The 54,997-nt window shown below is 54.5% G+C and carries 62 protein-coding genes and 3 pseudogenes (1 of these 65 only partly in view); 21 read left to right on the top strand and 44 right to left on the bottom strand.

Translation table 11 applies throughout. From position 1 onward, the window contains the following. The 5 genes and pseudogenes from Q7W83_RS11890 to Q7W83_RS11870 form a co-directional block, all read left to right on the top strand. Positions 1–172: pseudogene (locus Q7W83_RS11890) on the top strand (SDR family NAD(P)-dependent oxidoreductase); its annotated part reaches 255 nt to the left of the window's first position; the annotation flags it as partial. 166 nt (positions 173–338) lie between these two features. Further along, positions 339–707, top strand: coding sequence for a DUF427 domain-containing protein (locus Q7W83_RS11885; RefSeq protein WP_150632819.1), 369 nt, complete (start codon positions 339–341; stop codon positions 705–707). 150 nt (positions 708–857) lie between these two features. Next, entirely contained in the window at positions 858–1,379 is a 522-nt protein-coding gene (locus Q7W83_RS11880) for a sigma-70 family RNA polymerase sigma factor (protein ID WP_473656122.1), read from the top strand. Further along, the gene (locus Q7W83_RS11875; protein ID WP_150632817.1) at positions 1,376–2,320 is read left to right on the top strand and encodes a FecR domain-containing protein; all 945 of its coding nucleotides are present in this window, start codon (positions 1,376–1,378) and stop codon (positions 2,318–2,320) included. The genes Q7W83_RS11880 and Q7W83_RS11875 overlap by 4 nt, the downstream gene beginning before the upstream one ends. A gap of 99 nt (positions 2,321–2,419) precedes the next feature. Continuing rightward, a complete protein-coding gene (locus Q7W83_RS11870) occupies positions 2,420–4,888 on the top strand; it encodes a TonB-dependent siderophore receptor (protein WP_473656121.1) in 2,469 nt (822 codons plus the stop codon). 59 nt (positions 4,889–4,947) lie between these two features. On the opposite strand, the gene lldD is transcribed toward Q7W83_RS11870, so the two are convergent. The 3 genes from lldD to Q7W83_RS11855 all read right to left on the bottom strand — a co-directional run bounded on the left by lldD (position 4,948) and on the right by Q7W83_RS11855 (position 10,271). Beyond that, on the bottom strand, positions 4,948–6,090 hold the full coding sequence (gene lldD, locus Q7W83_RS11865) for an FMN-dependent L-lactate dehydrogenase LldD (protein ID WP_150632815.1): 1,143 nt from the start codon (positions 6,088–6,090) through the stop codon (positions 4,948–4,950). A gap of 827 nt (positions 6,091–6,917) precedes the next feature. Then, positions 6,918–8,543, bottom strand: coding sequence for an MFS transporter (locus Q7W83_RS11860; protein ID WP_150630448.1), 1,626 nt, complete (start codon positions 8,541–8,543; stop codon positions 6,918–6,920). Between the two features lie 78 nt (positions 8,544–8,621). Then, complete coding sequence (locus tag Q7W83_RS11855) at positions 8,622–10,271, bottom strand: GMC family oxidoreductase (protein WP_150630449.1); 1,650 nt, start codon at positions 10,269–10,271, stop codon at positions 8,622–8,624. A 121-nt stretch (positions 10,272–10,392) separates the two neighbouring features. Between Q7W83_RS11855 and Q7W83_RS11850 the strand changes: the two genes are divergently transcribed. After that, the gene (locus Q7W83_RS11850) at positions 10,393–11,289 is read left to right on the top strand and encodes a LysR family transcriptional regulator (protein ID WP_150630450.1); all 897 of its coding nucleotides are present in this window, start codon (positions 10,393–10,395) and stop codon (positions 11,287–11,289) included. 59 nt (positions 11,290–11,348) lie between these two features. Here Q7W83_RS11850 and Q7W83_RS11845 read toward each other — a convergent pair whose 3' ends face one another. Genes Q7W83_RS11845 through Q7W83_RS11815 form a run of 7 tightly spaced genes read right to left on the bottom strand, consistent with a single transcriptional unit; the run spans position 11,349 to position 17,694 of the window. Then, on the bottom strand, positions 11,349–12,767 hold the full coding sequence (locus Q7W83_RS11845; protein ID WP_150630451.1) for an ATP-binding protein: 1,419 nt from the start codon (positions 12,765–12,767) through the stop codon (positions 11,349–11,351). Continuing rightward, the gene (locus Q7W83_RS11840) at positions 12,764–13,426 is read right to left on the bottom strand and encodes a response regulator (RefSeq protein ID WP_150630452.1); all 663 of its coding nucleotides are present in this window, start codon (positions 13,424–13,426) and stop codon (positions 12,764–12,766) included. The genes Q7W83_RS11845 and Q7W83_RS11840 overlap by 4 nt, the downstream gene beginning before the upstream one ends. Positions 13,427–13,437: 11 nt before the next feature. Continuing rightward, entirely contained in the window at positions 13,438–14,082 is a 645-nt protein-coding gene (locus Q7W83_RS11835; RefSeq protein WP_473656120.1) for a tetratricopeptide repeat protein, read from the bottom strand. Then, entirely contained in the window at positions 14,079–14,888 is an 810-nt protein-coding gene (locus Q7W83_RS11830; RefSeq protein ID WP_150630454.1) for an SDR family oxidoreductase, read from the bottom strand. The genes Q7W83_RS11835 and Q7W83_RS11830 overlap by 4 nt, the downstream gene beginning before the upstream one ends. After that, a complete protein-coding gene (locus tag Q7W83_RS11825; protein ID WP_458377524.1) occupies positions 14,875–15,549 on the bottom strand; it encodes a TenA family transcriptional regulator in 675 nt (224 codons plus the stop codon). Before Q7W83_RS11825 ends, Q7W83_RS11830 begins: the two co-directional genes overlap by 14 nt. After that, complete coding sequence (locus tag Q7W83_RS11820; protein WP_473656119.1) at positions 15,546–17,027, bottom strand: AMP-binding protein; 1,482 nt, start codon at positions 17,025–17,027, stop codon at positions 15,546–15,548. Before Q7W83_RS11820 ends, Q7W83_RS11825 begins: the two co-directional genes overlap by 4 nt. Then, positions 17,017–17,694 carry a thermostable hemolysin gene (locus Q7W83_RS11815; RefSeq protein ID WP_150630457.1) on the bottom strand — a complete coding sequence of 226 codons (678 nt, stop codon included), beginning with the start codon at positions 17,692–17,694 and terminating at the stop codon, positions 17,017–17,019. The genes Q7W83_RS11820 and Q7W83_RS11815 overlap by 11 nt, the downstream gene beginning before the upstream one ends. Positions 17,695–17,898: 204 nt before the next feature. Here Q7W83_RS11815 and Q7W83_RS11810 point away from each other — a divergent pair, with 204 nt between their 5' ends. Next, entirely contained in the window at positions 17,899–18,471 is a 573-nt protein-coding gene (locus Q7W83_RS11810) for a cytochrome b (RefSeq protein WP_150636237.1), read from the top strand. On the opposite strand, the gene Q7W83_RS11805 is transcribed toward Q7W83_RS11810, so the two are convergent. Continuing rightward, positions 18,452–19,561, bottom strand: a complete 1,110-nt coding sequence (locus tag Q7W83_RS11805; protein WP_473656118.1) for a DNA alkylation repair protein — start codon at positions 19,559–19,561, stop codon at positions 18,452–18,454. The genes Q7W83_RS11810 and Q7W83_RS11805 overlap by 20 nt on opposite strands. Positions 19,562–19,734: 173 nt before the next feature. Beyond that, positions 19,735–21,543 carry a monovalent cation:proton antiporter-2 (CPA2) family protein gene (locus tag Q7W83_RS11800; protein WP_473656117.1) on the bottom strand — a complete coding sequence of 603 codons (1,809 nt, stop codon included), beginning with the start codon at positions 21,541–21,543 and terminating at the stop codon, positions 19,735–19,737. 186 nt (positions 21,544–21,729) lie between these two features. Between Q7W83_RS11800 and Q7W83_RS11795 the strand changes: the two genes are divergently transcribed. Together Q7W83_RS11795 and Q7W83_RS11790 are read left to right on the top strand one after the other, a co-directional pair. Further along, complete coding sequence (locus Q7W83_RS11795; RefSeq protein WP_473656116.1) at positions 21,730–22,035, top strand: RcnB family protein; 306 nt, start codon at positions 21,730–21,732, stop codon at positions 22,033–22,035. A gap of 100 nt (positions 22,036–22,135) precedes the next feature. After that, positions 22,136–22,600: a hypothetical protein gene (locus Q7W83_RS11790; protein ID WP_473656115.1), complete on the top strand. Its 465-nt coding sequence runs from the start codon at positions 22,136–22,138 to the stop codon at positions 22,598–22,600. A gap of 6 nt (positions 22,601–22,606) precedes the next feature. Here Q7W83_RS11790 and Q7W83_RS11785 read toward each other — a convergent pair whose 3' ends face one another. The 3 genes from Q7W83_RS11785 to Q7W83_RS11775 form a co-directional block, all read right to left on the bottom strand. Beyond that, positions 22,607–23,680, bottom strand: coding sequence for a sensor domain-containing diguanylate cyclase (locus Q7W83_RS11785; RefSeq protein WP_150630463.1), 1,074 nt, complete (start codon positions 23,678–23,680; stop codon positions 22,607–22,609). An 84-nt stretch (positions 23,681–23,764) separates the two neighbouring features. Continuing rightward, a complete protein-coding gene (locus tag Q7W83_RS11780) occupies positions 23,765–24,088 on the bottom strand; it encodes a protealysin inhibitor emfourin (protein WP_150630464.1) in 324 nt (107 codons plus the stop codon). After that, positions 24,085–25,146 carry a M4 family metallopeptidase gene (locus Q7W83_RS11775; RefSeq protein ID WP_150630465.1) on the bottom strand — a complete coding sequence of 354 codons (1,062 nt, stop codon included), beginning with the start codon at positions 25,144–25,146 and terminating at the stop codon, positions 24,085–24,087. Before Q7W83_RS11775 ends, Q7W83_RS11780 begins: the two co-directional genes overlap by 4 nt. A 142-nt stretch (positions 25,147–25,288) precedes the next feature. Here Q7W83_RS11775 and Q7W83_RS11770 point away from each other — a divergent pair. After that, a pseudogene (locus tag Q7W83_RS11770) lies at positions 25,289–25,477 on the top strand (FKBP-type peptidyl-prolyl cis-trans isomerase); the annotation flags it as partial. A 54-nt stretch (positions 25,478–25,531) separates the two neighbouring features. Beyond that, the gene (locus Q7W83_RS11765; RefSeq protein ID WP_473656114.1) at positions 25,532–27,100 is read left to right on the top strand and encodes a recombinase family protein; all 1,569 of its coding nucleotides are present in this window, start codon (positions 25,532–25,534) and stop codon (positions 27,098–27,100) included. A gap of 142 nt (positions 27,101–27,242) precedes the next feature. On the opposite strand, the gene Q7W83_RS11760 is transcribed toward Q7W83_RS11765, so the two are convergent. Then, positions 27,243–27,911, bottom strand: a complete 669-nt coding sequence (locus tag Q7W83_RS11760) for a hypothetical protein (protein ID WP_473656113.1) — start codon at positions 27,909–27,911, stop codon at positions 27,243–27,245. Between the two features lie 545 nt (positions 27,912–28,456). Between Q7W83_RS11760 and Q7W83_RS11755 the strand changes: the two genes are divergently transcribed. Genes Q7W83_RS11755 through Q7W83_RS11735 form a run of 5 tightly spaced genes read left to right on the top strand, consistent with a single transcriptional unit; the run spans position 28,457 to position 30,782 of the window. After that, a complete protein-coding gene (locus Q7W83_RS11755; RefSeq protein WP_473656112.1) occupies positions 28,457–28,801 on the top strand; it encodes a hypothetical protein in 345 nt (114 codons plus the stop codon). Position 28,802: 1 nt separating this feature from the next. After that, positions 28,803–29,180: a hypothetical protein gene (locus Q7W83_RS11750; protein ID WP_473656111.1), complete on the top strand. Its 378-nt coding sequence runs from the start codon at positions 28,803–28,805 to the stop codon at positions 29,178–29,180. A gap of 56 nt (positions 29,181–29,236) precedes the next feature. Beyond that, entirely contained in the window at positions 29,237–29,512 is a 276-nt protein-coding gene (locus tag Q7W83_RS11745) for a hypothetical protein (protein ID WP_473656110.1), read from the top strand. Between the two features lie 56 nt (positions 29,513–29,568). After that, complete coding sequence (locus Q7W83_RS11740) at positions 29,569–30,057, top strand: hypothetical protein (RefSeq protein WP_473656109.1); 489 nt, start codon at positions 29,569–29,571, stop codon at positions 30,055–30,057. A 38-nt stretch (positions 30,058–30,095) separates the two neighbouring features. Then, the gene (locus Q7W83_RS11735) at positions 30,096–30,782 is read left to right on the top strand and encodes a hypothetical protein (RefSeq protein ID WP_473656108.1); all 687 of its coding nucleotides are present in this window, start codon (positions 30,096–30,098) and stop codon (positions 30,780–30,782) included. A 303-nt stretch (positions 30,783–31,085) separates the two neighbouring features. Here the strand turns inward: Q7W83_RS11735 and Q7W83_RS11730 are convergent, their stop codons facing one another. After that, positions 31,086–31,784, bottom strand: a complete 699-nt coding sequence (locus Q7W83_RS11730; RefSeq protein WP_473656107.1) for a recombinase family protein — start codon at positions 31,782–31,784, stop codon at positions 31,086–31,088. Between the two features lie 1,223 nt (positions 31,785–33,007). On the opposite strand from Q7W83_RS11730, the gene Q7W83_RS11725 reads away from it, so the two are divergent. Further along, positions 33,008–33,577, top strand: a complete 570-nt coding sequence (locus Q7W83_RS11725) for a hypothetical protein (RefSeq protein ID WP_473656106.1) — start codon at positions 33,008–33,010, stop codon at positions 33,575–33,577. A gap of 338 nt (positions 33,578–33,915) precedes the next feature. Here the strand turns inward: Q7W83_RS11725 and Q7W83_RS11720 are convergent, their stop codons facing one another. The 24 genes from Q7W83_RS11720 to Q7W83_RS11605 form a co-directional block, all read right to left on the bottom strand. Continuing rightward, positions 33,916–34,200 (bottom strand): hypothetical protein, encoded by a 285-nt coding sequence (locus Q7W83_RS11720; protein ID WP_473656105.1) that lies wholly within the window; start codon positions 34,198–34,200, stop codon positions 33,916–33,918. A gap of 41 nt (positions 34,201–34,241) precedes the next feature. Next, the gene (locus tag Q7W83_RS11715) at positions 34,242–34,703 is read right to left on the bottom strand and encodes a hypothetical protein (RefSeq protein WP_473656104.1); all 462 of its coding nucleotides are present in this window, start codon (positions 34,701–34,703) and stop codon (positions 34,242–34,244) included. Then, the gene (locus tag Q7W83_RS11710) at positions 34,693–35,019 is read right to left on the bottom strand and encodes a hypothetical protein (protein WP_473656103.1); all 327 of its coding nucleotides are present in this window, start codon (positions 35,017–35,019) and stop codon (positions 34,693–34,695) included. Before Q7W83_RS11710 ends, Q7W83_RS11715 begins: the two co-directional genes overlap by 11 nt. A gap of 319 nt (positions 35,020–35,338) precedes the next feature. Then, on the bottom strand, positions 35,339–37,576 hold the full coding sequence (locus Q7W83_RS11705) for a PspA/IM30 family protein (RefSeq protein WP_473656102.1): 2,238 nt from the start codon (positions 37,574–37,576) through the stop codon (positions 35,339–35,341). Positions 37,577–37,582: 6 nt separating this feature from the next. After that, positions 37,583–37,981, bottom strand: a complete 399-nt coding sequence (locus Q7W83_RS11700; protein WP_473656101.1) for a hypothetical protein — start codon at positions 37,979–37,981, stop codon at positions 37,583–37,585. A 47-nt stretch (positions 37,982–38,028) separates the two neighbouring features. Beyond that, complete coding sequence (locus Q7W83_RS11695; protein WP_473656100.1) at positions 38,029–38,274, bottom strand: hypothetical protein; 246 nt, start codon at positions 38,272–38,274, stop codon at positions 38,029–38,031. Next, positions 38,265–38,468: a hypothetical protein gene (locus Q7W83_RS11690; RefSeq protein ID WP_473656099.1), complete on the bottom strand. Its 204-nt coding sequence runs from the start codon at positions 38,466–38,468 to the stop codon at positions 38,265–38,267. Before Q7W83_RS11690 ends, Q7W83_RS11695 begins: the two co-directional genes overlap by 10 nt. Continuing rightward, complete coding sequence (locus Q7W83_RS11685; RefSeq protein WP_473656098.1) at positions 38,461–38,709, bottom strand: hypothetical protein; 249 nt, start codon at positions 38,707–38,709, stop codon at positions 38,461–38,463. The genes Q7W83_RS11690 and Q7W83_RS11685 overlap by 8 nt, the downstream gene beginning before the upstream one ends. Positions 38,710–38,767: 58 nt before the next feature. Next, a complete protein-coding gene (locus tag Q7W83_RS11680) occupies positions 38,768–39,517 on the bottom strand; it encodes a Gp138 family membrane-puncturing spike protein (protein WP_473656097.1) in 750 nt (249 codons plus the stop codon). Next, complete coding sequence (locus tag Q7W83_RS11675; protein WP_473656096.1) at positions 39,517–40,440, bottom strand: hypothetical protein; 924 nt, start codon at positions 40,438–40,440, stop codon at positions 39,517–39,519. The genes Q7W83_RS11680 and Q7W83_RS11675 overlap by 1 nt, the downstream gene beginning before the upstream one ends. Then, entirely contained in the window at positions 40,437–41,213 is a 777-nt protein-coding gene (locus Q7W83_RS11670; protein WP_473656095.1) for a phage baseplate protein, read from the bottom strand. The genes Q7W83_RS11675 and Q7W83_RS11670 overlap by 4 nt, the downstream gene beginning before the upstream one ends. Continuing rightward, the gene (locus Q7W83_RS11665; protein WP_473656094.1) at positions 41,210–41,530 is read right to left on the bottom strand and encodes a hypothetical protein; all 321 of its coding nucleotides are present in this window, start codon (positions 41,528–41,530) and stop codon (positions 41,210–41,212) included. Before Q7W83_RS11665 ends, Q7W83_RS11670 begins: the two co-directional genes overlap by 4 nt. Positions 41,531–42,501: 971 nt before the next feature. Further along, positions 42,502–43,671 carry a hypothetical protein gene (locus Q7W83_RS11660; protein WP_473656093.1) on the bottom strand — a complete coding sequence of 390 codons (1,170 nt, stop codon included), beginning with the start codon at positions 43,669–43,671 and terminating at the stop codon, positions 42,502–42,504. Between the two features lie 434 nt (positions 43,672–44,105). Beyond that, positions 44,106–44,399, bottom strand: coding sequence for a hypothetical protein (locus tag Q7W83_RS11655; protein WP_473656092.1), 294 nt, complete (start codon positions 44,397–44,399; stop codon positions 44,106–44,108). Positions 44,400–44,590: 191 nt separating this feature from the next. Then, complete coding sequence (locus Q7W83_RS11650; protein ID WP_473656091.1) at positions 44,591–45,004, bottom strand: hypothetical protein; 414 nt, start codon at positions 45,002–45,004, stop codon at positions 44,591–44,593. Between the two features lie 105 nt (positions 45,005–45,109). Further along, positions 45,110–45,559 (bottom strand): hypothetical protein, encoded by a 450-nt coding sequence (locus Q7W83_RS11645; RefSeq protein ID WP_473656090.1) that lies wholly within the window; start codon positions 45,557–45,559, stop codon positions 45,110–45,112. Between the two features lie 112 nt (positions 45,560–45,671). After that, a complete protein-coding gene (locus Q7W83_RS11640) occupies positions 45,672–45,884 on the bottom strand; it encodes a hypothetical protein (protein WP_473656089.1) in 213 nt (70 codons plus the stop codon). Positions 45,885–45,900: 16 nt separating this feature from the next. Next, positions 45,901–46,071: a hypothetical protein gene (locus Q7W83_RS11635; RefSeq protein WP_473656088.1), complete on the bottom strand. Its 171-nt coding sequence runs from the start codon at positions 46,069–46,071 to the stop codon at positions 45,901–45,903. After that, complete coding sequence (locus Q7W83_RS11630) at positions 46,071–46,418, bottom strand: phage baseplate plug family protein (protein WP_473656087.1); 348 nt, start codon at positions 46,416–46,418, stop codon at positions 46,071–46,073. Before Q7W83_RS11630 ends, Q7W83_RS11635 begins: the two co-directional genes overlap by 1 nt. After that, positions 46,415–46,636, bottom strand: a complete 222-nt coding sequence (locus Q7W83_RS11625) for a hypothetical protein (protein ID WP_473656086.1) — start codon at positions 46,634–46,636, stop codon at positions 46,415–46,417. Before Q7W83_RS11625 ends, Q7W83_RS11630 begins: the two co-directional genes overlap by 4 nt. A 50-nt stretch (positions 46,637–46,686) precedes the next feature. Further along, positions 46,687–47,196: a hypothetical protein gene (locus Q7W83_RS11620; RefSeq protein WP_473656085.1), complete on the bottom strand. Its 510-nt coding sequence runs from the start codon at positions 47,194–47,196 to the stop codon at positions 46,687–46,689. An 83-nt stretch (positions 47,197–47,279) separates the two neighbouring features. Then, positions 47,280–47,429, bottom strand: a complete 150-nt coding sequence (locus Q7W83_RS11615) for a hypothetical protein (RefSeq protein ID WP_473656084.1) — start codon at positions 47,427–47,429, stop codon at positions 47,280–47,282. A gap of 823 nt (positions 47,430–48,252) precedes the next feature. After that, positions 48,253–48,633 carry a Rap1a/Tai family immunity protein gene (locus tag Q7W83_RS11610; protein ID WP_473656083.1) on the bottom strand — a complete coding sequence of 127 codons (381 nt, stop codon included), beginning with the start codon at positions 48,631–48,633 and terminating at the stop codon, positions 48,253–48,255. Further along, positions 48,633–48,968: a hypothetical protein gene (locus tag Q7W83_RS11605; protein ID WP_473656082.1), complete on the bottom strand. Its 336-nt coding sequence runs from the start codon at positions 48,966–48,968 to the stop codon at positions 48,633–48,635. The genes Q7W83_RS11610 and Q7W83_RS11605 overlap by 1 nt, the downstream gene beginning before the upstream one ends. A 137-nt stretch (positions 48,969–49,105) precedes the next feature. Here Q7W83_RS11605 and Q7W83_RS11600 point away from each other — a divergent pair, with 137 nt between their 5' ends. Next, a complete protein-coding gene (locus tag Q7W83_RS11600; RefSeq protein WP_473656081.1) occupies positions 49,106–49,906 on the top strand; it encodes a hypothetical protein in 801 nt (266 codons plus the stop codon). Positions 49,907–49,928: 22 nt separating this feature from the next. Beyond that, positions 49,929–50,084 (top strand): annotated as a pseudogene (locus Q7W83_RS11595) (FKBP-type peptidyl-prolyl cis-trans isomerase); the annotation flags it as partial. A gap of 90 nt (positions 50,085–50,174) precedes the next feature. Here Q7W83_RS11595 and Q7W83_RS11590 read toward each other — a convergent pair. Beyond that, a complete protein-coding gene (locus Q7W83_RS11590) occupies positions 50,175–51,206 on the bottom strand; it encodes a D-cysteine desulfhydrase family protein (RefSeq protein ID WP_473656080.1) in 1,032 nt (343 codons plus the stop codon). Positions 51,207–51,317: 111 nt separating this feature from the next. Further along, entirely contained in the window at positions 51,318–52,427 is a 1,110-nt protein-coding gene (locus Q7W83_RS11585; RefSeq protein WP_150630468.1) for a cytochrome P450, read from the bottom strand. 82 nt (positions 52,428–52,509) lie between these two features. Between Q7W83_RS11585 and Q7W83_RS11580 the strand changes: the two genes are divergently transcribed. Next, on the top strand, positions 52,510–53,274 hold the full coding sequence (locus Q7W83_RS11580; RefSeq protein WP_473656079.1) for an ArsR/SmtB family transcription factor: 765 nt from the start codon (positions 52,510–52,512) through the stop codon (positions 53,272–53,274). Here the strand turns inward: Q7W83_RS11580 and Q7W83_RS11575 are convergent. Further along, positions 53,271–53,879, bottom strand: coding sequence for a LysE family translocator (locus Q7W83_RS11575; RefSeq protein WP_150630470.1), 609 nt, complete (start codon positions 53,877–53,879; stop codon positions 53,271–53,273). The genes Q7W83_RS11580 and Q7W83_RS11575 overlap by 4 nt on opposite strands. Positions 53,880–53,984: 105 nt before the next feature. Here Q7W83_RS11575 and Q7W83_RS11570 point away from each other — a divergent pair, with 105 nt between their 5' ends. Then, the gene (locus tag Q7W83_RS11570) at positions 53,985–54,923 is read left to right on the top strand and encodes a LysR substrate-binding domain-containing protein (protein WP_150630471.1); all 939 of its coding nucleotides are present in this window, start codon (positions 53,985–53,987) and stop codon (positions 54,921–54,923) included. The last annotated feature ends 74 nt before the right edge of the window (positions 54,924–54,997 follow it).

Genomic DNA, 54,997 nt, shown 5'->3' with positions numbered 1-54,997 from the left:
GGAGATCCGGTGAAAGCCGCGCGAGCCATGCTGATGTTGATTGACAGTGAGGCGCCACCTGCGCACCTGTTGCTCGGTAGCGATGCGCTGCAGCTGGTGCGCGAGCGGCTGGAGGCGATGACGCGTGATATCGAGGCATGGGGAAGCGGTGAGCCGGTCCTCGGACGGATAAAGCACTTGATCCCGTTCGGCTGCGAAGCCGTCGTGATGGCAAAATCTGGGTTATACCTGACGTTGTGTTCTCACGTTTTGGGGCCGCTGCGCGACCCATCGCGGGCAAGTCGGACCGCCGCTCGCACGCTCCCACAGGTTTATCATCGTCCCGAGGAACGCATTTCATGAAAAGCTCCGGTCCCAGTCCTGTCATCACCATTGCCGAGCAGCCAGGCTGCCTGCTGGTGAAGTTTCACGGTATTCAGGTGGCCGCGTCCACCCGCGCGCTGGTGCTGCTGGAGGCCAATTACCCTCCGGTGTATTACGTCCCGCGGGAGGACATCGCCGAGCAGTATTTTGCCCGCACCGATCACACCAGCTATTGCCCTTACAAGGGCGACGCGAGCTATTTCAGCCTGCAGATCCCGGGGCATGAGGGGGCCAATGCGGTCTGGAGTTATGAAAACCCCAAGGTGTCGGTAGAACAGATTAAAGATTACGTGGCGTTCTATCCCGATCAAGTGACGTTCGAGATTCTCAAAAACGTTGAATGAGGGTCGCTTCAGCGAAGAAAGCATCTCTGACGCTAACGACTCCGTCACCCCTTCGGGGGGAGGAGGGGGTTGGGCAATACAGCTATTGCCAATCACCTCCCGTACCGATGACAATGCGATTCATTATCAGTAGAGAATTATTCCATTGTCATGTCCGCCCACGATTTGTCCCTGCGCAGCGCCGTCAATGATCTGTATTGCGACCACCACAGTTGGCTCAATGGCTGGCTGCGCAAGCGCTTGGGCAACGCCTTCGATGCGGCGGATCTGGCACAGGACACCTTCGTCCGGGTGATCAAGGCGCGCAACGCGCTGGAGATACGCGAGCCGCGGCCGTACCTGTCGATGATCGCCAAGGGCTTGTTGATTGACCTGTTCCGCCGGCGTTCGCTGGAACAGTCGTATCTGGAAGCCTTGGCGGCCATGCCCGAATGGCAACAACCTTCGCTGGAAGAACAGGCGATCCTGCTGCAAGCCCTCATGGAAATCGATCGTTTGCTGCAAGGGTTGGGGCCGAAGGTCAAACAGACGTTCATCCTGTCTCAGTTCGAAGGCCTGACCTACCCGCAGATTGCTGAGCGCCTGAGCGTCAGCGTGCGCACAGTCAACAATCACATGGCCAAGGCCATGGAGCATTGCTGCCTGATGCAAATCCAGTTGCAACTGGCATGAGTCTTTCACCCGCCGAATTGAAAGCGATCAGCGTCGCGGCCCAGTGGTATGCCCGGTTACAGTCAGGTGTCGCGACCGATTCCGATCGCGCGGCATGGAACGAATGGCTGCTCGCCGACCCTGCGCACCCTCAAGCCTGGCAGCGCATGGCCGCCGTCGGCGAGCAAATGAGTCGCGTGCCTGGCGCCCTGGCCTCGCCGGCCCTGCGCGGCGCTGACAGCTCGCGTCGACAGGTGTTACGGAGCGTCGTGGTACTGGCCTCGTCCGGTTCACTGGGCTGGCTGGGATGGCGCAGCGAAACAACCCGGAACCTGTTTGCCGATTTCCGCACCGCCGTGGGGGAGCGCCGGCAGTTCCGCTTGGCGGATGGCAGTTCATTGCTGCTGAATACCGATACTTCGGTCAACCTGCGTTTCGATGGGCGCCAACGGGTGCTGGAACTGTTGTGGGGCGAAATGATTGTCACGACCGCCGTCGATCCTTTGCAGCGACCACTCAAGGTGGTCACCCGCTATGGCGAGGTGCTGGCGCTGGGCACACGGTTTATCGTCCGGTCCGGGAATCAGGAGGGCGAGGTGGCCGTGCTTGAGAAAGCGGTGGAGGTGACTTCATATGGCGGTGGCTCGAAGGTGCGCCTCGAGGCTGGCCAGTCCCTCAGTTTCAATCCCGCTTCTCTGGGGACGGTACGACGCAATGATGCTTCGACGGGCGCCTGGCAGCGAGGCAGTATCATCGCCATCAATCGTCCGTTGGCCGAGTTGCTGACCGACCTGTCGCGCTACCGCACTGGCGTGCTGCGCTGTGATCCGCGCATCGCCGATCTGAAGGTGTCCGGCGCGTTCCCCATCGATAACACGGACCTGGCGCTGGCTGCGCTGGAAAGTGGTTTTTCCCTGCGCATCAGCCGATTCAGCCGCTATTGGGTCAATGTTTCCGGCTGAGGCGACAAAAAATATTTTCAATCTTTTGCACTTTTCAACCACATCGTTCGGCTCATCCCTCAGTGAGTTTTTATTGATGGTCTTTGGGGGAGGGTAAGCATGTCTCGGGTCTACACGTCAGGTCGCCTGGCGATTGCGGTGAACGTCGGATTGATCGCGGCAACGTCGATGTGCGTATGGCCGGTCGCGGCGATGGCGGCGCAACAGCAAACTTCGGTTCAATCCTTCGACATTGCCGGCGGCAGTCTGACCGAGGTCCTCAGCCATTTCGCCAGTGCGGCAGGCGCCGCCATTTCCTTTGATGCGCGACAAACCGAAGGGTTGAAGTCCCCCGGACTCAAAGGTACGTTCGGTGTCAGTGAAGGGTTCGCGCGAATTCTGGGCGGCAGCGGTCTGCAAGCTGAACCCCAAGCCAACGGCACGTACGTGCTGCGGCCAGTACCGGCCGCCGGTTCGGCGCTGGAACTGGGTGCGACCAACATCAACGGGCAGATGCTGGGCGCGACCACCGAGAACAGCGGCTCGTATACCACGGGCGCGGTGACCATCGGCAAGAGCGAGCACTCGCTCAAGGAAACGCCGCAATCGGTCACGGTGATGACCCGCAAGATGCTCGATGACCAGAACCTCAATACCATCGAACAGGTCATGGAAAAGACGCCAGGCATTACTGTTTACGACTCGACCATGGGTGGCAAATATTTCTATTCGCGCGGCTTCCGCATGTCGGGCCAGTATCAGTACGACGGCGTGCCGCTGGATATGGGCAACCTGTATGTTCAGGCCGACAGTTTCAGCGGTGACATGGCGTATTACGACCGGGTCGAAATCCTCCGTGGTGCCGCGGGAATGATGAAGGGTTCGGGGGGCACGGCCGGGGGAGTGAATTTCGTACGCAAGCGTGGCCAGACCGCGCCGCATACCGACATCACGCTGTCCGGTGGCAGTTGGGACAATTATCGCGGACAGGTCGACACCGGCGGACCGCTGAACGACTCCGGCACGGTGCGCGGTCGGGCCGTGGTCGCCGAGCAGAGCCGGCATTACTTTGTGGACGACGCCAATCGCAAGGATCAGGTGTATTACGGCGCCCTCGATTTTGATGTGAGCGCCGACACGGCACTCGGGCTGGGCGTGGCTTATGAAGATGTCGACGCCAATCCTTGCTGGGGCGGTCTGCCGCGGTATCGGGATCGCAGTGACCTGAAACTCAGCCGCTCCACCTGCCTCGACCCCTCCTGGAATACCTGGCGCAGCCAGCGCACCACCGTCTTCAGTGATCTGAAACATCAGATCAACGAAGACTGGTCCCTGAAGGTCGCAAGCGTTTACACAAAAAATACCCAGGACATCAAGTATGCGTTTGCCTCCGGCGCGGTGACCCCAGGCATCAACACCACGGGCATGCTGGGCAGTATGTATGACTACGATCAGGTCGATTACGGCCTGGATGCCTACGTGGACGGCAAGTTCGACGCGTTCGGCCAACAACATGAATTGGTGGTGGGTTTCAACGCCAGCCGTGCGAAAAAAGACGATTTCTACTCGGTGGCGTTTCTGCCGCAGCGACAGAATGTGTTCAACCCTGACAAGCACATTCCAGAACCGGACGACAGCTACTTCATCGACAACTCGTCTCGCGGCGGGCCGGTCAATTCCGTGACCAGACAGAAAGGTGTTTACTCGACGTTGCGCCTGAAACTGGCGGATCCGTTGACCCTCGTCGTCGGCGGTCGTGTGAGCTGGTACAACTCGGAAACCGACTACGACTTCATCAATACAGGCACCTCGGAACACGCCAGCACCACGGAAACAGGCCAGGTGACGCCGTTTGCCGGCGTGCTGCTGGACTTGAACGAGAACCTGACGGCTCACGCCAGCTACTCGGATATCTTTACCCCGCAAGGCAACTTCCGTTCGGAAGATGGTTCGGCCCTCAAACCGTTGGTGGGACAGAGTTATGAATTGGGGATCAAGGGCGCCTGGTTCGACGGTCGCCTGAACAGCTCGTTCAACCTGTTCCGTACCGTCCAGAAGGACCAGGCGCAGACGGATTTCAACTCCTCTTGCCCGTCATCGGATGGCTACTGCTATGTCAACGCAGGAAAAGTGCGCGCTCAGGGCTTCGAGGCCGAAATCAGCGGTGAAGTGATCGAACGATTGCAATTGCTCGCGGGTTACACCTACACCCAGACCAAAACCCTGGACGATATCGACACCAGCCTGAACGGCGCCGCGTTCAACAGTTACGTGCCGAGACACGTGTTGCGCATGTGGGGTGATTACGCGCTGGGCGGTGCTCTCGAGCAGTTCACCATTGGTGCCGGCGTCAACGCGCAAAGTGATAATTTCCGCGTCTCTCCGGCCACCGGTGACAAGATCACTCAGTCGGGTTATGCAATCTGGAACGGTCGGATCGGCTACCGCATCGACGACACATGGTCGGTGGCGTTGAACGGCAACAACCTGTTCGACAAACGCTACTACACCACCATCGGTACCGAGAGTTTCGGCAACTATTACGGCGACCCGCGTAACTTCATGGTGTCGGTCAAAGCGAGTTTCTGACGCTGGCCTCATTAAAAAAGCCGCGCCTTTGCGCGGTTTTATTAATGATCACGATCAGCTCACCGAACCGCCTGCACCAGCGTCGATTCATCGATCTGAGCAATCGACGTCACCCCGGTCAACGTCATCGCCACGCGCATTTCCCTGGCGAAAATATCCAGCATGTTTTCCACCCCGCGCTGACCGTCGGCGGCCAGCGCGTACGCCATGGAGCGCCCCAGCAACACGCCTTTTGCGCCCAGCGCCAGCATCCGCACGACATCAAGCCCCGAGCGGATCCCTGAGTCGACCAGCACCGTCAGATCATTCCCCACCGCTTGTACGATGGGCGGTAAGGCCTTGGCCGTGGAAAGCACGCCGTCCAGCTGTCGCCCGCCGTGGTTCGACACCACAATGCCGTCCGCGCCAAAGCTGACGGCATCCCGCGCGTCTTGAGGATCGAGAATGCCTTTGATGATCATCGGGCCTTTCCAGAAGTCACGAATCCACTCCAGATCGCTCCAGCTGATCGACGGGTCGAAGTTGTTCGCCAGCCAGCCCATGTAATCTTCGAGCGTGACGGCTTTGCCAAGGTACTTCGAGATATTGCCCAGGTCATGCGGGCGCCCCATGACGCCGACGTTGAAGGCCCAGTCGGGTCGGGTCATCGCCTGAAGCATTCGCCGCGATGATGCAAACGGCCCGGACATCCCCGAGTGCGCATCCCGGTAGCGCGCGCCGGGCGTGGGCATGTCGACGGTAAACACCAGGTTCTTCACCCCGGCGGCCTTCGCTCGTTCCAGGGCATTTTTCATGAAGCCCCGGTCTTTCAGCACATACAGCTGGAACCAGATGGATTGTTGGCTTTGCGCCACCACTTCCTCGATCGAACACACCGACACGGTTGACAGGCACAGGGGAATGCCTTTGTTTTCCGCCGCTTTGACCGCCTGCACTTCACCCCGTCGGGCGAACATGCCCGTCAGGCCGACGGGCGCGAGGATGATCGGCATTGCGAAGGGCTGGTCGAAGAGGGTGGTTTGAAGGCTCAGGGTTTCGACGTTTTTCAGAATGCGCTGACGCAGGCTGATGCCCGTCAGGTCGGCGCTGTTGGCCCTCAGTGTGTGTTCGGCATAAGCGCCGCCGTCGATGTAGTCGAACAGGAAACGGGGAAGTTTGCGGCGGGCTGCCTCGCGGTAGTCGGATGCGGATGAAATGATCATGGTGCCTCGGTCGGGTGAGTGGCGGGGCGATGGGTGCATCGGGTCAGATTAGCGAAAACGGATCGCGTTTGCGGTAATTCTGTTCACTTGAGGAAATGGATTGCGGTTTGATCTCGCGGAAGGGTCCACGGACCCCTGTTGAAGCGAACCTGCTCGCTAAGACGGCCGGACAGCCGACCTGTTCTCGCGGATGTACCCGAAACCCTGTGGGAGCGGGCTTGCCCGCGATGGCTATGTGTCGGGCGACATAGGCTTTGATGGTGTACATATCCGCTGCTGCGGTAACGGCCACTTAAGGCTCCGCCCCTACGGCGGGTTACTTGGAAAAACGGAACGCCGCCCGGCCCCAAGTAACCAAGCGCCTGCGCCCCTGACGTACGGTGGCTCGCCATACCCTCGCTCCGGTCCTGCTCCGTGGGCCCACCGCTATCGGCCATCCATGCCGGGTTGCCCACTGCGCAGAATCTGCGCTCGGCCTTCCGACGGGGCAGATCAAGATCAAAAGCCTGATCAACAACTAGAGCCAACTCATACCTGTGGGAGCTAGCCTGCTAGCGATGGTCGTTAACGATAACGCGTGCTGTCTGAATGAACGCGGTGTCTGGACGTCCATCGCTAGCAGGCTAGCTCCCACAGGGGGAATGCGTATGCTTGAAGAGCCAGGCCGGCCGATCGGCCGCCTCGCGGTGCTGTGGCGGTAGCCGCCCCCGGCCAAGGATGGCGGCGCTCTTCCAAGTGACCCGTCGTAGGGGCGGAACCTTAAGTGGCCGTTACCGAAGAAACGGATAAACCCCCACTCACTTGCCCACACCCCGTTCAAACCTCACTCAGTTGGTATCAAGATCCACGTTCTTGGTCTCACGCAAACAGATCATCCCCACCACCAGACTCACCGCAGTAATTACCACCGGGTACCAAAGCCCATAGAAGATATCCCCGGTATACACCACCAACGCAAACGACACCGTCGGCAGGAACCCGCCGAACCAGCCGTTGCCGATGTGATACGGCAAGGACATCGACGTGTAGCGGATGCGGGTCGGGAACAGTTCGACCATGAGCGCCGCCAGCGGGCCGTAGCACATCGCGGAGATGATGATCAGCACAACCATCAGCGCCACGATCATCGGCTTGTTGACCTGTTGCGTATCGGCCTTTGACGGATACCCCGCCAATGTTACCGCGCCGCGCAGGGCCGCTTCGTCGTAGCCATCGATTTTCACCTCGCCGACGCTGACCTGCACACCGCTGCCGGCCGGGGCCGCTTCGCTGATGTAGGGCAAGCCCTGTTTCACCAGGAAGGTTTTGACCTTGTCGCACGGGCTGTCAAATTTCGCCTTGCCCACCGGATCGAACTGGAAGGTGCAAGTGGCCGGGTCGGCCAGTACGGTGATCGGCGCCTGGCGGCTGGCCTGGTCGATGGCCGGGTTGGCGTAGTGGGCGATGGATTTGAAGATCGGGAAGTACAACGCGGTAGCCAGCAACAGGCCGATCATCAACACCGGTTTACGCCCGACCTTGTCCGACAGCCAACCAAAGAAGATGAAGAACGGCGCGCCGATGATCACGCTGACGATCAGCAGGCTGTTGGCCAGGGCCGGGTCCATTTTCAGGAACTGGGTGAGGAAGAACAGCACGTAGAACTGCGCCGCGTAGAATGTCACCGCTTGCCCGGCGTTGATGCTGAACAGCGCGATCAGCACGACTTTGAGGTTTTCCCATTTACCGAAGGAGTCGCGCAAAGGCGACTTGCAGAGTTTGCCTTCCTCTTTCATTTTCACGAACGCGGGCGATTCGTGCAGGCTCAGGCGAATCCAGGTCGAGATGCCCAGCAGCACGATGGAAAACAGGAACGGAATCCGCCAGCCCCAGACTTCGAACTGGTCGCCGGTGAAGTAGCGGCAACCCAGCACCACGAGCAACGACAGCAGCAAGCCAAGGGTTGCAGTGGACTGAATCCAGCTGGTGTGGAAACCGCGTTTGCCAATGGGCGCGTGTTCCGCGACATAGGTCGCAGCGCCACCGTACTCACCGCCCAAGGCCAGGCCCTGAAGCATGCGCAGCACCACGAGGATGATCGGCGCTGCAATGCCGATGCTCGCGTAAGTCGGCAGCAGCCCGACGCAAAACGTCGCGACACCCATGAGAACAATGGTAGCGAGGAAGGTGTATTTGCGCCCGATCATGTCCCCCAGCCGCCCGAACACCAGCGCACCAAAGGGCCGTACGATGAAGCCGGCGGCGAATGCCATCAGTGCAAAGATGAATGCCGTGGTGTCGTTGACCCCGGCGAAAAACTGTTTGCTGATCACCGCCGCGAGGGCGCCGTAGAGGAAAAAGTCGTACCACTCGAACACCGTTCCCAGTGACGAAGCGAAGATGACTTTGCGGGTGTCACGGCCGGCGTCGGTGCTGCTGCGCGTGATTTCCAGAGGCTGAACATGTTCTGACATATCGGTATCCCTCACAGTGATTGTTTTTGTTGTTCCACTGTCGGCACGTCTTGTGGACGGTGCCGCTATTCCTTTTGCTCAAGAGACTGCGGTCAGTGCGTTTTTGTCAGGTGCAAGACTCCTTGTGGGTGCTTCCAGAATGAGTTGCGCGGCCTTCTCGGCAATCATCAGCGTCGGCGAACAGGTGTTGCCCGAGGTGATGCGCGGCATGATCGAGGCATCGGCGATGCGCAGGCCGGGAATGCCGTGGACTTTCAGTTCGGCATCGACCACCGCATCCACGTCGTTGCCCATTCGGCAGGTGCCGACCGGATGGAAAATCGTCGTGCCGATTCGCGCAGCGGCTTCGTGCAGTTGTTCTTCGCTTTGCAAACTGTCTCCAGGCAGGTACTCCACCGGTTTGAACGCTTGCAGGGCGGGGGCGGAAACGATGCGTCGGGTCAGGCGGATCGCATCGGCGGCGATACGTAAATCTTCCGGATGGCTCAAATAATTAGGTTGAATCAGCGGCGCGTCCTGCGGATCGGCCGAACGAATGTCGATACGCCCACGGCTTTGCGGTCGCAAGTCGCAGACCGAAGCCGTGAAGGCCGGGAAGGCATGCAACGGCTCACCGAAGCGTTCCAGCGACAGCGGCTGCACGTGGTATTCGAGATTCGCCGAAGTCTGCTCCGGCCCCGATCGGGCAAACGCACCGAGCTGACTCGGGGCCATGGACAGCGGGCCACTGCGGTCGTACAGGTAACGCAAACCCATGCCCATCTTGCCCCACACACTGCCAGCGATCTGGTTCAGGGTGCGTGCGTTTTGCAGTTTGTAGATCAGCCGCAGTTGCAGGTGATCCTGCAGGTTGCCGCCTACACCGGGCAGCTCATGGGCCACACCGATGCCCAGTTTTTCCAGGAGGGGGCGAGGGCCGATGCCGGAGCGTTGCAGGATGGTCGGCGAACCGACGGCACCCGCGCAAAGGACGATTTCCTTGCGCGCCTTGAAGGTTTTCGCCTGACCCTGCCAGCGTGCGCTGACCGCCGCTGCACGGCCGTTTTCCAGGAGCACGCGGTCGACTTCTACGTCGGTCAGCACGGTGAGATTGGGACGATGGCGGACAGGCTTGAGAAATGCCTTGGCCGCGTTCCAGCGAATCCCGGCCTTTTGATTGACCTGAAAATAGCCGCAGCCTTCGTTGTCGCCCTGATTGAAGTCGTCGATGCTGGCGATGCCGCTTTGTTCGGCCGCGCTGCGGAAGGCATCGAGAATCGGCCAGGACAGTCGTTGACGTTCGATCCGCCATTCCCCGGCGGCGCCGTGAAATTGCGAGTCGCCGGCAAAATGGTTTTCGCTTTTCTTGAACAACGGCAATACATCGTCCCAACGCCAGCCGGGATTGCCATCGGCCGCCCAGCCGTCGTAGTCACTGGCCTGGCCGCGCATGTAGATCATGCCGTTGATTGAGGAACAGCCACCGAGCACCTTGCCGCGCGGGTAACTCAGGGCGCGACCTTGCAGGCCTGCCTGCGCTTCGGTCTTGAAGCACCAGTCGGTGCGCGGGTTGCCGATGCAGAACAGGTAACCCACGGGGATGTGAATCCACGCGTAGTTATCGCGGCCGCCGGCTTCGAGCAGCAGGACCCGGTGTTGCGGGTTGGCCGACAATCGATTGGCCAGCAAACAACCCGCCGGCCCGGCCCCGACCACGATGTAGTCGTATTCATCAAGGGAAGTCTGCATCCCTGACCTCGTATTGTTGTTCTTGTTGTCGGTCATCCTAGTTGTTAGCTTTCGTCAAAAGAATGTTAGTTTTTGCGCAGCTGCTGTGCGTTTTTAAACAGCGCAGCCCTAAGGAAGGTTCATGTTCGATTGGAATGACCTACGGTTTTTTCTCGAGTTGCAGCGCAGCGGGCGTTTGCTCACCGCTGCCCGCCGTTTGAATACCACTCACGCCACCGTGGCCCGGCACATCGAGGCCATCGAAAAAAGCCTCGGCACGGCGCTGTTCGTCCAGCACGCTCAGGGATATGAATTGACGCCAGCGGGTGAAGCGCTGCTCAAACACGCTGAAGCGATGGAAAACGTCGCGTTGCTGGCTCAGGAAGAAATCACTCAATCGACGGCGCCGCTGGGCAAGATTCGCGTCGGGGTGACCGAAGGCCTGGGCATCATGTTCCTCGCCAGTCGCATGAACGGCTTGTTCGAACGCTATCCGGGGCTGGAGGTGGAACTGGTGGCGGTGCCGCGATTTGTCAGCATCCTCAACCGCGAAGCGGAGATCAGTATCCACCTCGAACGCCCGGCTGCCGACATGCTGGTCACGCGCAAACTCACCGACTATCGCCTGGCGCTGTACGCCAGCCAGGCCTACCTCGACAACGCTCCACCGTTACGCAGCCGCGAAGACCTCGGGCGCCACGCGTGGATCGGCTATGTCGATGACTTGCTGTTCAGTCAGGAGCTGATGTTTCTCAACAGCTTTTGTCGCAACCCGCAGGTGGTGTTTCACAGCACCAGTGTGATCGCCCAGCAACAGGCGGCGCGCTCGGGGCTGGGGATTGCGGTGCTGCCGTGCTATATGGCCAGCGCCGATCCGGACTTGGTGCCGCTGTTGCCGGATGAAAGCATCCAGCGCAGTTACTGGATCAGCACCCGCCGCGAGCTGCACAAATCCGTGCGGCTGCGGGTATTGTGGGATTACGTGGTGGAGTTGTGTGAGCGGGAACAGGATTTACTGCGAGGCCCCGATCCCTTGTAGATACCGTCTTGAGCCGCACCGGCAAGGCAGTTCTCGCAGGGGCGGCGTTTCAAGCGGTTTCAGGTGTTCGGCGGCAGATCTCGGGTGGTGCGCTGCAATGGGTTGCGAGGATGGCCGTCCGGAATCGACAAGGTTGCGCACAACCCGCCTTCGGGGCGGTTGGCCAGGGTGATATGGCCCCCCAGTCGAGTCGCGATGGTGTTGACGATGGTCAGGCCCAATCCCGCTCCTTGCGCATTCCCGCGACTGTAAAAACGCTCGAACAATCGCCCGCGATCCGATTCGTTGATGCCGGGCCCTTGGTCCTCGACACTCAGCGAATAAAACCCGTCCGCCTGACTGAGCTTCACCGTGATAACGCCCTGTTCAGGGGAAAAATTTACGGCGTTGCTGATCAGGTTGTTCAGGGCAATATCGATCACAGCTGCGTCGGCAACCATTTCGAAGGGCTGCTCACTGACGTCGAATGCCAATTCAAGGTTTTTGCTCAGGATCCAGGGCGTGAGTTGAACCAGGCTGGCGCGCACGGTGGCGCTCAGGTCAATGACATGCAAAACCGGGGCGGTGGCTTTGGGTTCCAGGCGGGCCATAGTCAATAGTTGATTGACCAGGCGGCTGGTGCGATCGACCCCGGCGATCAGAAACGCCAGAGACTCCCGACGTTCCTGCTCGGTGCCGGCCTCCAGCAGGTTTTGCGCATGCACCCGCAGCACCGCCAGGGGCGTGCGCATTTCATGGGCCGCGTCGGCGATGAAGCGACGTTCGCGACCGAGCACTTCCTGTATCTGCGCGAGCATGCGGTTGAGTGCGGCTTGCATCGGTTCCAGCTCACTGGGCAACGGATTCAATTGCAGAGGTTCCAATGAGCCGCTGTGCCGTGCCCGCAACGTGGCCGCCATGTCGGCCAGAGGCTTGAGGCCCCAACCGATCGCCATCCAGATCATCGCCGCGAGAATCAGGCTGCCCAGCACATTGGGCCACAGGGTATGACGAACAATCCGGTCCACCAGGTCCGAACGCACATCGTCCCGTTCGCCGACCCAGATGCGCAGGTTGTTTTGTTTGTCTTCGAGCATGAACGCACGCCAGTGGCGGTTGTTCAGGTCCACGACATCGCTGTAACCCGGTTTCGCCGGGGGCGCGATGAAGGAGGGGGCACTGGCGGTATGCACCAGCACTTCGCCCTTGGCATTCCAGACTTGAAAGGCAATCTTGGTTTCGTACGGATGGCCGTCGACCCTTGGCTCTGCTTCACCCAGCGCCTTGTTGAACGCCTGATAAAGCTCGGCGTGTTCCTTGGTCGCCAAGGGCATGCGCATCACCCCTTGTAGCAACCGGGCGTTCTGGGCGAGTTGGGCGTCGTAGACCTCGGCGATTTCGTGGTTGCTGTCGTGCAGGTTCAACGCACTGATCACTCCCAGGCCGGCAAGCATCAAGCCAATGATCAGCGTCAGGGTGCGGCGCCGGATAGACGTCATCGGCGCTCCTCCACCAAATAACCGACACCGCGGATCGTGCGGATCAGGTCGGTGGAGAATTTCTTGCGCAGGTGATGGATATGGACTTCCAGGGTGTTGCTCTCAGCTTCTTCGTTCCAGCCGTACAGCAACTGCATCAAATGATCGCGCGTCATGACCCGGCCCGGTGGCGACAGCAGTTCGTGGAGCAACTGATATTCCTTGGGCGTCAGTGCCACCGGCTCACCCTGATAGCTGACCTGCTGCGTGCCGGGGTTCAGGCTGATGCCAGCGTGCTCGATCAGCACTTGGGCGCGGCCGGCGCTGCGCCGCAACAAGGCCCGTAGACGGGCCTTGAGTTCAGCCAGATCGAAGGGTTTGATCAGGTAGTCGTCAGCACCGGCATCAAGCCCGGCGATGCGGTCTTCGGTGGCGTCTCGGGCAGTCAGGATCAGCACCGGCAGATTGGAACCACTGTCACGCAAGCGGCGCAGCACTTCGATCCCGTCCATGCGCGGCAGGCCGAGGTCGAGCACGGCCAGGTCAAAGGTTTCGCTGAGCAGCGCATGCAACGCGCTGCTGCCATCCTGCAACCAGTCGACGGTGTAGCCTTCGCGGCACAGGGCCTGATGAATGCCCTCGCCGAGGGCCACGTCATCCTCGATCAGTAATAAACGCACACAGACTCCTGTCACTCGAGTTTCTTGTTGACGTCCACCAGCAACGCTTCGATTTCTTTGCGACGTCCGGCGTCGGCGGTTTCCCGGCCTGGCCTTGGTTCGGCTTGCAGTGCTTTTTGCAGCGCACCTTTGGCCTCGCTGTAGCGTTTTTGACGGTAGAGGTGATCGCCCCAGAAGTACAGACTATCGATGCCATTCGGGTTGAGTTGCAAGGCCTGTTTAAGCAACTGCTCGGCCTTGTCAGCGTCGCCGAAACCGATGGGCCAGCCCGGCACACGGTCATACAGCGCGGCCAGGCTGGTATAGGCCGAGCCTTGCAGGGCTTTGGGGTCCAGGGCCAGGGCTTTTTCCAGATCGGCCTTGGCGTCCTTGACCTTGCTCAACGCACCGAGCCCGCCCTGGGCGCCGGCCCAACTGCTGGTGACGATGCCGGACCAGATCCAGGCTTCGGCCACCGACTGGCGCTCCCGTGTAAAGGCTGTCGCCTGGGCGGCGAGCTTTTCAAACGCAGTGGTGCGTTGATCGGCGGGCAGCTCGTATTGAATGTGCGCCCAGCTTTGCTGGATGCCGGAAAGGCGCTGTTGATCTGTGTTGTCCAGGGCCCAGACGCTCTGGCTCAGGGCGCCCAACAGCAGGCAAGCGGCGAATTTTTTCATGGTTTGAGGTTCTCGTTGTCGGGCTTCTGACTCAGGCGACGGATCAGTGGCAATTGCTTGCGCAAGCCACGGTCCACCAGATTGGGCAGCAGGCTGTTCAGGCGCACGAAAAAGCGCTCCGGCCAGCCCAGGTACAAGTCGCGGCGGTCGCCGGCAATCGCGTGGATCACGGCCGAGGCGACGGTTTGCGGATCATCGACATTGGATTTGAGCGCGTCATTCAAGGCCTGCGCCGCCGGGCTGTTCATGGTCGTGCGGGTGGCGCGGGGAGCGACGTACAGAACGCCGACCCGGGTGTCCGCCAGCTCTCGACGCAGGGCTTCGGAAAATCCGCGCAGGGCAAATTTGGTGGCGCAATAGCTGGCGTAACCGGGGTACCCGATCGAGCCGTAGGTCGAGCCGACGTTCACCACCATCGCGCTGTCGGCTTGCTTGAGCAGCGGCAGCAAGAGTTTGGTCAGGCAGATGGGCGCGCTGATGTTGACTGCCAGCATCGCGTTGATGTCGCTGTCATCCAGCTGTTCAAGCATGGCGAAGTGATTGACCCCGGCGGCATTGATCAGCAGGTTGATGCCGCCAATGGCTTCGGCGGCGGCCAGTACTTTGCGTCTGTCGGCGAGGAACGTCAGGTCGGCGCCGACCCAGCACAGGTGCTGCGGATAGCGCGCAAGTAATGGCTCCAGGGATTCCCGATGCCGGGCCACCGCCAACACCCGTGCGCCACTGGCGCACAAGGCCGACGCGATGGCGAGGCCGATGCCGCCGCTGGCACCGGTCAGCACCACGCGAGCCTCAGACAGGCGCATGCGAGTTCTCCCCGTCACGCGGCAGGCCACGGAACATATCCGCGTAGAGTTTGTAGACCACCTTCGAGGCGTGAATCACCGCGGCCTGATCGGCTGGATCGTCAAGGGTGTTCATCAACCGGCGGTAGGTCTGCATGTGCTCGATGTCCAGGGAACCGTGGGAGCTGAGGTAGCTGAAGGCGGTTTCGGGCAAGTCCAGACGCTGGCGAATGCTGCCGGCGGCGTGGGTGGCGAGGGCGATGCTGGTGCCTTCCAGCACATTGACCATGCCGAACAGACCGACCGGGTTGTCCCGGGCAATCAGGTCGTAGAGGAAGCTGACCATCAACTCGATCGGCAGGGACGGACGACTTTCAAGTACCGCCGCCTTGTCACCGCCGCAGGCTTCGATGTCGTCGAGCACCCATTTTTCGTGACCGTATTCTTCCTCGATGTACTCGCACACGGCCTCGCGCAGCCACTCCAGGCGCAGGGGCAGCCGCGCGCCACAGGCCATCATCAATGGCACGGTGTGGCGCACGTGGTAGTAGGCCTGGGTCAGAAAGGCCCGGTAGCCTTCCAGGCTGACCTTGCCCTCCAGCGCATCGCGGATGATGGGCAGGTTGAACAGTTCGTGTCGTTCCTGTTGCGTGGCTTCTTGCAGGGTGTCGAAAAAACTCATGATGCCGATTCCTCGGAAAGTGTCGATTCAGTCAGTTGCGCGCGGTAAAGCGCGACGATGGCGTCGCGGCGCGGTCGACCATTGGCGGTCAGCAGCCCGTTGGCCGGTGTAAAGGGTTGATCCAGGCGCGTCCAGTGATGGACCTGGGCGTAATCGGGCAGCGCCTCGTTGGCCTCGGCCACGGCGGCGGCCAGTTCTTCGTCGCTGCAGTCCGGGCGATGCGGCCAAAGCAGTGCATGGTTACGTGGCATGGCTTCGCCGTAGACGAAGGCCTGAGCGATGTGTCGGCGTTGAGTCAACTCGGCCTCGACCCACTCAGGGTTGACGTTGCGCCCGAAACTGCTGACGAATTGATGCTTCTTGCGCCCTTTGAGGTAGAGGAAGCCATCGGCGTCGAACTCGCCGAGATCACCGCTGGGCCACCATTCGTCGGTGTGTGGCGCTTCGCCCAGATAGCCCAGCAAGGTTGATCCCTTGATCAGCACCTCACCGTCGTCCGCCAGGCGAATCTCCACATGCGGCAGGGGTTTGCCGACACTGCCGGGGCGTTGGGCTTGCGGCCGATTCAGGCACACCACCGACGCGCACTCCGACAGCCCATAACCTTCGTAGACCGGCAGACCGAGACGTTGTGCGCGCTGCAGCAACTCCTCGGACACTCGTGCCCCACCCACGGCGGCAAAGCGTAACGAGGAGGGCGAGAAGGCTTTTTGTTCGGCGGCGCTGACCAGCAGCAACAGCAACTGCGGCACCAGGATCAGGCTTTCCGGGGCACGGGCGGCGAGGTAGCCCAGCAGTCGCGGCACATCAACACCGCTGGCACCCTGAATGCCCAGGGTTTTCTGACTCGGCAGGCTCAAGGTCGCCCCGGCGTACAGCGCGGCATAACAGCCCAGGTTTTCCAGGAGGATCGCCAAGGGCAGCAACGCGAGATGATGCAGGGGGTTGGTCGGTTTGCTGGCCTGATCCAGCTCATGGACGACGCGCAACATGCTGTCGGCGCTCAGGCACACACCTTTCGGTGTGCCGGTGGTGCCGGAGGTGAAGGTCAGTTTCGCAGTACCTGCGGGCATCCGGTTCGGCCCATCGAAAGTACGACGCCAGAACTCACCGGTTTGCTCATACCCGGCCGATTGCATTTCAGCGGCCAGCTCAGGTTCGGCAATCACCCGCTCTGCCTGGCTTTGTTCCAGGCAATGCTTGCGTTGCGCCGGGCTGAAGAAGGGCGGCAGCGTCAGGCAGGTCAGGCCTTCGAACAGCGCGGCGAGGTCCCAGAGCATCGCTTCGACGCCGTTGTCCAGGGCCAGTGCAACCACCTTGACCTGTTCATCGCGCAGACGCTGCTGGCGATACACCACTTCGGCGTAAAGCGTGGCGTAGTCCAGCTTCAACTGATCACCCCACACGGCGAGGGCATTGGGCTTGCGTTCGGCATGGCTACGCAGGGTCTGCTTGAAACGTACCAGTTCAGGCGACATGACTGGACTCCTCGAGGGACGACGGCAACCCCAGGCGATTGAACAGGCCGGCATTGCGCAAGTGGATGAAACCGGCGCGGATGTTGCCGACGTGTACCCACGGCTTGCTCTCGTAGTAACTGCCCCAGCTGTGACGGTCATCGCCCAGCCGAGCGGGGTCTGCTGCACAGAGGGTGACGGGTTTCAAACCGAGGCGATGGAAGCTGTTCACCAAGCCGATATTGCCGGTGAACGCCACCCATTCCAGGCCGCCCATGGCCAGCAGATAGGTGATGGCGATGATGCTCAGGCGCGCACTGCCGGTGTCGCTGGCCGCCAGGTTGCCCACCTCGATGATGCTCGCACGGTCTACCGGTTGGTCGGCCGCGGCGCTGATGAGCGGGTCGATCGGTTCGTCCAGATAGCGCTCCAGAAACAATGGTTCGGCGCTGGCCAGGCGTACGCCGGCCACCGCACAAAGTTCACCGGCGGCGTTGTGCATGCCGAACAGTTCCGGCATGAAATGACGGATGTCGGCGCCGTGTGCCTTGCGGAAACGTTGCTGGATAAAAGCTTCGAAGACTGGACGCTGAGGCTCGTCCGGCAAGGCTCGGGCCAGACTGAACTGCGGGGTTTCCGCGTGGCCGAAGTGCAGCGGCAGAGGGATGTTCCAGTCGTAATCAGGCATTAGGAGATGCCTCCCGGAGTGAATGTGGGAGAAGTATCGGAGGCATTTCTTAACGAAGTCTGAAGGTGGCGAAAAGTTTGCTCGGGCTGTCTTCAGATTGTCTTAAGACTGGGCGGGCAAGGTGGCGCCCGTCGGTTCGGTCACGCACCGGATCCGGGCTGCGCGAATGAGTCGGCAGCCGGTTACGACTTCATGAGGCCCTTTATGACCCGCGATTCAACCGCCCCGCGCTATGGACAACTCTCGATCATCTTGCACTGGCTGATGCTGGCGCTGTTTGTAGGCGTGTATGCCTGCATCGAAATCAAAGGTTTGTTGCCCAAGGGCCACGAACTGAAGGGATTGTTTCTCGGCCTGCACGGCGTGTTCGGCCTGAGCATATTTGTGTTGGTGTGGCTGCGGTTGCTCGGGCGTTTGACGCCGCGACCGCCGATTAGCCCGGCGCTGCCCCATTGGCAGACCGGCCTGTCGCACCTGATGCACCTGGCGTTGTATGGGCTGATGATCGCCACGCCGCTCCTGGCGTGGTTGATGCTGTCGGCAGGCGGCAAGCCGATGCCCTGGTTCGGCTTCTACCTGCCGTCACTGGTAGCGGTCGATCCGGACCTGGCCAAGCAATTCAAGTACTGGCACGAGCTGCTCGGCAGCAGCGGCTACTGGCTGATCGGGTTGCACGCGGCGGCGGGGTTGTTCCATCACTACTGGGTCCGCGACAACACCCTGACACGCATGTTGCCCGGCAGGACCGGCAATGGGCTCAATCAGCGTCAGCGGTAATCTCGAAGGCGGTACTGGCCAGGCGTTCACCGTTCACCAGCACGTGCACTGCATGCGTGCCTGCGTAGTGCTTGCGGGTGGTGAGCGCCTTGATGTGCTGACCACGGGCGATGCGCTCGCAGGCCTTGCCGGGCAACGTCAGCGCCTTAAGTTTGAATACTTTCGCCGACGTGCTGCCGTTGGCCTTGACGTAATCGATGGCGTAGTCGATCACCAGTCGCTGACTGTCCTCGACCGTGGATTTAACACTGAAGGACAAGGTGATTTTCTCCCCAAGGGTAATCACCGCCGGTTCGACCTTCACCTCAATGATCTCGACCTCAGGCTTGCCGCCCGCGCCGATGATCGCCAGCGCCCGCTGGTTGCCCTGTTTGATCAGGCTGCGCAGTGCATGTCGGGCGATCCACGCGGTATGCCAGTTCTCCAGCGACCAGCTTTCGATCAGGTCCAGTACCCACTCGGGGTGGTCCTTGGTGATGTCGTTGAGGTGGTTGGCCACCGACTTGCGCACGTAAAGACTGTCGTCCGCCTTGAGATTGTCGAGGATCGTGGCGGCGAGGCTCGGGTCAGCCTGGATCTGCTCCAGGCGAAATGACCACGGCAGGCGCGGGCGACAGCCTTCGCTGGCAAGGCGCCGGACATGTTCATTTTTATCCAGCGACCAATCGTGCATCACGGCCAGCGTGCGTTTGAGCTCAGTGCGCAGGAAATAGCGGATCGCGAATTCAGCGGAGCCGAAGGTGGTGAAGTATTTGAGCGCCGCCATGGACGGCTCGAAAGCATGGGCGCCATAGGTCGCGACGTAATGAGGCAGCGAGATGCTGACGAAACCGCTGTTCAGGCGCGGGGCGAGGGCGCGCAGTACCTCCAGCGACTCTTCAAAACTCAACGGCAGCACCGCGTGCAGAGATTCGCTGACCCGGGCCATGCGCTGCATGATCGACAACTCGGCCAGACCGTAGTTGGCCCGTTTCAAGAACGCCCTGGCGTTGAAGTCGGGGTAGACCGCGGTCATCTCCGTGGCGATGTGCTTGAGGCGCTCGGCGTTGAAGATTTCCTTGAGGGCGGGAGAAGGTTGATCGGTAGCCATTGTGGATTCCTTTGAAATCGTTATTTATCCAGATACACCTCGTCATCGTTCATCGCGGGCAAGCCCGCTCCCACAATAATTCGGGGGGACTCCGATTTTGTGTATACCCACGAACCCTATGGGAGCGGGCTTGGTCGGGGCGGCGTTCCGACGATGAGGCCCTCAAGTTCACCTCAACGCTTACTGGATTCTTCTTCAAGCTGATCCGACTCAAACAGCTTCGCCAGTTCCGCCCTGGCTTCCTGCGCGGTCTGCAACACCTTCGCCGCATCGTCATACACCGCATGCTGCGCTTCCAGCACTTGTTCGTCGTGATGCTTGAAACGCTTGATCCGTGCATCGGCCTGCGCCTGGGTCAGCCCCAGCCCGACCAGCGTGCGCCGGCTCATTTCCAGGCTCGAATAATAGGTTTCCCGAATCGCCTCGGCCCCCAGGTCCACCAACCGGTGCACATGCTGACGGTTTCGGGCGCGGGCGATGATCTTGATGTGCGGGTACAGCCTGTGCACCACCTCGGCGGTCTTGATGTTGGTGTCCGGGTCATCGGTGGCGATGATGAAGTATTCCGCCTGCTCGACCTTGGCTGCGCTGAGGATTTCCGGGCGCATCGGGTCGCCGTAGAACACCGGTACGCCGCCAAAGCTGCGCGACAGCTCGATGGTTTCCACCGAGGTGTCGAGGGCGACGAACTTGATGTTCTGCGCACGCAGAATACGGGCGACGATCTGCCCCATCCGGCCCATGCCGGCGATCACTACGCGGGGTTCGTCGGTGTCGATCTCGCGGAATTTCTCCGGCACCACCACCGGCTGCACCTTCGGGCTGACCAATCGTGCGCAGATCAGCAACAACAGCGGCGTCACCGCCATGGACAGGGTGATCGTCAGCACCAGCAAATCGTACAGGCGCGGCTCGAACAAACCCTGATCGCGGCCAATCTTGAACACCACAAACGCAAACTCACCGCCCGCCGCCAGTACGATGCCGAGGCGAATCGCACTGACTTTGCCCAAGCCACCGGCCAGTCGCCCCACGACAAACAGCAGCGGCAACTTGATGGCGATCAGCAGCAGCGTCAGGCCCAGTACCGTGATCGGTGCGCTGAGCAGCAGACTGAGATTCGCGCCCATGCCGACGCTGATAAAAAACAACCCGAGCAGCAAGCCTTTGAACGGTTCGATCTGCGCTTCCAGTTCGTGGCGATACTCGGAATCCGCCAGCAGCAAACCGGCGAGGAACGCGCCAAGCGCCATGGACACGCCGACCAGATCCATCAACCACGCGGTGCCGATCACCACCAGCAACGCGGTGGCGGTGGAAACCTCCGGCAGACCGGTCCGGGCTACCACGCGGAACACCGGGCGCAGCAGATAACGTCCGCCGATCACCACCACGGCGATGCTGCCCAACACCCGCAAACCGTGGTTCACGTCCTCGGCAGCACTGCTGGTGTGATCGCCGCCCGCCAGCAGCGGCACCATGGCGATCAGCGGGATCGCCGCGATGTCCTGGAACAGCAGAATCGCGAACGCGAGCCGTCCATGAGGACTGGTCAGCTCCTTGCGCTCGGCCAGGCTTTGCAGGCCGAAAGCCGTGGAGGACAGCGCCAGGCCGAGCCCCAGCACAATCGCGCTGTTCAGCGGCTGGCCAAACACGGACAGCGCCACCACGCCAATCACCGATCCGGTCAGCAGCACCTGCGCCAGACCGACACCGAACACCGCTTTGCGCATCACCCACAAGCGTCGTGGTGACAGTTCAAGGCCGATGATGAAGAGCAGCAACACCACGCCAAGTTCGGAAATATGACTGACGCTTTGTGGGTTACCGATCAGGCCCAGTACCGACGGCCCGATAATCACGCCGGCAAACAGATAGCCCAGCACCGCCCCCAGTTGCAGGCGCTTGGCCAGAGGAACGGTGAGCACCGCCGCGAACAGAAACACGACAGCGGCTTGCAACAGGTTGCCTTCATGGGGCATGGCGAAACTCCAGAACTCGGTACGGCGGGGGGCACAAGGATAAAGGCTGTGACGGCAGGCGTCAGCCTGACCCGCAATGATTGTATGAAGGGCGCGTCGTTGCGTATGCCACGCGCAATCATAAGGAATGTTTCCGTGCCGTCGCAGTCGGAGTTCAGGTACCACGACATCACTGGAGGTTCACCCATGAACAGCAAGACCCTTATCGCCAGCCTTGCCCTCGTCGCAGGCATCGCCGGTATCAGCCCGATCATTCAAGCCGATGAACCGCAAAAAACCGTGCAGCCCGGCGTCAACAACACCCGCGAACTGGTGGTCGGCGACCGCGCCCCGGATGTTTACCAGCGCAGCGAGAAGGCCATCGGCAACTGGAAGGCGAAGGGCCTGAAAGCCCCGAAAGAACAGGCGCAGTGGGTGCAAATCAATGGCAAGTACATGATGGTGATGATCACCAACGGGACGATCATGGATATCACGCCGGTGGAGCGATAGGCCGCCAGCAACAATTGGCCATGGACGGTTGATTGAAATTGTCCTGGCTTGCGGTAAAGCTCCACGGCGATTCTGTTGACTGGACGTCAGGAGCGACTCGTTGGAAAAGAAACCCCTTTATCGCAAGGTCAATACCCGTACATGGGGTGTGCGGAGCAACGACTACTCAGGCGAGTATCGTCACCAGCGGCATACAAAAGCCGAAATCACTAGCGATGCGTTACGAAGTTCAATGCATGGAACCCGTCAGCACGGCCGCGATTACACGCCGCTGTTCAGGTTTCTGCTGTCCAGAGTGGGTGAACGTTGGGATGACGTTTTCAGCGAAGCGGTTGCTCGACTTGATCGACCAGAGCCGATTTTCTGGATGGTTGCTTTGCGCGAAAGTGAGCAGAAGGAATTCGTGAGGACAGATGAAGCCAGCTACTTCAGTGGTTTGTTCGTTGATGATCAGGGTTTGCTTGCGTCAGTAGCACCTGAGTTGACCGCCGAGAACATGCCGACGTTTTGCCGATGCTGCACCCACAGTTTCAACGGCGTTGCCTATGGCCAACGTAAAGACTGAACTGTTTCATTCAACCCGACTATGGCTCAACCCTTGCTCACCCAACCGGTACTGATTGTTCCCGCTGCGTTTAGCCGCATACATCGCCAGGTCGGCAATATGAATCAATCGGTCCATGCTCGGCGCATGGTCCGGGAACACCGCGACGCCCAGGCTGGTGCCGATGTGGCGCTGGTCGTTGCCGATGGTCACCGGCGGCGAGAGTTCGACGAAAATTTTCTGGCAGATACGCCGGGCTTCGTCTTGCAGGCTGCCACCTTGAGGCAGGCCCTGGAGGATGACCACGAATTCGTCGCCGCCGATGCGGGCGACGGTGTCGGTTGCGCGCAGGATCTTCTTCAGGCGCGTGGCGGTGGTGACGAGGACGCGGTCACCGGCGGCATGGCCGTAATGGTCGTTGATGGCCTTGAAACCATTGAGGTCGACGAACACCAGGGCTACTCGCGTGGCAGTGATTCGCGCCTGCTCAAGTGCTTGGGACAGGCGTTCTTCGAGCACCAATCGATTGGGCAGGCCGGTCAACGGGTCGAAGTGGGCCAGGTGCTGCAAGTAACTGGCGGACGCTTTTTCCTCGGTGATGTCACGGACCACGCCCATCATTTTGATCGTTTCATCGTGATCGTTCTTCACCACGTTGCCGGTCTCGCGTAGCCAGCGAATGGTGCCGTCGGGCCAGATCACCCGGTATTCCTCGTCATGATTCTCGCCGGTTTCCAGGCAACGCAGCTCACCGGCCCGCACCCTGACCCGGTCGTCGGGGTGCACGCAGGCGCAAAACAAGGCGTAGGAGGGCGTTACTTCGCCGATCTTGAAGCCGAACATGCCGTAAATCGCCTCGGACCAGTAGAGGCGATCGGTGTCGACATCCCAGTCCCAGGTGCCGATCCTGGCGAAATACTGGCTGCGTTTGAAGCGTTCGGCGTCGCCATCCTGGTGGATGGTTTGCCGTTCGGACAGGTTGGTAATCAGCGCACGATACTCGGCCAACTGCTTTCGGTGCGAGCGTTCGCGGCAGATCAGCAGGATGATCAGGGCAACTACCAATGAGCCGAGGGCTGCGCTGGTCCAGACAACATTCATTCAGGGTTTGCCATCATGGCGTGCCATCATCAAGAAAAGGTGTGCTTATGTTAGTTCACACGCTTGCTCAATTGCACGGTCCCCCTAAAGAAGTACACCTTTGTCCCACAACTGCACCAGTTCCCCCGGGGCCTGATCCTCGGGGACATTCAGCACCCATCCACCGTCCTGATCATTGAGGCTCAGGCGCACTTCGATTTGATAGAAGCGTTGATCGCCCTGACCGCAAGACTCCCGGGCCAGTGGCAGGCAACCCTCCAGCAACGTGCCGATACGCGCGCGCTGATCGATATCGCATTGCGCGAATTCGATTTCGCGAGGACGGGTGAGGGCGTGAACAGCCGCGAAACCGCCCTGGCGAGAGAGTCGCACCACGGTATCATCGCCCAGTGTCGGCAGCGTTTTCATGAACCCTCCTGCGTCAGTTTGACCCCCACCTCGGCCCACCCGTGTGCTACCGCCCGCGCCTCATCGGCACCGAAGCGGTGGGCGTGGGCGAGGGTCAGTTGCGCGAACTGCTCGAACGACGCTTCGCCGCCCAAACGTTTGTCGCACAGCGTGTCGTACCAGATGCGCCCGGCCTTCTCCCACGCAAACCCGCCCAAGGTTTCGGCCACCAGATAAAACGCTCGATTGGGGATGCCGGAATTGATGTGCACGCCGCCATTGTCTTCCCTGGTGATGACGAATTTGCGCATGTGCTCCGGTTGTGGGTCCTTGCCCAGCAGCGGGTCGTCGTAAGCCGTGCCCGGATGAGCCATCGACCGCAAGCCGATGCCCTTGATGCGAGGCGTCAGCAAGTCAGCACCAATCAACCAGTCCGCCTCTGCTGCCGTCTGGCCGAGCACATATTGCTTGATCAGCACGCCGAAAACGTCCGAAATCGATTCATTCAATGCCCCCGACTGGTTGGCGTAGACCAGGCCGGCTTCGCTTTCGATCACGCCGTGTGTCAACTCGTGCCCGATGACATCCAGCGAGCGGGTGAAGCGCTCGAAGATCTCGCCGTCGCCGTCCCCGAAGACCATTTGCGCGCCATTCCAAAAGGCATTTTCGTAATCCTGGCCGTAATGCACGCTGCCGATCAGCGCAAAACCCTGATTGTCGATGGAGTCGCGGCCCAGCACTTTCCAGAAAAAATCATGACTGGCGCCCATTGCATCGTAAGCCTCATCCACCGCAGGATCGCCCGTCGCTGGCTGGCCCTCAAGGCGTGCAGGCATTCCCGGCAGCAGCATTTTGCCTTGCGCATCATGAATGCTGCGCTGGAGCTGGCCGGGTTGAACCGAGGGGGGCAGGATCGCCGCCGCAGCAGAAGGCACCGGTGAGCCCGGCGTGTGCCGAAGTGTGCGCACGTGTGTCAGCGTGAGCATCGCGCTGGAGCGTTGATGCTCGGACCCGTGGGCGATGATTCGATTGAGAATGTAGGGCGGAATGAAACTGCGCAGTGATCCTGGGTCGGTCATCAGAGCATCCTTTCCTGAGCACGAAGTCGATACTCATGTGAGTGGGTGCAGAGGGTTCAGTTCCATGGATTGCCTTCGGCGCCGAATTCTGCGAAAACCTCCGTCCGCGCCCCGGACCGGGCGACCGTAAACGAGTAGAAGCATGAACGACGAACTGCAAATCATCGATATCGAGCCGGGCAACGGCAAAGCCGCCGTCAAAGGTGCACTGATCACCACCCAGTATCGTGGCTGGCTGGAAGACGGTACCGAATTCGATTCTTCCTACAGCCGAGGCAAGCCTTTCCAGTGTGTGATTGGCACGGGTAGGGTTATCAAGGGTTGGGAGCAGCATTTTCATATGTGACACTGAAGGCTGTTATGCTGTGCAGCCTCAGGAGAGCACATGAAACAGGCAATCTCGTATGTACGCTTTTCCAGCTTCCGGCAACACGGCGGCAGCTCCCTAGAACGCCAGCAGGCCATGATTGCGGAGTGGTTGGGTAGGAATCTCGACTACCAGATCAGCTTGCTTAAATTCGAAGACTTGGCGAAGTCTGGCTATCACGGCGACCATGCTAAAGAAGGTGGCGGCTTCGGTAAGCTACTAGATGCTGTCAAGGCTGGGGTCATCAAAGACGGCGACGTTGTATTGGTGGAAGCCATCGACCGAACAGGCCGGATGGACACCGTAGACATGCTTCGTTTGCTCACGCCGATTCTATCCGCTGGCGTATCGATCATCACCCTTGATGACGGCAATGAGTACAACAGAGCTAGCGTGAACGGCTCGCACATCTATATGTTGATGGCGAAAATACAGGCGGCGAATCAGTATTCTGAAACCCTGTCACGTCGAGTCACGGCTTCGTACCGGATACGAGAAGAGAAGGCGAGAGCTGGCGAGCAGGTGAAGCGAATGACGCCTACTTGGCTCACCACTGAAGGCATGGTCATTGAGCGAATAGCCAAGCACGTTAAGACAGTATTCGAGCTGTACACCGCTGGCGTTGGTAAGGCCACCATTGCCGTTCGCATGCGTGCGACAGGAGAGCCAGAGCTAGCCAAATGCTCAGGACCAACCATTGAAAGCTGGTTGCGAAATCCGACTGTTCTTGGCTACTGGAATGACATTCCTAACGCTTACCCGGCAATCATCGAGCCTGACCTTTTTCTTCGTGCCCAACAGCGTGGAAAGGATGCAAAAACAACACGGCCTGTGAAGACCGCGAAGCACCTGCTCGTGGGGTTAGTGAAGTGTGGTCACTGTGGTGGCAACTACATCATGCAAAGCAAGGATGGACGTCCGCATAGCATGCGTTGCTTGAACAGGCAGAGGCTAAAGGAGGCTGGCTGTGTGAATGCTCGCACCATGCCTAAACCAGTGCTTGACCATATCCGCGTTGCTACTTCATTGAGAGCGATTGAGGCAGCGTTTCAGCGGCAACAGTTGACGGTAAACCAGAAACGAGTACTGGTGATCCAGAGTGAGCTGGAGGCCGTCGCACAGAAGATCAGTGACCTTGCCACGGCCATTCAAACTGTTGGCTTGATACCTGAAGTTATGAGTCAGCTTGAGGCTCGCAAGGTTGAACGTGAGGCTCTGCAAGCGGAGTTGGTAGTGATGGAGCGGACAGAGAGCCCTGTTGACACCATGGGAGCTGTGTCAATTGAAAACAACATGCTTGAAGACGATCCGATAAAGCTGAATGCGTTGCTTCGGGGGGTGGGCTACAACATCACTGTCTATGCTGATGGATTGATGACTGTGAATGCACCTGATGAAGTCTACCCTTGGTTATACAAGAGTGTTGATCGTGCCACTAAGCAGTATCAAGTAGAACACTTAGGCGAAATTCGAAAGATCACCACCCAGACACTCGCGGAAAAGGATCGTGTTAAACCAACGGTTGCGTTCGACAGCTTGCCGCCATTGCTTCAACTGATTCGTAGGCAGAACACGCGGCAGCCCTGAAGGGATGTCTCGCAATACTAGCGGAATGGTGTCAGTTAAAAAGGGGCTCTAGGCCACGTTCCGTGTGGCTTGTAGCGTTTCCGTACGGATTAGTTCCTATCCTACCGGCAGAGTAGAAACTTTTTACTGTAACTGGTGGTGATTAGCTCTCAGGCGTTGCAGCTTTTGCTTTCTGCTCTGCCAGTTCCGCATTCCTTTCGCGGCGAGCTTGTACAAACTCCTTACCCTTCAATGTCAGACACGGTGTGCCTGAATTTGAATCGTAACTTGAAGATGAAGATGAAGATATGCTAGCTGAAGTCACAAACTCAACAAAGCCTTTCTTGGCCAGATGATCCAAAGCTATTTCAAGCTGTAATGGTTTAAAACCAGTGCCAGTCCCTAAAACCAAACCTAGAGAAGCTAGGCTCCTTGGTAAACCGCTTCCTACTAAATTTGCAATGTTCATCAAAATCATAATCTGCTGGCGGCTTAAATCATCAGGATCTGGGTTGCGAAGTTTGTCGACTACTCGCTCTGCTTCGTCTAAAGCAGTGTAGGCAGCATCGGCTGTCCGGTAAAAGTAGATTGCGGCACACAGCGTGCCGACTAAAGCCAAGTTAAGCATCAGCAGCGACCAATTTGGCATCGGCGTATCTAACAGAGCCAAATCCCAACCAGCTTGAAGCCAGCCTTGCATTGCCTTCAGGAAAGTAGTGTCGAAGTAATAGCCCAGAATGGTTGGAATCAGCCACGTCGTGAAGACAAGGCCCAATCCAGACAAAGCGATATTCTTAAAAGTGAACGGGGACTTCTTGCCTTCCGTTGCCATGCTGCGTGTCTCCAGTGTGGGAAACCAATCTTACCAGCATTGCACGGGAAAAGTGGCACTCTGGCATTAGCAGGGATGGGATAGGGTTTGAGATAGGCAGGAAGGTGCCTAAGTGGCTGTAGGAGACGCTTAAAGCACGAATGCAAGCAAGCACAGCAATAACTAACTATCGCCGCTCAGATCGCAGCGTAGGAGCTTGTAGCAAAAGAGCGAAGAGGGGGAAGCTGGTATGCGGGAAAGCGTGAGCTTTGAGAGTGATACCTTGTGAGCTAGTAACCCTATAATTAATAAGAGAATATTATTATATAATTTATTCAGTAATACCATTAGAGAGGTAATACTATTTAAATAGGAAATATTATCAACAACACCCATAAGAGCTTTAGGGTACTCAGAAAATCTCTTTTGTCAAGATAGTGTTAAAAAATATCTCATCCTGTGCTTGAGCTGGCTTTCAGTCCTCTCCTAGCTGGTAGGTGTGTTGACTGGAATATAAGTCTAGTGAGAGTGTGTAACCTGTACAGTCTCTGCACAGGAGCTTCACAATGTCTGACACAAAACAAGGCAAACGCTACACACCAGAAGACCGGGAAGCGTTGATTGCTGAATACAACCTCTCAGGCGCTGCAATGACTGCGTTCTGTAAGCAGCCGGGTAAACCATCCTATCAAGTGTTCAAAGGCTGGCTTGAAGGTAATGCACCGAGAGCAGCAGGCTCTAAGCCTTCTAGTGCATCGTCCCGTACTGGCCTGACACTGCGTCAAGAGTTTGAGGCTACTCAAGATGCTGCTTATCTAGCCTTCCTGAAAACGAAAGCATCTGACTTGCGTACTCAACTTTCAGTGTTGGAAGGCGAGATTCAGAAGCTTGAAGCTGCTCAGGCTGAATGACATGGAATGGCTTATTGGCATTGCCCTAGCCGCTGGTGCTTGGTGGCTCTACAGCAAGAATTCAGGGGATACAAACCTGAAGCGTGTGAGAGCCATCAACTACATGCTTGAGCGTTATGCTGCTGGGATTCAAGGGGCTAACGCTGCTGAGTATGCAAAGGCTATACAGCTCACCGTAGCACTGAAGACAGGCATCCATGCACTAACGAACAATGAATCATTCATGATTGACGACACTGTTCTGTCCATCTTCAAACAGCTTTCAGAAAACGACACTGTTATCTATTCGCTCTTGAAGGGTAGCCCTGATAAAATCACTGAGTTCAAATACGCTTTCAGAGATTGCCATGAGCGCCTTCAGCTACTGAAGAATGGCTAGCCAGCAACGAAGCACAGAGCCCGCATGAGCGGGCTTTTCTATGGAGTGGAGCAATCGTGAAAGACTTTCTGTTCAGGCGTCCTGACTGGTTCAAGCATGAGGGGTATTGGCGACTGGCTCAGGTGTTCAGGATCGGGCCAACGGTATTTGGTCTGGTGATGACTGTATTGATGGCCTACCTTGCAATATTCGAATTCCAAAGTTGGCGTTACTTCCAATATGTCTATGCGTGGGTTGGCGGCACTATTGCTTATCTCGTATCTATTCACTTTCTAATACGAATGATCGTGTGGATTGTTGATGGTTTCAAGAGTAGCGGGAAACCAGCTTAAAGCGATGGAATACCCAAAGCCCGCCTAGACGCGGGCTTTTCTATGGAGTGGATATTATGGAAGGTTTGCAAGTTACAGCGATTGTGAGTGTGGTTGGTGGCGTTGTTGGCTTTATTGCACTAACCGTAGCATGGTCACAGATGAGAATAGCCAGTGCAAAAACGAAGCTTGATCTCTACAACAAAAGGTTCAATGTTTACCTAGCAGCGCTTGAATTCTACCACTACGCATATTCAGACTCTCGAAAAGACATAAGAGAGAAAGCTAACAAGCTGACGCAGGCTTATAGAGAATCAAAGTTTCTTTTTGATGTGAAAGACGGACTATATGAGACTTTAGGGCAGATTCAGAAGAAAAGTGGGGTTATTGTTGCCTATGAGAACGCCAAGCTAAACCCTGATCCAGTTGGTCGAACTGCTGGGCCTGCGTTGTCAGAAAAATATGCAGATGCTTTATTGGGTATGGAGAAAGATTTATTAACCCTCGAGGATCAGCTTAGGAAATACATCAGCTTTCACAATGAGAGGGGGTGGACGGTACTTTGATGCTATGACTTTTCACTACCAGTAATGCGGAGTACTTTATGGCTTGGTTAAACTTTGATTTGGATTTCCCCGGCGTTGATATTGCATATGAAATGTCTCTCATGAAAGAGTACCTGAGCCATATGGAGGCTGGTATTGAGAACTCCAAAGCTCAGTACATAGCTAGAGAGGAAGCGACGTATGCCGATTCTGAGTACTACGAGCGTTCTCACATTTATTTTGTGGCGGAGTACGGTCTTGCAAGATTTGTTCGGCAACCGTTTGTTGTCTCGATTTACTCCCTATACGAATCAGCCTTCAACAGATTGATGGAGTATGCACAGAAGAAGGAGGGGCGAAAGCTATCGCACAAAGATATCTCAAACAGCTCAAATTCTTACGCGTCGAAAGTAAACAAATACGTTGAGCATGTTTTGAATTTCGAATACAAGTTGACCTCTCAAGAGATGGGTAGATTGAAAGTATTGGCTGAAATACGCAACCTTATAGCACATGGGAATGGTGGTATAAGTTCGTTACCAAAAGAAAAGATAGACATGCTAAGAGAGCTTGAGGGGAAGAAAATAGGGGTGGCTGTTGAGTTTAGTGAGTTGAGAATTGAGCATGTATTTCTAGTTGAAAATTTTGAGCTTGTAACAAAAGTTCTGCAAAGGCTAATTAATTATATGACCAAGCGTTATGATAACAAGTGCCACCTACCTATCGTTCTGCCAAGTGATCAGTGAAGTTTTCTTGATATCTCCCTACCAAATTCCAAAATCCGAATTTTCAGAGTTTACACTTCGACAGCGTTTCAGAGATTCAAACCAGAAAAATAAGCTAGGGGTCAATCCAAACCATTTCCCAAAATTTCTGAAATTTTTATGGATACTTTCGCAGAGAGGGGGGTGGGTCATTCTGAAAACGGTCGTTTGGCGTTAGCTACTTAACACAACGTACAGGCGGCAATGAGAATCTCTCTCAATTTGAGAATAACCCTGAGCCGCCCTCAGAGCCTCTAGGAACGGCACTAGCTCAGAAACGCTCTCTCATGCAGCATCAACGTTTAAACGCTTCAGAACTCGACTCACCTGTGTTGCTGACCACTCACCGCCATTAGCTGTGAATACTTTCCTTTCGTTCATGAAGACTGCGATGTCATTCAGCGATGAGCAGCCCTTGGACTGAGCAAGGGCAATGGTGGCTTCCACTTCAATGGCAAAGGCGTTGGCCTTGCTGGTACGTGCTGCACGAGCTGTAGACAGAGCTACGTCCTTCGAGCCTTGAGGCTTCACAGCAGAACGGTTAGCGATCTTCTGAATACTCACTTCACATCCAGCCGTAGCACGATCCTTGAGGGCTTGTAGAGCCTCCTTGGTACGCTGAGAAATGAAAGCTCGTTCCTGTTCTGCCAATGCAGCAAACAAGTGGAGTTGGAAGTTATCAGCCTGTGGCATTGTCGCCACCTTGAGAGATACACGTTTCATCAAGGATGCGATGTGTTCAACGTCACGAGACAGACGGTCCAGCTTAGCCACTACGACAGGCAAGCCATGAGCCAGTGCCTTAGAGCATTCAGGACGCTCTAGGGGAGCTATAGAGCCGCTGACAGTCTCAATGTACTCAGCTACCACTTCCCAATCATGAGCCTTACAGGCTGTCTCTACATAAGCTTTCTGAGCTTCAAGACCTAGACCACTCTCACCTTGAGCACGAGTAGAAACACGGTAGTAGGCTACAAGCTTCATGGTGGGCTGATCCTTCATGACGTTGTGTGTGAAATCATTGTACATGATGTCATAACACATTGCGACGGACGTCTACACAATGTCATGAAGAGAGCGTTTCACACGCTCATCCAGAGTCTATGCACAGTGTCAACACTCTTAGTTTCATGCGGAGCATGCCCTATCCGCACTCAATCGTGCGAATCATGTCAGTGGAAATACGCTACAGACCACGTGACACAAGGGTTTGAGCGATATTGCGGGGATTAGAATCTCCCCTAGATGGCGAGTGAATATTTATGCTTCCAGCACTCTACACACTCAAATGTCAATATGCGTGCCAGATGTGAGGATTACACACTAAACACACACATAATTTTTCTCTATTGAATGTACAATTTTGATAGTGCGAGTCAGATCGCAAATTGAAGGCATTCATCCGGGGATGTGAAAGGGGAGTTGACGTGTAACAACTACCATTTGTCGGATGTGTGAGACTCCGCTTGACCTATGCGAGTCGGGTTGATCCTTCATACATCTTTTTGAGTAATATTGAAAAATGTGTTGACTGTGAGAAAAGCACTTGCTTAACAGAAGAGCGTAGGGAGCCAGCAGAAGAGAGAGTGAAAAGGGGTGTGAGCGGTATTACATGCATTTACAGTTAGTCAGTGGTGTTAGTAGTTGTCCCGCAAATGTCATATTACAACCCTTGTGGAGTCTGATATTGACACTACTATACATCCCGTATTGTAGGATTTAGTCACTCACAAGGTTGTTCTATGAAACCTACGGTTTCGAGCTAGATAAACCATAGTTGTTATCAGGTTGTTAGCGTCTGTTTCAGTCATTGAGAAGGGCTATATTGTGTCGTTGCCGACACAGAGGGAATACCTCCAGACTTGCAGTCAGCTAGGACAATCCTCCTAGAGCTGATGGATGGATTAATGAATCCATCAGCAACCTACTCAAAAGGAAACACCTCAAGAGGGATGCTCTCAAAAGAGATACTCTCAAGGCTCACGCCTTACCGTGCTAAACCTTGAACGTAGTTCAGAGGGGATCAGGCTGTAAGCTGTCGCTTACCATGTGAAATATGTCAGTCGAAAACACCCTCTAGCCCTTACGGGCTTTGGCTCTCAGCACTTCAGAGCGGATTACTTCGTACCCTAGAGGGAGAGGGTGATTCTTTGCGTGGTGATCGATATACTCAGCTCAAAATACGGGCAGGATCGGGGAAGTAGGGAATGAGCGGTAAGTTCTGGAAAATCACCGGGGCACTGATATTAGCAGTGTTCACAGTGGCTTTAGACAAGTATTGGGATACGGCTTTCATCCAAGGAATTGCCAAAGGGATATTAAATCTGCCGGACTTCATGGTGGCACCTGTAGGTGTCCCGTTTTGGATTGTGATTGTAGTTGTGTTGGTGTTGGCGGTAGTTGTCTTCAAATTTGTCGTTAGTGCAACCGAAAGGAAGTTAGAGTTAACGCGGCCTGTACGTAAGCAGTCTGATATAGCGGCATCACTTTTATTGCACCCTGTCACTAATGAGCAGAAAAAGATTTTAGCATTCCTTGCATATGCTGCTAACACTCAGGCACAGGTGTTGACGAAAACTATGCTTGAGACGATGGATTTAAATAGACTGGTTTTTGATCATGCACTGAATCAACTGCTGCTAAACAGTCTTATCGAGCTGAAGAGGCGCGAAGATGGTAATGTGATTGAACTAACTCCACAAGGGAAGGAGTATGTTATCAATAACAAAATCCCAATCGAGCGGGGAGCATGGATGCACGCATATAGGTCGAGCTGATACCGCTACTACATTGTGGATGTTCATACAATAAAGCCCCGACCATCATGTAGATGTCGGGGCTCTTTTGTATCAGACAGGGACAGGATGAAAGTGTCTGAATTCTATATGCACAGGAGCTGCTGTAAAGCGATTACAGAGGCTTTGTAGTGCGAGTGTTGCCATTGCCTATATGGAAGGCTTCTATCGTCTCCTGCGAGCCTGTAAGAGCTTCTAGTGGAATGCATGAAGGCTTGCATAGGCGTTTGAATCTATTAGCTGCAAACACTTTCAGACAGTGTTCACACGTGTTGATTCTCATTATGTGAATCCTCTTGAAAGTGTTCGTTGAATGTTAGTTATGCTTTACGTTTGGCTCTTGTCTTGAGTGTTGGAGTTGGAGTTGGTTCTTGGATTGCTGGGAGAGGGAAACCAAAGCAGGCATAAAGCTGCATTTGAGCTTGCTCTTCCGCGTAACCACTCAACACAAGATCGAATAGCTTTCTAGGAACGTTTGGGAACGCTAGCACGTAGTCAACGCCATATGTCTTGGCGATGTAATGGCCGCAAGCTTCAACATGGTCTTCTTGGAGGGCTAGAGCCTCATAGGCTACGGCCTTCTCTGGGGTGGGGATGTAATGCACTGTTAGTCTCCTGTGGTTATCGTGGGTTGTGGTGTGAAAGCTCAGGGAGCCAGTTGTTTGGATGAATCAATGATGAACTTAACAGAAGCAAGCATCTTGCCTGTGTCGTATAGAGGGTCATCAAAGCCTTTGCGTGCAATCGTTGCACGGCTGTTGTGGCCCGGATAATCATCAATAGTTGTTCTCATGATTTCAGTGAGCATGTCACCTAGTTTGTTGAGAGCATTCAGAGAAGCCCCGTTAGCCTTGGCTACTGACTTAAATACTTCTTTCAATCCTGCCTTGATGCGAGATTTGTTGAGCTTATCCATGAATGTATCTTCCATGAACGGACGTTCGGGGATGTCAGATGTACCGTAGTTGTTCAGCATTGCCACTTGGGCAACTGACATACCATCGTCGTACACATCATCAAAGAACCCAACTTTCACGTCTCGCTTCTCAAGAGCCATCAGTCTCTTCTTCAGGGAGCGTAGCCCTTTAAGGTCTAGTTTAATCGCCATCGTGTTTACCTTCTCGTTCTGTTCCTAGATTAATCTTTGTAGCCAACTCTGTGATGCGGGTTAGGTAGTAGATTGTTTTCTGAAGCTCTCCAACAGTTGCGGCGACCTCTTCTTGGCTCTTGACTTGAGATTCAGTGAGTTTGATTTGAGATTCAGCTATTACATTGACACTTCGTTCTAACTTCTCAGTGCGTGCAATAAGTAGATAGATTTCGTCTGTCCTCTTGCGTGCTTCGTAAGCACCTGTAACTGTGTAGAATCCGAATAGTAGGACTAGTGCAGCAAGTGGCCCGTACAGCATTTGTTTGAATGTCATAAGAGCTTACCTTTGGCAGTTGATAGCACCGACACTACTAATGCATAGTTGCTCTGCTAGCGAGCTGGCTTCCTTTGCAAGAGCCAAAGCGTAACTAGTACTGGTGTCGATGTTGTGAGATTGAAGAACCAAGGAGCGCTTAAGTTCTAATTGTTGTTGGATGGCTGTGTATTGGAGGGCGTTATATGCCATCGGCGTGACGCCAAGTAGCATAGTTAGCACGAATGACAGCAACACCGCTTTATGTAGTTTGGGTAGCATTTAGTTTCTCCAATAGAAGCCCCGTCTTCAATGAATGTAAGCTTGGGGCTTTGGATTGTTAGCGGACGTCTTTAATGAGAATGCCAGCAGTACCAGTCCTAGACTGAGCTTCGTTAACACCCTGTTTGGCAGCTTCTTTTACAGCCTGATTAATCTGTGGCCCTAGAGTTTTGATTAGGCTGTCAGGATCAGTCCCATTGAAAGCGGATGCTGGAACTGTGATGCTAATATCACCAAGCTTGATATCGTTGGTGATTGTCGTTGTAGAAGGAGCGGCACTAGTACCAGTAGTAGGATTAAGTGGCATGGTGCTAGCTTGGGACTGCATAACCTGCATGCGATCAAAGACTTTGTCTTGATGTAGCTTCAGCAAGCCGCCAACGATTGGGCTATTACTCATCTGAGAAAGTACAACGTTGTCGTTAGCAACCGGCGCCATAACAGAAGGCTTCAATGCACTTCCATCTGTTAGACGATTTGGGTGGGCTTCGTTGTATGTGTTGTTTGCCTTCTCAGCTTGCGAAACATAACCCATCTTACCGGCGATGTAGTTGATACCATCGGCAAGGAGGTTGATAGCTCCCGTAAGCGTTGTCAGAGCCACTTGCAGCCCCATAGAGGCCAACGTAGCAGCTACACCAGCAATGAGCCCAATCAACGCCTTAAGAGGTTCTAGGGCGGTGTTGAGCCTAACCATTGCATCCCACAAACCTCCCAGCTTTTCACTCCACTGTTCAATGCCGAGGGTGCGGAAAGTCTCTTGGAATCCATCAGTGAAAAATTTGATTCCATCGGTCACAGACTTCATAGCTGCTTCTAGTCTATTACCAGCACCGTCTACACCGTTCATCCAACTTTCAATGGCTGGGATTAGCTGTTCAAGACCATGGAGCAGATTGGTAGAAGCTTCAATTCCTTTTGTACCAAATCCAGCGAGCTTGTCAGCGATTGGACCTAGCTTAGAGATTAGATCGATTTGAGCCTTACTGTTCTCAGTAAGAGCTTTACCCATTGCACCGTTATCGGATGTATAGGCATTGGCTAGGACTGCGCTTGTAATGTTACTACGGCGGTTAGATTGAGATTCAGCATTACTCTTGGCAGCATCAAGACGGCCACCTTTGTTAGCGTCTCGCTCCATGATTTGCGTCATTGCTTCCCAGAACTTAACGTTGGCTTCGCCTTTAACGCCTTTTGTAATAGCTGCCTCAAGAGCTGCCATTGCATCAGTACCAGTGAGCTTGCCACCTGTAGACTTCTGATAGGCTTCAGCAGCGATTGCACCAGAGCCCGGCAAGTGTTCTGCCAATTGTTGTCTGAGTTCTTCTTGGGAAAGCTTACCTTTGCTCAAAGATTGAGACATGGCACGCGTAACGCCTTTGACAGCATCGTTAGAAATGCCTGTACCTTTGGCGTACGACAGCAAGCCGTGCATCATGGACTCAGAGCGATTTTCACTCAGACCTACGCCACGCATGGTGGATAGATTCTTCGCGTAGTCCATTCCAAGATCGTTAGCGTTCAAACCGAGTTCATCGGCAACACCTAGGAATCGATAGTTGGCCTGCTTACCCTTGGTTTGAACTTGGCCCTTGCTAAGCTTGCCATCGTCATACATGGCAGCGAAGTTACCGATCCGGGCTTGTTGAGTCTGTCCAGCGGTCACAGCAGCATCAACGAAGCTCTTCATTGCAGCAGCGGCACTCAGTGCAGCGAGCCCCAAGGCGAATGCACCACCAGCGGCGGCACTCAACGCACCAGTAAACCCGCCAATAGCTGGCATCTGGAAACCGCCAGCTCTAGCGCCAGCGATGCCACCAAGACCACCACGCATTGCCCTCTGCACACGCATAGAGCTTAGCTGCGTCTGGTGTGTGGCCTTCTGTAGTCGTTGCTGCTGTGTCAGATTCTGTGTGCCAGCAATCTGGTTGCGTAGCTGCTGATGGCTCGCCTTGAGAGCGGCCAGAGTAGAAGCTTGCTGTGTCTTGGCGTTCTGAGCTTGGGTCTTGGCTTGCACCAGTCCGAGCTGGGCCGCTTTCTGACTAGCGGCAACATTAAACTTTGCAGCGGCTTGTTGTGCCTTCTGCATTTTGGCATTGATAGCTTGCAAAGTTTTCAATTGTGCTGTTTGTTCAGCGAGTGCTGGCTTTACATTCAAAGCCTTTTGCATCTGCTTACCGACGTTATTAATCTTTGCTGTTAGGGCTGTAAGGCGACGTTCAAACAGGTTCAATCCCGTGAAGTCAACTTTAAAGCCAAGCTCACCAAAGAACTTACCGATTGTTTCACTACTCATGGTTGATTACTCATTTTCTTTCGGGGCTTGAGAGCCGCCGAAAGTTCTTTTTGTTGGGAGAGTGATGTGGGTTTCAACGGCTTTAACTAGAGCCTTGCCCATCAGGCGACCATGTTTGCCTTCATAGGCTGTAGCACAGTTAAACCTTTCACTTGTATTCAGGTATTGTTTAGCAGCGGCTACAGATGCAGCATCACCACTGATAGCAAACGCTAAGCCTTTGTCTGTCAGAATCCAGAAGTAGCGGAAGCGACCAAGGTTGCGAGTCTTGCTATTGATTGTGTTGCGAATGTCGGTCATAAGTTTGCTGATTGGGCAACTACCGGCAAGGTAGCCCATGTAGTAACTAATGCGATTACCTAGAATGCTTTGAGCATAGGCAAGCGTCTGTGGATTGATGTCCATTAAGGAGTCTCCTAGAATTCGGAATATGAGAGAGGGAAGGGGTATGATTATTCAGCAATGAGAGAGCGAATAATGTCTGTGTAAGTAGACTCCATTCGTTCTAGCACTTTATCGAAAGCTTCAGCTTGGTTGGAAAGAAGAAGTTCAAGCTCAAAGATTCGATCCTGCATAATGCGGCGATCTTCGTTATGAGTATGAGTGGTGCGAGAGAGGTTAGCTACTTCAAACGGGCTGTAACAGCCAGAAGCTGTACCATTAAAACCATCGTCAGAGTCATAGTGGATCATTGCCACTTAGACTCTTTACGATATTGCTCAACTTCTCTGTCTTTACGTCGTTGGCGTTTACGTGGAGCAAACTCTTCTTCAGGAGTGTAGTCCCATACAGTCACTTCAATAGCTTCAGCTACAAGAGGGTTGACAGTGAAGTCTTCAACTTTGATTTCTTGGGGTTGTTTCTTCTTCAAGGATAAGGTCGGCTTAGCCATTTTTCTTTCCATACTTGGCTTCAAGGAGTTGTGTAGTGATGTCGTAGCCATTCTTGACTTTCGTTTGTGCATCTTCTTGAAGGGCCCTTTTGTAAATCTCAGTAAGGCTCGCTTTCTCTGCCATCAAGAATTTGTACATGGCGTAGAATTGATCTGCTGAAAAGTCTTCAGCAGATTTCAAAATTGCTTCGGTTACTTCGCTAGGGAAGTGTCCAGTCAGCAACTGTTTGCGGATATTCATTGTTAGTTCCTTGTATTTGTTATGTTGTGTGGGCTCCTGCGAGCCCATATAAGAGGATTTAAACGATAGGGCCAGCGGATGTGCCACTTCCCGGTGTAACGCCTGTATGGCGGTGGGTAGCGAACGCAATACCGTTGAATGTCGCTTCGCCTGTAAGGTCGTAGTTGCCAGTCTGAGAGTAATCACCAAGCCACGTAGTGGTTGGGACTTCGACAGACATAGATGCGGCTTTGATTGCGATGGCGTTGGTAGCAGTTAGGTTGATGTCCTTGGCGTTCACGTTCACTTTGAACTCAGTGTTCATCGTGATGTTTCCATCCTCAGACAAACGAATCTCGGCTTCATTGCCACCGATGTTAGCTACCACTACAACGTCTTTCGTGTTGTGCGTCCATTTGCGAACAGACGGCTTGTTAGCACTATTGTTGAAAGTGAATAGGCCGGGGATCGCAATCGCATCTTGCATATCATGCTTGCGATAGTCGTTAGGCTGCGTAGGACGCCCATTGCCAAGCTTGAAGTTATCCATAGAGCGTTGGGCAAAGCACAACAACACTGTGTCTCCAATCTCAACAGGGAAGCTTACAAGAGCCTTCTTGCTGCCGGGCATGATGAGAGGAACACTTAGGATTTCAGGGAACTCCTCAACGTCACCGTCCGTGTACAACTCGTTAATGGCGGGTTGCACATTAACGCTCATCGAGTCCAAGCTAACGCCTGTGATAACGGCGGGCATAGATGTAAACATCAACGCTTGGTTCTGGTGGATCATGCTGTTTAGTGTGTCTTCACTAGATGGGGCTCTCATTAGACAAGTTCCTCCGCGTCGATTTCCGAACAGAAGCACTCGACTTGCCAAGTATCCCCACGATAACTACCCGAGAAATGGGATGTGTTAACGCGGAAGAAACCACTAATGTCAAGGTCTTCTAGTTTGACGATTGAGCCGGGGACTAGAGCAGTGTTCAAAAGAGCTTCAAACTTAACGCCGCGTTTACGGGTTTTATCCTTTGGTAGCTTCTTGCCTTCAGCAGATGTGTAGTAAGGAACGTTGATTAGTCCAGTCTCCCCATTCAACACCGTAGCGTTGACTGTGGATTTACTCGATGGCTGGTTCTTACCTGTTATATTTAGGACGTTTCCTGTGATGTTCCATTCAAGATCATTGGCCCTGCAAAGACGGATGAGTTGTTCTCTAGGTGTTCCATGTAGAGACATTCCAGAAACTACAGGTTTGTTCAATCCATCGCCCCTGTAAGTGCCTCTGGCAATATCACCACCCATTGCTTCACGAACAACATCAATGCAGTTTTCAATTGTCTTGCCAGCGGAGACTAACGCTTTCACTCGTCTATGATTGAGGGCGGCGTATGCCTCACCAACTTTAAATGTTGTAATCCAGTCAGGGCCAGACTTGTTATGTGATACTTCAACTACATTGCCTTGCACCATAAGATGAGCGCCAGTATCTTTGTAGCCAACACTCAAAGAGATTTCTACGAAATCGCCGTCAATAAGTTTTCGTTGATCGCGAGAGAGGTTGAATACAGAGATTTCAGCACTGTCCGTTGTGCGGCTGTTGTCAGAGTCTTTAGCGAAAGAGAAAGCAATGTTGACGCCTCTTACGAAAGACTGGAGTTCTTCGTCAAATCCGTCACTCTTGAGCTGAATACCGTTACCCGTCTTGTAGTTGCCAATAGTCAGGACGTATGCACGTTCGTAAAGGATCATGGTGTAGATGCTCCACTCTGAGCACCCTGTGCGTTCACACGCTGAGAAGCAGACTGATTAGCGTAATCGGTGGGACTTGTAGCTGGCTTGTCGCTGGCTACAGCAGCACGCTTAGATGCGCTAGTCTGTGTGCGGCCTTTATTCTTAATAGTTACTTGGATGCTTTTAACCTGTGCAAGAGTGATTTGCTCAATCTCCATAACAGGAAACAATCCATCACCTGTGTCAGCATCTTCATTAAAAGTGAGAGAGGTGAATACACAGTTAGGCCAGCTTTTACGCACGTAGCTATCGTTGAAGTCTACAAGTGCAAACTGTTCTTTTTGTTCGTGCATTGCGATCATCTGCATCTTAATGGCTTGAGCTGACCTCACTTTCGGTTGTTCAGTTACAACAACTTCAGGGATACTCGTACTAGTGAACTGAGAGATAGATTCAGGCAAGAAGCTCTTGAATGTATTCTTATTGCTGTTAATAGAGACTGGGCTGTCAACTGGTGTGTTGTTCGTGTATTGCTTCTTGGCAGTAACAGATTGCCAACCTTCGTAGTCGTCAACGTTGCTTGTAAGTTGAGGGCGGTTAAAGTTGAAGTCAGCATCAGATAGGACAGCTTTCAGAGAGAAGCGTGGGTTTTCAATAATGTAATGGTCAACGACGGATGCACCAGAGCCGAGAGGGTGTTTACTGGTGACGCCTTGGTATTGCTCACCAAAACCTTCAACAGCGTCAAACCATAGAATGTCACCATTAGAGCGACGGATTGCGATAGTCATTTGAATTTTCCTTCAAGAAACATGCAGTGGAGGGAAGGCATGTTGTGTTTGATGTGATCTAAGATGCGTGCGTGATATGCAGCACGTTTAGCCTCTTGGAGTGCAGTAGCTTCAGCTAGGCGCTTTAAACGATCTTGTTCAGCTCGCTCTTCACGTACACGCTGAGCTTCTTTAGCATCAGCTATCATTTGAAACATGCATTCAGCGGAACGCTGATTCTTAGCGAATTGCTCAGCTAGGTTCTCAGAAGTTTGATGGATAGATGTCGATGTATCGTTAAAGACATTGATCGTCATGTTGCCAATGTTTAGATTCATGTTTTATTCCTTGTATTGAGAGAGGGTGTAACTTGCGTCACTGTGCTGCTTTCTTCATGCGGTAATGCTTGAGCCTGCAAGATGGGGAACACCAGAGGGCTTGTGTTGAACGTGCGGTGAATCTGCATTCACAAAACTTGCACGAGATAATGCGGACCTTACGGATGGCCATAGGGAAAGACTCCTTTGAATGTAGGATGTAAAGATTGATGACGAGTTGTTCAGGGGGCGTACTTAAATGCGTACACCTTGAGTTTCGAGATATGAAAAAAGGCCAGAGATTGGCCTTTGATGTGATGATTTAGCGATGTGATTGTGTAGCTAAGAGGGGATGAAGCGGAGTTCATCAACTCTTGAATAGTGCCTACGCTGAGTTTGCGTCACAGTGTAGGCGTTCCATGAAGCAGTACATGGAATTCTTAGAATTAGGGACCAATCTATAAGCCCGATTGGGAGGGCTTCATCTAATCAGGATGGGTATTACAGGAGGGGTGAAGCAATGTCTCAAAGTGTTCTAGAAAGTTACTTCTCTATTACAGGTTATTATCTCATGAAGTGTGCACTATGTCAACGACTTTATACTATTTGTCAACACCAGGTGTATAAATATTTTGTGTATTAGAGTCAATGAATACAGGCGTTGAAAGGCTGTTTCAAGAGTGTGTGGTGTAGTCTCTTGTGTGAGTTCGTGAGGCGCTCTACAATGACTTCTACTGGCGACCGGCTAGGAACTCAATACTTTGCCTTGTCTCTATGCTCAATGCGTCTCTAGTGAGCTTGTGCAGTCTCTCGGTGTCTGCTGAGTACACGCTTCGCACACTGTTTTATGTCAGGTAAAAACAAGGTGTAGCCCTTATAGAACGTGACTTGTAGGCGTGCGGAGAGGATTAGAATCTCTCCTATAGCACGAGTAGTTTCTTTCACATACAAGAAAGCCCAGCAAGGGCTAGGGCTTCAAGGTTAAGCAAACATCAGAAAGGCGTGTCACCGTATTGGTTCATTGCAATAGGAACAACAGCACCACGCATCATTGCGAAGTCTTCAAATGTAGTTGTAGCACGAACAGGAGCAGACACAGACGCTTTGTATGCAGCAAGAGAAGTATCAATAGCAATAGCCCAACCATTTGCCCAGTTAATGATTTTGTGAGTGGTGTTTTCAGCAATTACCATTTCTAGGGTGTCGCCCATAACGGCAATCGACTTACCGTGCAGCACGTCAAACAACATCTGTGCATGATGCTCGGTAAACAGACTGGAATTGCGTTGAGAACTGATTGCGTCTTCAAAGGCGTAAGCGTAGGGAGCGAGTTCAGGACGAACTTCAGATAGCCGGGTTAGTTCACGAGACATTACAACTTCAACGCGAGAGGCTTCACAAGCGAAGTAGCCGCTAGCGTCTTTACCAGTCATCAGAGTCTTGATGTTCTGAAGCTCTTTAGTCTTCATGCCTTCAATCGTTTCAACGTCTGGGAGAGCTGCTACGTGGTCTGGGTTGCTTTCGTCGTAATGGTTGGCGATCCACTGTGTTAGCTGGCAACGCTGGGTAGGCTTGATCTTGCATGCCTTGATTGTTTCGAGGATGGTTGTCTTGCCGATGTAAGCGAGAACACGAGTAACAACTTCAGATTCTTCTTCAAGCTCTTTGCTCACTGCGTGCTTTGTGTCGAGGGTGGCACGGCCGATAGAAGCACCGTAGCCAAAGTATTTTGTTCCGTGAGAGCGGTTCAGGGTTTTAGGGGCTGAGACAAGGTTGTCAGCAAACAGGAGGCCGACGAAGGCGTGACCTTTAACCGGGGCAATGTGAGACAGCTCGTAGTCGTTAACATCGCCGTAGCCGTTGTACACCATGTTTGCTTTGTACAGCGAGTGGAGAGCAGAGAGAGTTTCTACCGTGTGACCGCGTAGGATTTCCAGCGTACCAGCACGCATACACTCACGGGCTAGGTAGTAGAAGAATGCACATTTCATTGCCTTGTCCATTGGGTCTTTCTTGACCTTGGCGTTAGCGTTGTCTTGTTTGCATTCGCGAGAACAAAACATCGCTGTCTTGTTGGAAGTGGTGAAACGATTTTTACAATGTTTGCAAGTCGGGCGACGTGTAGCAGATGTTTTAACAACGGTTTTGGTTTGGGGTGTCATGCTGAATAGCTCCTTGATGGATGGCTTGGGATTTGGTGTTTTGAGTTGGGGTTGTTACGGGGGATGTGGCTTTGTAGATCGCTTTACAGGCACTAGAACAAGTGGCTGTTAGTTTTTGTCGAGTGAAGCTGTGACCGCATACCTTGCAGATACACGAATGAGCAGCACCAGCACGTTTAGAAACGTGGGACATGGGAAGACCTCCATTGAGAAATGGTTGTTTAGGTTGTTTGGGTTAGGGTGTAACAGAAGGTGAAGCTAGTGTTGCGGGGAAGAGAGAAAGTTATCTACCTCTCTATGTCCATTCTACATCCAAACCCTTATACGTCAATCCCTCCGAGGGACAATTAATCAATAACTATGCCATATATACAACAAAGCCGACGAGCGGTAGTGTTGTAACTAGCGTTAACACCTTAATTCATCGGCTTAGTTCAATCATAGTATTGAGAATATTCAGACATTGAAGGATCACGTCTAGGAACTACACGCGGCTCTACCTTTGGCCTGTTCTCTTTGTTCAATGCATATTGCTCACGAACTGATAGTCTCGGCGTATCTTCAGGCCGACGTGCAGGATTGTCTAACGATGCTTCTAGGGCTGTTACAAGCTCCATGGCGATGCGTGTGCGCTCTTGTAGGGTGATTGCACTAGCGTGTGTTCTCAGAGCAGTTAGTACGCCTTTTAGCACGCCGTGAGGGTCAAAGATGTCGTAAGGGTTGTTCATGGTTAGCTCATCGTCCGTTGTGCATCAGGCGTCAGGCTCTGGCTCAAGCGATACTTGAATACGCACGGAGCGGAACAGAACTTATCTTCAATGATGCGAGCACCTAGACGACGGGTGCAATATTGGCAGTTTTTCATCCCTTAGATTCCTTTTGTGGTGGGTGTGTATTGGTGTTTTTCTTCAACCTTGAATCAAGGCTTAACCTCTTTAGGCTGTTCGGTGTTTGGTTTGGGCTTATAGGCAATGGGTGTTGGTTCTACTGGGGTTGTGGTTCCATAGTTTGGAGCCTCTACCTTAACGTTGACGTTTCCAATCTCCATTCGGGAATGGTCATTGATCGTTGTGTTGCTGACCTTTCCAATATTCGCTTGAGCCCTACTTACATCGCGTAGCACGGTTGCTGTTTCCTGTTGATACCTCTGAAGCTGTTGACGACTGAGCAAAGCTTGCTGAGTAATCTTGTAATCAGCCTCTTGCCTAACGTCTTCAATCTGTTGAGCAGTGCAGGAGAATTGAACGAGCATGAGAAATGTAAGAACCAACATTCCGAAGTGTTTACGAAACTGGCGGCTACAGGCCGCTAGAATCTCTGACAGACTCGGCATTGTTCTAGGTTCCTTGTTGTGTGGGATATTGACTGTGCGTTGAAGCACGATTGAAGACTCTATGTGAGCCTGTACGGCGTGGGAGAAGGCCATCAGGCCAACCCCTTAGACGTTAGGTGAGGCGGAGCTTGTACGAGCTTTACGGGGCTTTGCCTTAGTCTGAACAGCAGAGCCAGAGTAAGAACGGAAACGTGGGATAGGCTGATACATCATTTCAATGCTTTGCATGAATGATTTGAAACGGATGACACCGCCACCAGCGTGAAGCTCTTCAGCTCGCGTGAAGTGGCTACTACGATCACATAGACGGTTAGCGATGATTTCCATCACCTTAGCGTCACCAGAGATAGCGACGGCAATACCAATCGACGTGTTAAGCCAGAAGTAGCGGAACTTATAGGCTTCAGAGCCTAGGCGAATCCTTAGTACTTTCTTCAAGTCATAAAAGATTTCTGAAATGTCTTTGCAGCCTACCAATCGATAAGCAGCGTATTTGTCTAGGGTTGGGTCAGCGACTGCGTTGATGTAGTCGGGGAGTGCTCTTGCTTTGGACATTGGATGTCTCCTTGAATGTGGGGTGAATATTCGACCTACCTTTATGCTGGTCAAAGAAAAGGCTCAGAGTTGTTAAGCCCTGAGCCTTGATAGAGTTGGGCGTGCTGCTGTGTCAGATGGTTGAAGCTCTGAGAGCATTACGAATCGCCAGAGCGGTTAGACGCTCATGTTGGGCAACTGTCATAAGCTCATCAGGATTGATACCGGGGATGTTAGGCATGAAACCAGCTTCCTTGTATTCGATCACCAGAGTATCAGCAGCATTAGCAATGTGTTGGATTGCAGGGATTTTGAAAGTGGGGAAGGAAAAAGAAGTGTGGGTCATGCGTAATATCCTTATGTTAGATAGCTTCGAGAATGTCTGTTGTGTATTGCACTGTAGCCTCTAGCAGCTCAAGTAAGCCGTCGCGTTGCACGGTCAACACGCTTACTTCATCCGCCAGTTCTTGCACACGAGCTACTAGAGCTGCGTTCTGTGCAATGTAAATATCTAGATCAGAAATGTTTTCCATTATGCTGCGTCTTCAACGTCGTAGACGTAATAGAGTTTGAAGAACTTAGGCATCACAGAGGATTCTTGAGTAAGAGAAGAAGCTACTGCTACGTTGACAGGTAGAAGTTCAAAGTGACCACTCAGGCCGATATTCTCAAGTGGCAAGTCAATCAACATTGGGTATTGAGACACTAGTGCGTAACCAAGCACCAAAGGAGTTTGATCCTCTAGGCGGATATCCATCTGCCACTGAGTGGCCCGAGCGTTCCAGTAGAACTTAAACTTAAGGGAAACAGTCTCAAGCGATGCATTGTAGCGATAATTCAAATCGGAGAAGAGTGGGAGTTCTACAAATACGGTGCTCATACTGCGTCTCCGCTTGCGAAGTTGTTAACTTCACCTAGCAACACTTTAATATCACTGCTCATACCGTAAGCAATTGCGATATCTTGGAATGGCTTCTGCTCAGCTTCAGTTAGAACACGTTGTACTGCGAATGGAGCGTTCAAGTGTTCTGCGATTTGCTGTTTGATCTCTACCTGAGAAAGCTTGCCTTTACTTAGTGCGTTATATCGGGTTGTCATTTTGTTTTCCTTGTGTTCTGCGTGAGGGCTCCAGCGAGCCCATTCAAATGTTATTTCAGGCCGTGTGCTGTACGGATGTCACGCTCAATTCGGGCACGTTGGGCAATCTTGGCGGCTTGCTCAGCAGCAGCTTCTTCTGCAATCTGTTTAGCGACAGCAGCTTGGATTTCAACTTCGATTTGCACACTGGCAGCTTTAAGCATCTTGGCTTTCAACTCAGCTTCAGCTTCAGCTTGAACAATCTTCAGTTCTTCATCTTGAACAGCTTCAGGCTTTGTAAGAATGATGATTTGCACAACACCAACAGACTGTGTGGTGACGCCAGACAGCGTGTAGCCTTCAGAGAGCTTAACGGCTAGGTCACGCACCAGAGCATCAACGTAAGGGTATGTGAAGCTTTCAAGAGCGCCGTAAAAGAACTTACGCGGGAAGTCACCACGAGCGTTTGCCTCAGCATTGTAATCTTCAGTGATACCGCTTTCACGGTTGAGGTAGGCATGGGTTGCAGCGTCTTTAGCTTCTTGGATTTGTGTCTTAGTTGGAACGGATTGGATAGTCATTTAATTTGATTCCTTATATGAGAGTGGGGTTTGTTAGAATGAGATTAGTAGGATGATTGCCGTAGCCATGAAGAACAATTCCATCAGAACCATTCTTCGTAGAGTTCAGCGTAAGGGTCTGCGTCTTCTTCATCTGGGAGAAGACCTAAACACTCAGCATCAGCTTCTTGAAGCTTTTGCATGTCGAGAGTATTTATGTAAGCTTGTAGGCTTGCCATCACTTCAGTATCCATTAGGCTGTACCTTTGAATAGAGCAATGAGGGATGGAGCACCATAAGCAACCATGCCTAAGGATGTAGCAACAGCTACCATTAGAGCGAATGTAATCATTGTTTGTTACCTTTTATTGAGAGGGATTGTTGCGGGGGTGAAACGTACACCTTGAGAGTCGAGATAAAACAAAGGGCTAATCTCTTAGCCCTTTATACCCGCTCTCATTGGTATTTGATGTTGAACTGGCTCAACCATTAACAACCGTTATCGGGGCCATGCTCTAAGTAGTTCCGGCTCGACTTCCCTCCCGGATGAGGGTTCCTATCTACACCTTAACGGGGTTACAAACCCCAGTGCATAAAGTCTACTTGTGTTAGCCACACTACAAGTGAAGTGTGAGGAACCTCAACCCTTGGAAAGAGGAGCTGAGGCTTGGCATGGAAAACAATCCCTGTTTCGACTAGACACTACAGGGGAAGTGTTGAGGAGGTTGCAAGGCTTGCGGAGCCGATGACCTCTAGTCTTTCAGTTGTGACAATCGCTAAATGGTGACAACGGAATTTTGAATGTAACCCGGTGTCTGTCTCGCTACCGGGGAAGCGTAAGGACGGCTATGAAGGCCGGACAGAGGACAACAGTTTGAATGGAGGAAACAAACTACTGAAGAAGAAACTGAGTGAGGCGAGGAGGGTGTTGCTGATCGTTTAGAAGAGTGTGAAGGCTTTCTATCCCTGTATACACCATTGTATCATGAGTCTAAAGAATTACAACCCCTCGAGTGTTAAATAGTTGCTATTTGCAAGACATTTATTTGTAAAATCGATGAGCGGTAGTGTGTGGGGTTACTTGCAAAAGTAGACGTCTCTATACGCATAAACTGTCAGCAATGACGGGTCTTCATTCAATAATTCAGGGTGACTGTCGAGGTATTTTACAACGATCCGTGCGGCTTGTTCATTTGTGATGCCATTGTATGGGAAGCATATTCTATAAACTGGTTCTAGCTGGTCTTTATGTATTGTCAGTGCGCTTCTAACACCTTCGAGAAGCCCTATACAGTAACCAGCAACTAATTGCTGATTCGATAATATCTGTTCTCCGTCTGAAACTTTCACCACTAAGCGACATGCCTTCAGAAGATTATTACCATCATGAGGTTCCGCTTGTGACGCGCCGCCTATGAGCGTGGTAGCCAGAGAGAAAGCCGCTAGCCAAGTCTTCATCAGTGCCCCTCACCCCGGTTGCTGTAATCGCCGTAGGCATAAGTCAGCTTACTGGCGGCACTCTCGCTCTCGCGTCTGTACATATCACTCAGTGTCCAGCGTAGCCGCTCATGCTCAACCTTCAAACACTCGTTCGATCCCTTCAGTGCAGCAAGCTCCTTGGAGTTGTCTCGATACATCACTATCAGCCCGGCGATGGTTTTATGGGCTCTCTGAAGCTCGGAGCGTGTTGTCTCTAGCTCAGCCTCAAGCAAGCGGTTGTAGTGCTTGAGCATTTCCGCATGGGTTGGCATTCCCAGCTCAAAGCCAGAATCGTCGATTAAATCGTCATCCATCGTCATCATTCCGAGAGCTGTATATGCGTACAGTATGCGTCGCCTCTATCAGCTTCAAGAGTTGTCTCTCTAGGATGTGCCTGAACGGTTGGCTTTCGGACGAACGACTCAGTTAACATCCGCGACATCGGGTGGGTATGGGTGAAGAAATGCGGACGGACGATGTAAAGCAGGGCACTAAATTCAAGCTGATCAAAAAGATAGGGGCATGGGCGCTTGTGCCCGGTTTGGGAGTTCCGATTACGAAGCTGGTGGAGAGCCATTATGACGTTTCGTTTATCTCAAGGCTGTGGAGCTGGATGTCAAGCGTGGGCGATCTACTAGCTCAGTCTTTCATCGTACAGCTTTGGATGATGATAGCGATGATGGGCTGTGTGTTGCTTCTAGCCGCTGTTGGGTTTTGGGCGATCATGGATGCGAACAGTGCATTAGATGCTGCTGATTCGGAGTTAGAGGTAGTCAATTCAAAACTTGAGGCTGCCAATATAGACCTTAGAAATGCGAATTTAGAGCTCAGAGCTAATGACGCAAAACTGAAAGCAGCCAATTCAGAGCTTGATGCTGCTAAGTCAGAATTGGACGTCACTGATGGAAAGCTGAAGGCCGCTAGCTTAGGGCTGGATGCTGCCTTCGCGAAAATTGATGATTTAAAGACTCCCAAGGTGCGGCCCCTCACGAAAGGTCAAGAACAGGTAATCGCAGCTATCGCGACCTATAACAACTTCGGGAAAAGTTGCCCAGCTAAAGAATTTCCAGCTGAAATTGGGCTAACACGGTTGCAGGCAGATAGTGCAATGGATGTGCTAGAGCAAAGGAAACTGATCTCGTCTGAATACACCAGAATCGGCAGATACGTTACGTTGACTGCTGATGGTCGTGCTTACGTTCTCCACCCAGATTTCGACTTGCTTCCGCTATCTCAACGGGGCGACCGCTGAAGCCTACATATGAAATACTTGCGACCAAGGCATCATGGGCATGCAGGTCGGCGGCAAGCGCAAGTTGCGGGTGCCGGCGCACCTGGCCTATGGCGAGCGCACGATGGGGGCGATCCCGCCGAATTCGAACCTGATTTTCGAGATTGAATTGCTGGAAGTGCTGACGCGGGATGATTGATTGCCGTATCGGCGGGCGAATGCGTCGTTTGACAGGGCGCCATCGCCGACTTGCTGGCGATGAACGATCACGCGGTCAACCCGGCAGGCGCTAACCCTGAAACGTCTCCCGATAGGCATACAACCCAGGCGTCCCGCCGGTCATCACGAACAGCACGTTGTCGCCGTCACGGAAACGACCTTGTTTCAGATCGGCCAACAGGCCCGCAAACGCCTTGCCGGAGTACACCGGATCTATCAGCAAACCTTCGGCGCGAGCCATCAGTCGCACGGCGTCTTGCATGGCCTGGGTCGGCAGACCGTAACCCTCGCCCAACTGACTGCCGTCAATCACGATGTCCTCGGGCCGTACGATGGCGTCGCTGCCCAGTAACGCCAAGGTGTCCTGGGTCAGTTTCAGGGTTCGGGTCGCTGACGAGTCTCGATCCGATAACACCGAGTAAGACTTGACGACCGCTGTGCCTCGGCCCAGCAACTGGAAACCGCTCGCGAGCCCGGCGTGGGTGCCGGCGCTGCCGTTGGGCACCACGACTTGGTTGAAGGTGAGGCCGAGCGCCGTCTCCTGCTCCGCGATTTCCGCCGCGCAACGCGCATAGCCGAGACTGCCCAGCGGGGTTGAGCCACCCATGGAAATCACCAACACCTTGCGCCCTGATTCCCGAAGTTGCGCCGCCCGAGTCTCGGCCCGGGCGAGTGAGTCGGTGCCTGCGGCAAGCACTTGTAGCTGTGCGCCAAACAATTGGTCGAGCAGAACGTTGCCGTTAAGTTCGTAATCCACCTCGGATTTGGGGACGGAGCGGGTGAGGATCAATTCACAGTCAATGCCCAAACGCGCACAGACCGCCGCGGTCAGTCGCGCATGGTTGGACTGAACGCCGCCCACGGTAATGACCGTATCGATGCCGGCCTGCTGCGCAGCACCAATGTGGAATTCGAGTTTGCGCAGCTTGTTGCCGCCACCGCCCAGCAACATGTGATCGTCGCGCTTGAGAAACAGGCGGGTTCCCCGGGTCTCCAGGCCCAATAGCTGCTCGATACGTTCGGCGCGCTGAATGGGTGTTGGACCTTGCAGGAGGTCTGCTCGCGCAAAAGCATTGAGGGACTTGTCCAGTTGGGTTTGCATCGATGGCGCCTCGCTGACGTTTATCAGAGTGACTCTATGGAGAAAGTCACTCGCGATAAACGCATTGCCAGTCATTACACCTTTGACGCCATGTAACTAATAGCGTGCACTTTACGAGAACAGTGGGATCCGGCCGTTGAGGGAAGGGCGGTAGTGCCAGGTCAATCGGTCCAGTGCGGGTTTCGACGCCAGAGCCTGCGTCAACGTGGCGCTGGCGATACTCAGTGCCAGCACCTGCCCCGGACAATGATGCCGCCCTGAACCGAAGGTGAAACTGCGCCGCTGCGGACGTTCGAACATGAACGTGTCAGGCTGCTCATTGAGTTGCGGGTCACGATTGGCTGAGGCCAGTAGCACCAGGATCACGTCTCCGGTATTCAGCGCTACGCCTTCGATTTCACAGGGGGCGGCGACGAACCGACGGGTGTTCTGCACCGAAGGATCGAAGCGCTGGGCTTCGGCCACCAGGTCGTCAATGTTGATCGAATCGTTCAACCACTGTGGGTTTCGAATCAGCGCCAACAACGCGTTGCCGATCAGCCCTGCGGTGGCTTCATAGGTCTGGGAAAGCAGGCCGACGAGATTGGCGATCATTGCATCGGTGTCGGAGGAAGCCGCAAACCGCTGGCGAATACCCGCGAGCAAGGCGCTTTGGTTGTCCGGATCATCCAGCAACTCAATGAAGTAGCCGCTCAGCTGTTCCGCCGCCGCATGGGCAGCGTCCAGTTGCGCCTGATCGCTGAGGGGCGACAGGCACGCGACGAAATCCCCGGTCAGCTCGCTGATTACCCGAGCCTGTGCGGGCGAAAATCCCAGCAACGCTGCCACTACGCACACCGGACCAAGGAACATTGCCTTGTGCAGCCCTTCGGCGTCGGGACTGAGCAAGCGCGCGCCGACCAGTGCGTTGACTTCCTCCACGTCAATCAGCGCCAGCGCCGGTTGTATCGCTGATCGCGGGCAACGCTGGCGTTCGCCCTCGTTCATCCGCATCAACTGACTGAAAACCTTGCCGGCCATGCCGCTGGCAATGGCCTTGGGCACCGGCTCATGCGTCGGCCGAACGTGACAGTCAGGATGCGCCAGCACCGCCGCCACAGCCTTGGCGCTGCTGACGACCCACAGTTTCAGTCCCTGGTGAAACATCAGTCCGCCCTGAGCGCGCAGCTGCGCGTAATAAGGATAAGGATCGGCGTGAGTCGCAGCGATGATCGGGTCCATGGGGCGCGTCCTTGTTCGTGGTGGGGAAAGTGTTGCTACTATCTCCAGTCCGAAAGGGGCTTGATTCGTCCGGGAGCGAAATATGAACGCAGAACAACACGACCTCGGTGTCTCACACGTAGCGGCGGCCATTGCCGAACCGGCCCGGACCAGAATGTTGTGTTCGTTGATGGACGGACACGCCCGCACCAGCACCGAGCTGGCGGCGATTGCCGAGGTCAGCGCTTCCACCGCCAGCGCGCACCTGGCGAAACTCAGGGAACTGGCACTGCTGCGTCTGCACGTTCAGGGGCGCCATCGCTATTACAGCCTCGCGGACAAGCGCGTGGCCCAGGCACTGGAAGCATTGATGGTGATCGGCCAGAACAGCGCGCCGACCTTCAGCCCGCGCACCCCGGACCGCCTGCAATTTGCCCGCACCTGCTACGACCACATGGCTGGCACGCTGGCGGTGTTGCTGCATGACCGGCTGCTGGAAAAAGGCTGGTTGCTGGAAACCGATGAGCAGGCTTATCGGCTGAGCGACAGCGGCGAAGTGTTGTTTGAAGGATTGGGCATTGAGGTCAAGGACCTGAACACCCTGCGCCGGCGGTTCGCCTGTCCCTGCCTGGACTGGAGCATGCGCCGGCCGCATCTGGGCGGTTCACTGGGGGCGGCGTTGCTGCAGACGGCGATCCAGCGCAAATGGGTGACTCAGGATCTGGACAGTCGGGCGCTGACGTTGACGGCAACGGGGCGAAAGGAATTCAGCAGCCGGTTTGCCGTTGAACTGTCGGTTCAGGTAACGACAGCACAACCCGCGTCCACCGAGACCAAGCGCCGCGCGATCGTCAGTTCTGCGCCTTAACGACTGGCCGAGGCCATCAGCACGCCGAAACCGGCGAAGGTCACGCCCGAGACTTTCGCCGCCAGCCAGGAACCTTTCGGGCTCGATAACCAGCCTTTGGCTGCATTGGCGAGCAAGGCATAGCTGCCATGCACCAGGACAACCAGTACGGCGTAGGAGGCAACGAGCTTGAAGAACTGGGTGGAGAAGTGCGCCGAGGTGTCGATGAATTGCGGGAACACCGCCAGAAAGAAAAACACCGCTTTGGGGTTCAAGAACTGGATGGAAGCCGCTTCAAGAAAGCGATAGCCCGGACTTGAGGGGCGCGTTTCAAGCCGCGTACTGAAACGATCCGAGCGCCAGCTTTTGTAACCCAGGTACAACAAATAGACGGCCCCTGCGTATTTCAATGCGGTAAAGGCGTTGGCGGAGGTGCTGAGGATCAGGCCGACACTGGTGGCGCTGATGGTGGCGACGACAAACGCCCCCGACGCGATCCCCAGAATGCCCGGCACTGCCCCCGTCCATCCGTGGCGCACCGCGTTGGAAAGGGTCAGCACCACGCCAGGCCCTGGGCTCAAAATGGTCAGGGTGGCAAACAGTAGAAAGAGTCCGTAGCTGTTCATGTCTTGCTCCGTCAGGTGGTGCTGGCTGCGTGTTGGCAGATTGGCGTGACGGCGTGGACGTGACAAACACTTTTAATGCAGCGCATGTGTGACTAAATTAGACGCATGACTAATCAACTACCCCCTCTTAATGCTGTTCGCGCCTTCTCCGTTGCTGCTCGCCATCAGAGTTTCAGCCTGGCGGCGGAGGAGCTGCATGTCAGTCACAGTGCCGTCAGCCGGCATATCAAATTACTTGAGGAACACTTGGGGGTGCTGCTGTTCGAGCGGCGTGTCCGTCAATCGGTGCTGACGCCGGCCGGTCAGCGCTTTTATGAGCAAGTCAGTGCCGGACTGGCGCAGATCGCCAACGCCGCCGCTGCACTCAAGCAACATGCCTCGCTGCCGACCGTGAAGATCAATGTCCGTCCCTCTTTTGCCATGCTGTGGCTGATGCCCAGGCTGGAGGATTTCATTGCGCAGCACCCTGACATCAAGCCGCAGGTGATTACCCAGACCCAGGCACCGGATCATGCACGCGACGGGTTTGACCTCGTCATCCGCCGTGGTCGTGACGATTGGGCGCCGGCGATTGAGGCGCGAGCCCTCTTCGAAGACGAGCTGTTGCTGGTCGCGGCCCCCTCGCTCATCCAGCGCCTGGCCTTTGAAGACCTCGCGTCCCTGGGCCGGCACACGTTACTGACCGCCAAGGCGCGCCGCGAAGATTGGCACAATTGGGCCCTGCACTTTGGTCAAACCCAGTCAGCCACTCAGGTCACTCGGCAGTTTGATCACATGCACCTGGTGCTTGAGGCCGCCGTGGATGGACAGGGCATTGCCTTGTGCCCGACCTCCTTGCTGGGCACCCACCTTTCGAGCGGTCGCCTGATTTGCCCGTTGCCCGAGTTACGGATGCCGTTGCCGCGTTATTACTACGGTGTTGCGCCGGATGTGACGGCGCAGACACGGGTGTTTGTTGAGTGGTTGTTTACCCGGATCGAAAAGGATACCGGTCGGGTGGGGGGCGGATCACAAGGTGATTGGCCTGCAAGTGACCCGCGCTGAAAAACGGCCGGCCAACAAAAATCTATGGTCACCCCCATTTTTGCAATACTGATTAACGGATGGTGTGGTTGGTT

The sequence above is a fragment of the Pseudomonas sp. 300 genome (assembly GCF_055803035.1).
Note: the sequence above shows the minus strand (reverse complement) of the source record. Positions and strands in the feature narration are given on the sequence as shown.

Coding starts and splice junctions, on each gene's coding strand:
- Q7W83_RS11575 (WP_150630470.1), bottom strand. CDS start 53,879: ATGAACAGCTACGGACTCTTTCTACTGTTTGCCACCCTGACCATTTTG.
- Q7W83_RS11735 (WP_473656108.1), top strand. CDS start 30,096: ATGGCTTGGTTAAACTTTGATTTGGATTTCCCCGGCGTTGATATTGCA.
- Q7W83_RS11885 (WP_150632819.1), top strand. CDS start 339: ATGAAAAGCTCCGGTCCCAGTCCTGTCATCACCATTGCCGAGCAGCCA.
- Q7W83_RS11725 (WP_473656106.1), top strand. CDS start 33,008: ATGAGCGGTAAGTTCTGGAAAATCACCGGGGCACTGATATTAGCAGTG.
- Q7W83_RS11730 (WP_473656107.1), bottom strand. CDS start 31,784: ATGAAGCTTGTAGCCTACTACCGTGTTTCTACTCGTGCTCAAGGTGAG.
- Q7W83_RS11710 (WP_473656103.1), bottom strand. CDS start 35,019: ATGACATTCAAACAAATGCTGTACGGGCCACTTGCTGCACTAGTCCTA.
- Q7W83_RS11640 (WP_473656089.1), bottom strand. CDS start 45,884: ATGACCCACACTTCTTTTTCCTTCCCCACTTTCAAAATCCCTGCAATC.
- lldD (WP_150632815.1), bottom strand. CDS start 6,090: ATGATCATTTCATCCGCATCCGACTACCGCGAGGCAGCCCGCCGCAAA.
- Q7W83_RS11685 (WP_473656098.1), bottom strand. CDS start 38,709: ATGAATATCCGCAAACAGTTGCTGACTGGACACTTCCCTAGCGAAGTA.
- Q7W83_RS11675 (WP_473656096.1), bottom strand. CDS start 40,440: ATGATCCTTTACGAACGTGCATACGTCCTGACTATTGGCAACTACAAG.
- Q7W83_RS11805 (WP_473656118.1), bottom strand. CDS start 19,561: ATGGCTACCGATCAACCTTCTCCCGCCCTCAAGGAAATCTTCAACGCC.
- Q7W83_RS11615 (WP_473656084.1), bottom strand. CDS start 47,429: ATGGATACTGAAGTGATGGCAAGCCTACAAGCTTACATAAATACTCTC.
- Q7W83_RS11850 (WP_150630450.1), top strand. CDS start 10,393: ATGTTCGATTGGAATGACCTACGGTTTTTTCTCGAGTTGCAGCGCAGC.
- Q7W83_RS11680 (WP_473656097.1), bottom strand. CDS start 39,517: ATGAGAGCCCCATCTAGTGAAGACACACTAAACAGCATGATCCACCAG.
- Q7W83_RS11585 (WP_150630468.1), bottom strand. CDS start 52,427: ATGGACCCGATCATCGCTGCGACTCACGCCGATCCTTATCCTTATTAC.
- Q7W83_RS11780 (WP_150630464.1), bottom strand. CDS start 24,088: ATGAAAACGCTGCCGACACTGGGCGATGATACCGTGGTGCGACTCTCT.
- Q7W83_RS11845 (WP_150630451.1), bottom strand. CDS start 12,767: ATGACGTCTATCCGGCGCCGCACCCTGACGCTGATCATTGGCTTGATG.
- Q7W83_RS11570 (WP_150630471.1), top strand. CDS start 53,985: ATGACTAATCAACTACCCCCTCTTAATGCTGTTCGCGCCTTCTCCGTT.
- Q7W83_RS11835 (WP_473656120.1), bottom strand. CDS start 14,082: ATGAAAAAATTCGCCGCTTGCCTGCTGTTGGGCGCCCTGAGCCAGAGC.
- Q7W83_RS11740 (WP_473656109.1), top strand. CDS start 29,569: ATGGAAGGTTTGCAAGTTACAGCGATTGTGAGTGTGGTTGGTGGCGTT.
- Q7W83_RS11875 (WP_150632817.1), top strand. CDS start 1,376: ATGAGTCTTTCACCCGCCGAATTGAAAGCGATCAGCGTCGCGGCCCAG.
- Q7W83_RS11800 (WP_473656117.1), bottom strand. CDS start 21,543: ATGCCCCATGAAGGCAACCTGTTGCAAGCCGCTGTCGTGTTTCTGTTC.
- Q7W83_RS11660 (WP_473656093.1), bottom strand. CDS start 43,671: ATGACACCCCAAACCAAAACCGTTGTTAAAACATCTGCTACACGTCGC.
- Q7W83_RS11810 (WP_150636237.1), top strand. CDS start 17,899: ATGACCCGCGATTCAACCGCCCCGCGCTATGGACAACTCTCGATCATC.
- Q7W83_RS11590 (WP_473656080.1), bottom strand. CDS start 51,206: ATGCAAACCCAACTGGACAAGTCCCTCAATGCTTTTGCGCGAGCAGAC.
- Q7W83_RS11665 (WP_473656094.1), bottom strand. CDS start 41,530: ATGAATCTAAACATTGGCAACATGACGATCAATGTCTTTAACGATACA.
- Q7W83_RS11620 (WP_473656085.1), bottom strand. CDS start 47,196: ATGACTATCCAATCCGTTCCAACTAAGACACAAATCCAAGAAGCTAAA.
- Q7W83_RS11670 (WP_473656095.1), bottom strand. CDS start 41,213: ATGACTATCGCAATCCGTCGCTCTAATGGTGACATTCTATGGTTTGAC.
- Q7W83_RS11855 (WP_150630449.1), bottom strand. CDS start 10,271: ATGCAGACTTCCCTTGATGAATACGACTACATCGTGGTCGGGGCCGGG.
- Q7W83_RS11765 (WP_473656114.1), top strand. CDS start 25,532: ATGAAACAGGCAATCTCGTATGTACGCTTTTCCAGCTTCCGGCAACAC.
- Q7W83_RS11870 (WP_473656121.1), top strand. CDS start 2,420: ATGTCTCGGGTCTACACGTCAGGTCGCCTGGCGATTGCGGTGAACGTC.
- Q7W83_RS11645 (WP_473656090.1), bottom strand. CDS start 45,559: ATGTCCAAAGCAAGAGCACTCCCCGACTACATCAACGCAGTCGCTGAC.
- Q7W83_RS11760 (WP_473656113.1), bottom strand. CDS start 27,911: ATGGCAACGGAAGGCAAGAAGTCCCCGTTCACTTTTAAGAATATCGCT.
- Q7W83_RS11625 (WP_473656086.1), bottom strand. CDS start 46,636: ATGACAACCCGATATAACGCACTAAGTAAAGGCAAGCTTTCTCAGGTA.
- Q7W83_RS11700 (WP_473656101.1), bottom strand. CDS start 37,981: ATGGACATCAATCCACAGACGCTTGCCTATGCTCAAAGCATTCTAGGT.
- Q7W83_RS11635 (WP_473656088.1), bottom strand. CDS start 46,071: ATGGAAAACATTTCTGATCTAGATATTTACATTGCACAGAACGCAGCT.
- Q7W83_RS11830 (WP_150630454.1), bottom strand. CDS start 14,888: ATGCGCCTGTCTGAGGCTCGCGTGGTGCTGACCGGTGCCAGCGGCGGC.
- Q7W83_RS11880 (WP_473656122.1), top strand. CDS start 858: ATGTCCGCCCACGATTTGTCCCTGCGCAGCGCCGTCAATGATCTGTAT.
- Q7W83_RS11785 (WP_150630463.1), bottom strand. CDS start 23,680: ATGAATGTTGTCTGGACCAGCGCAGCCCTCGGCTCATTGGTAGTTGCC.
- Q7W83_RS11705 (WP_473656102.1), bottom strand. CDS start 37,576: ATGAGTAGTGAAACAATCGGTAAGTTCTTTGGTGAGCTTGGCTTTAAA.
- Q7W83_RS11755 (WP_473656112.1), top strand. CDS start 28,457: ATGTCTGACACAAAACAAGGCAAACGCTACACACCAGAAGACCGGGAA.
- Q7W83_RS11715 (WP_473656104.1), bottom strand. CDS start 34,703: ATGGCGATTAAACTAGACCTTAAAGGGCTACGCTCCCTGAAGAAGAGA.
- Q7W83_RS11610 (WP_473656083.1), bottom strand. CDS start 48,633: ATGAAGACTTGGCTAGCGGCTTTCTCTCTGGCTACCACGCTCATAGGC.
- Q7W83_RS11860 (WP_150630448.1), bottom strand. CDS start 8,543: ATGTCAGAACATGTTCAGCCTCTGGAAATCACGCGCAGCAGCACCGAC.
- Q7W83_RS11690 (WP_473656099.1), bottom strand. CDS start 38,468: ATGGCTAAGCCGACCTTATCCTTGAAGAAGAAACAACCCCAAGAAATC.
- Q7W83_RS11750 (WP_473656111.1), top strand. CDS start 28,803: ATGGAATGGCTTATTGGCATTGCCCTAGCCGCTGGTGCTTGGTGGCTC.
- Q7W83_RS11775 (WP_150630465.1), bottom strand. CDS start 25,146: ATGACCGACCCAGGATCACTGCGCAGTTTCATTCCGCCCTACATTCTC.
- Q7W83_RS11650 (WP_473656091.1), bottom strand. CDS start 45,004: ATGCCGAGTCTGTCAGAGATTCTAGCGGCCTGTAGCCGCCAGTTTCGT.
- Q7W83_RS11655 (WP_473656092.1), bottom strand. CDS start 44,399: ATGAACAACCCTTACGACATCTTTGACCCTCACGGCGTGCTAAAAGGC.
- Q7W83_RS11605 (WP_473656082.1), bottom strand. CDS start 48,968: ATGGATGACGATTTAATCGACGATTCTGGCTTTGAGCTGGGAATGCCA.
- Q7W83_RS11600 (WP_473656081.1), top strand. CDS start 49,106: ATGGGTGAAGAAATGCGGACGGACGATGTAAAGCAGGGCACTAAATTC.
- Q7W83_RS11820 (WP_473656119.1), bottom strand. CDS start 17,027: ATGTCGCCTGAACTGGTACGTTTCAAGCAGACCCTGCGTAGCCATGCC.
- Q7W83_RS11630 (WP_473656087.1), bottom strand. CDS start 46,418: ATGAGCACCGTATTTGTAGAACTCCCACTCTTCTCCGATTTGAATTAT.
- Q7W83_RS11580 (WP_473656079.1), top strand. CDS start 52,510: ATGAACGCAGAACAACACGACCTCGGTGTCTCACACGTAGCGGCGGCC.
- Q7W83_RS11815 (WP_150630457.1), bottom strand. CDS start 17,694: ATGCCTGATTACGACTGGAACATCCCTCTGCCGCTGCACTTCGGCCAC.
- Q7W83_RS11795 (WP_473656116.1), top strand. CDS start 21,730: ATGAACAGCAAGACCCTTATCGCCAGCCTTGCCCTCGTCGCAGGCATC.
- Q7W83_RS11825 (WP_458377524.1), bottom strand. CDS start 15,549: ATGAGTTTTTTCGACACCCTGCAAGAAGCCACGCAACAGGAACGACAC.